This window comes from Providencia sp. UF-183, assembly GCF_058246155.1.
On sequence record NZ_JBSICD010000011.1, the window covers coordinates 1 to 57,671 of the forward strand.

The 57,671-nt window shown below is 42.6% G+C and carries 50 protein-coding genes and 1 riboswitch (1 of these 51 running past the window's edge); of the genes, 22 read left to right on the top strand and 28 right to left on the bottom strand.

All coding sequences use genetic code 11. The features are described from left to right. Positions 1 to 302: 302 nt before the first annotated feature. The 6 genes from surA (at position 303) to AC4IFT_RS11725 (ending at position 5,755) form a co-directional block, all read left to right on the top strand. Complete coding sequence (gene surA / locus AC4IFT_RS11700; protein WP_490733236.1) at positions 303 to 1,622, top strand: peptidylprolyl isomerase SurA; 1,320 nt, start codon at positions 303 to 305, stop codon at positions 1,620 to 1,622. Beyond that, complete coding sequence (pdxA, locus tag AC4IFT_RS11705; RefSeq protein ID WP_490733238.1) at positions 1,606 to 2,598, top strand: 4-hydroxythreonine-4-phosphate dehydrogenase PdxA; 993 nt, start codon at positions 1,606 to 1,608, stop codon at positions 2,596 to 2,598. The genes surA and pdxA overlap by 17 nt, the downstream gene beginning before the upstream one ends. Beyond that, complete coding sequence (gene rsmA, locus AC4IFT_RS11710) at positions 2,595 to 3,404, top strand: 16S rRNA (adenine(1518)-N(6)/adenine(1519)-N(6))-dimethyltransferase RsmA (protein WP_273838202.1); 810 nt, start codon at positions 2,595 to 2,597, stop codon at positions 3,402 to 3,404. Before pdxA ends, rsmA begins: the two co-directional genes overlap by 4 nt. An 18-nt stretch (positions 3,405 to 3,422) precedes the next feature. Further along, positions 3,423 to 3,800: a Co2+/Mg2+ efflux protein ApaG gene (gene apaG, locus AC4IFT_RS11715; protein ID WP_047755704.1), complete on the top strand. Its 378-nt coding sequence runs from the start codon at positions 3,423 to 3,425 to the stop codon at positions 3,798 to 3,800. Positions 3,801 to 3,802: 2 nt separating this feature from the next. After that, a complete protein-coding gene (gene apaH, locus AC4IFT_RS11720; RefSeq protein WP_490751397.1) occupies positions 3,803 to 4,630 on the top strand; it encodes a bis(5'-nucleosyl)-tetraphosphatase (symmetrical) ApaH in 828 nt (275 codons plus the stop codon). Between the two features lie 303 nt (positions 4,631 to 4,933). Continuing rightward, positions 4,934 to 5,755 carry a S1 family peptidase gene (locus tag AC4IFT_RS11725; protein WP_490751398.1) on the top strand — a complete coding sequence of 274 codons (822 nt, stop codon included), beginning with the start codon at positions 4,934 to 4,936 and terminating at the stop codon, positions 5,753 to 5,755. A gap of 100 nt (positions 5,756 to 5,855) precedes the next feature. Here AC4IFT_RS11725 and folA read toward each other — a convergent pair whose 3' ends face one another. After that, entirely contained in the window at positions 5,856 to 6,353 is a 498-nt protein-coding gene (gene folA, locus AC4IFT_RS11730) for a type 3 dihydrofolate reductase (protein ID WP_490733245.1), read from the bottom strand. A 248-nt stretch (positions 6,354 to 6,601) separates the two neighbouring features. On the opposite strand from folA, the gene AC4IFT_RS11735 reads away from it, so the two are divergent. Continuing rightward, complete coding sequence (locus tag AC4IFT_RS11735; protein ID WP_490733247.1) at positions 6,602 to 7,216, top strand: LysE family translocator; 615 nt, start codon at positions 6,602 to 6,604, stop codon at positions 7,214 to 7,216. A gap of 68 nt (positions 7,217 to 7,284) precedes the next feature. Here AC4IFT_RS11735 and ftsP read toward each other — a convergent pair whose 3' ends face one another. The 7 genes from ftsP to nudF form a co-directional block, all read right to left on the bottom strand. After that, positions 7,285 to 8,703 carry a cell division protein FtsP gene (ftsP, locus tag AC4IFT_RS11740; protein ID WP_490751399.1) on the bottom strand — a complete coding sequence of 473 codons (1,419 nt, stop codon included), beginning with the start codon at positions 8,701 to 8,703 and terminating at the stop codon, positions 7,285 to 7,287. 345 nt (positions 8,704 to 9,048) lie between these two features. Then, positions 9,049 to 9,792, bottom strand: a complete 744-nt coding sequence (locus tag AC4IFT_RS11745; RefSeq protein ID WP_490733251.1) for a 1-acylglycerol-3-phosphate O-acyltransferase — start codon at positions 9,790 to 9,792, stop codon at positions 9,049 to 9,051. Positions 9,793 to 9,889: 97 nt separating this feature from the next. Further along, positions 9,890 to 12,145, bottom strand: a complete 2,256-nt coding sequence (gene parC, locus AC4IFT_RS11750; RefSeq protein ID WP_490751400.1) for a DNA topoisomerase IV subunit A — start codon at positions 12,143 to 12,145, stop codon at positions 9,890 to 9,892. A 34-nt stretch (positions 12,146 to 12,179) separates the two neighbouring features. Beyond that, a complete protein-coding gene (parE, locus tag AC4IFT_RS11755; protein WP_490733255.1) occupies positions 12,180 to 14,075 on the bottom strand; it encodes a DNA topoisomerase IV subunit B in 1,896 nt (631 codons plus the stop codon). 87 nt (positions 14,076 to 14,162) lie between these two features. Beyond that, positions 14,163 to 14,744: an esterase YqiA gene (gene yqiA / locus AC4IFT_RS11760; protein ID WP_490733257.1), complete on the bottom strand. Its 582-nt coding sequence runs from the start codon at positions 14,742 to 14,744 to the stop codon at positions 14,163 to 14,165. 6 nt (positions 14,745 to 14,750) lie between these two features. Then, entirely contained in the window at positions 14,751 to 15,590 is an 840-nt protein-coding gene (cpdA, locus tag AC4IFT_RS11765; protein WP_490733259.1) for a 3',5'-cyclic-AMP phosphodiesterase, read from the bottom strand. 309 nt (positions 15,591 to 15,899) lie between these two features. Continuing rightward, positions 15,900 to 16,538, bottom strand: coding sequence for an ADP-ribose diphosphatase (nudF, locus tag AC4IFT_RS11770; protein ID WP_490733261.1), 639 nt, complete (start codon positions 16,536 to 16,538; stop codon positions 15,900 to 15,902). A gap of 310 nt (positions 16,539 to 16,848) precedes the next feature. On the opposite strand from nudF, the gene tolC reads away from it, so the two are divergent. The 3 genes from tolC (at position 16,849) to AC4IFT_RS11785 (ending at position 20,515) form a co-directional block, all read left to right on the top strand. Next, entirely contained in the window at positions 16,849 to 18,240 is a 1,392-nt protein-coding gene (gene tolC, locus AC4IFT_RS11775) for an outer membrane channel protein TolC (protein WP_490733263.1), read from the top strand. 400 nt (positions 18,241 to 18,640) lie between these two features. Then, the gene (locus tag AC4IFT_RS11780) at positions 18,641 to 19,345 is read left to right on the top strand and encodes a DUF1190 family protein (protein ID WP_490733265.1); all 705 of its coding nucleotides are present in this window, start codon (positions 18,641 to 18,643) and stop codon (positions 19,343 to 19,345) included. Between the two features lie 6 nt (positions 19,346 to 19,351). Continuing rightward, the gene (locus tag AC4IFT_RS11785) at positions 19,352 to 20,515 is read left to right on the top strand and encodes a glutathionylspermidine synthase family protein (RefSeq protein WP_219244447.1); all 1,164 of its coding nucleotides are present in this window, start codon (positions 19,352 to 19,354) and stop codon (positions 20,513 to 20,515) included. A 302-nt stretch (positions 20,516 to 20,817) separates the two neighbouring features. Here the strand turns inward: AC4IFT_RS11785 and ygiD are convergent, their stop codons facing one another. Further along, on the bottom strand, positions 20,818 to 21,642 hold the full coding sequence (gene ygiD, locus AC4IFT_RS11790) for a 4,5-DOPA-extradiol-dioxygenase (RefSeq protein WP_490751401.1): 825 nt from the start codon (positions 21,640 to 21,642) through the stop codon (positions 20,818 to 20,820). A gap of 748 nt (positions 21,643 to 22,390) precedes the next feature. Continuing rightward, positions 22,391 to 23,044 (bottom strand): 3,4-dihydroxy-2-butanone-4-phosphate synthase, encoded by a 654-nt coding sequence (ribB, locus tag AC4IFT_RS11795; RefSeq protein WP_273838213.1) that lies wholly within the window; start codon positions 23,042 to 23,044, stop codon positions 22,391 to 22,393. Between the two features lie 158 nt (positions 23,045 to 23,202). After that, positions 23,203 to 23,354: riboswitch (FMN riboswitch) on the bottom strand. 271 nt (positions 23,355 to 23,625) lie between these two features. Here ribB and AC4IFT_RS11800 point away from each other — a divergent pair. Together AC4IFT_RS11800 and ubiK are read left to right on the top strand one after the other, a co-directional pair. Beyond that, the gene (locus AC4IFT_RS11800) at positions 23,626 to 24,324 is read left to right on the top strand and encodes a DUF3592 domain-containing protein (RefSeq protein WP_490733272.1); all 699 of its coding nucleotides are present in this window, start codon (positions 23,626 to 23,628) and stop codon (positions 24,322 to 24,324) included. A 180-nt stretch (positions 24,325 to 24,504) separates the two neighbouring features. Next, positions 24,505 to 24,771, top strand: a complete 267-nt coding sequence (gene ubiK, locus AC4IFT_RS11805) for a ubiquinone biosynthesis accessory factor UbiK (RefSeq protein WP_206083691.1) — start codon at positions 24,505 to 24,507, stop codon at positions 24,769 to 24,771. Positions 24,772 to 24,803: 32 nt separating this feature from the next. Here ubiK and AC4IFT_RS11810 read toward each other — a convergent pair whose 3' ends face one another. The 5 genes from AC4IFT_RS11810 to AC4IFT_RS11830 all read right to left on the bottom strand — a co-directional run bounded on the left by AC4IFT_RS11810 (position 24,804) and on the right by AC4IFT_RS11830 (position 30,932). Next, a complete protein-coding gene (locus AC4IFT_RS11810) occupies positions 24,804 to 25,160 on the bottom strand; it encodes a type II toxin-antitoxin system HicB family antitoxin (protein ID WP_490733274.1) in 357 nt (118 codons plus the stop codon). After that, complete coding sequence (locus AC4IFT_RS11815; protein WP_490733276.1) at positions 25,153 to 25,431, bottom strand: type II toxin-antitoxin system HicA family toxin; 279 nt, start codon at positions 25,429 to 25,431, stop codon at positions 25,153 to 25,155. The genes AC4IFT_RS11810 and AC4IFT_RS11815 overlap by 8 nt, the downstream gene beginning before the upstream one ends. Before the next feature lie 161 nt (positions 25,432 to 25,592). After that, positions 25,593 to 27,020: a bifunctional D-glycero-beta-D-manno-heptose-7-phosphate kinase/D-glycero-beta-D-manno-heptose 1-phosphate adenylyltransferase HldE gene (hldE, locus tag AC4IFT_RS11820; protein WP_490751402.1), complete on the bottom strand. Its 1,428-nt coding sequence runs from the start codon at positions 27,018 to 27,020 to the stop codon at positions 25,593 to 25,595. 90 nt (positions 27,021 to 27,110) lie between these two features. Next, complete coding sequence (glnE, locus tag AC4IFT_RS11825) at positions 27,111 to 29,957, bottom strand: bifunctional [glutamate--ammonia ligase]-adenylyl-L-tyrosine phosphorylase/[glutamate--ammonia-ligase] adenylyltransferase (RefSeq protein WP_490751403.1); 2,847 nt, start codon at positions 29,955 to 29,957, stop codon at positions 27,111 to 27,113. 12 nt (positions 29,958 to 29,969) lie between these two features. Then, entirely contained in the window at positions 29,970 to 30,932 is a 963-nt protein-coding gene (locus AC4IFT_RS11830; RefSeq protein WP_490751404.1) for a CYTH domain-containing protein, read from the bottom strand. Between the two features lie 280 nt (positions 30,933 to 31,212). Here AC4IFT_RS11830 and AC4IFT_RS11835 point away from each other — a divergent pair, with 280 nt between their 5' ends. After that, entirely contained in the window at positions 31,213 to 31,827 is a 615-nt protein-coding gene (locus tag AC4IFT_RS11835; RefSeq protein WP_490751405.1) for a TIGR04211 family SH3 domain-containing protein, read from the top strand. Positions 31,828 to 31,841: 14 nt separating this feature from the next. After that, positions 31,842 to 33,086: a multifunctional CCA addition/repair protein gene (locus AC4IFT_RS11840; protein ID WP_490751406.1), complete on the top strand. Its 1,245-nt coding sequence runs from the start codon at positions 31,842 to 31,844 to the stop codon at positions 33,084 to 33,086. A 40-nt stretch (positions 33,087 to 33,126) separates the two neighbouring features. Here AC4IFT_RS11840 and folB read toward each other — a convergent pair whose 3' ends face one another. Next, positions 33,127 to 33,486 carry a bifunctional dihydroneopterin aldolase/7,8-dihydroneopterin epimerase gene (gene folB, locus AC4IFT_RS11845; protein WP_490751476.1) on the bottom strand — a complete coding sequence of 120 codons (360 nt, stop codon included), beginning with the start codon at positions 33,484 to 33,486 and terminating at the stop codon, positions 33,127 to 33,129. Between the two features lie 107 nt (positions 33,487 to 33,593). Between folB and plsY the strand changes: the two genes are divergently transcribed. Together plsY and AC4IFT_RS11855 are read left to right on the top strand one after the other, a co-directional pair. Next, positions 33,594 to 34,250 carry a glycerol-3-phosphate 1-O-acyltransferase PlsY gene (gene plsY, locus AC4IFT_RS11850; RefSeq protein ID WP_490733287.1) on the top strand — a complete coding sequence of 219 codons (657 nt, stop codon included), beginning with the start codon at positions 33,594 to 33,596 and terminating at the stop codon, positions 34,248 to 34,250. A 292-nt stretch (positions 34,251 to 34,542) separates the two neighbouring features. Next, on the top strand, positions 34,543 to 36,075 hold the full coding sequence (locus AC4IFT_RS11855) for a methyl-accepting chemotaxis protein (protein WP_490751407.1): 1,533 nt from the start codon (positions 34,543 to 34,545) through the stop codon (positions 36,073 to 36,075). A 61-nt stretch (positions 36,076 to 36,136) separates the two neighbouring features. On the opposite strand, the gene tsaD is transcribed toward AC4IFT_RS11855, so the two are convergent. Continuing rightward, entirely contained in the window at positions 36,137 to 37,156 is a 1,020-nt protein-coding gene (gene tsaD / locus AC4IFT_RS11860) for a tRNA (adenosine(37)-N6)-threonylcarbamoyltransferase complex transferase subunit TsaD (RefSeq protein WP_490751408.1), read from the bottom strand. A 330-nt stretch (positions 37,157 to 37,486) separates the two neighbouring features. On the opposite strand from tsaD, the gene rpsU reads away from it, so the two are divergent. The 3 genes from rpsU to rpoD all read left to right on the top strand — a co-directional run bounded on the left by rpsU (position 37,487) and on the right by rpoD (position 41,660). Next, on the top strand, positions 37,487 to 37,702 hold the full coding sequence (rpsU, locus tag AC4IFT_RS11865; protein ID WP_001144069.1) for a 30S ribosomal protein S21: 216 nt from the start codon (positions 37,487 to 37,489) through the stop codon (positions 37,700 to 37,702). A gap of 169 nt (positions 37,703 to 37,871) precedes the next feature. Continuing rightward, entirely contained in the window at positions 37,872 to 39,617 is a 1,746-nt protein-coding gene (gene dnaG / locus AC4IFT_RS11870; RefSeq protein WP_490751409.1) for a DNA primase, read from the top strand. A 105-nt stretch (positions 39,618 to 39,722) separates the two neighbouring features. Then, complete coding sequence (gene rpoD, locus AC4IFT_RS11875) at positions 39,723 to 41,660, top strand: RNA polymerase sigma factor RpoD (protein WP_490733512.1); 1,938 nt, start codon at positions 39,723 to 39,725, stop codon at positions 41,658 to 41,660. Between the two features lie 63 nt (positions 41,661 to 41,723). Here rpoD and AC4IFT_RS11880 read toward each other — a convergent pair whose 3' ends face one another. From AC4IFT_RS11880 to AC4IFT_RS11890, 3 genes are all read right to left on the bottom strand, one after another. Continuing rightward, positions 41,724 to 43,184: an MFS transporter gene (locus AC4IFT_RS11880; RefSeq protein ID WP_490751410.1), complete on the bottom strand. Its 1,461-nt coding sequence runs from the start codon at positions 43,182 to 43,184 to the stop codon at positions 41,724 to 41,726. Between the two features lie 165 nt (positions 43,185 to 43,349). Further along, positions 43,350 to 43,748 carry a hypothetical protein gene (locus tag AC4IFT_RS11885; RefSeq protein ID WP_490733297.1) on the bottom strand — a complete coding sequence of 133 codons (399 nt, stop codon included), beginning with the start codon at positions 43,746 to 43,748 and terminating at the stop codon, positions 43,350 to 43,352. Next, positions 43,749 to 45,080, bottom strand: coding sequence for an MFS transporter (locus AC4IFT_RS11890; protein ID WP_490733299.1), 1,332 nt, complete (start codon positions 45,078 to 45,080; stop codon positions 43,749 to 43,751). A gap of 100 nt (positions 45,081 to 45,180) precedes the next feature. On the opposite strand from AC4IFT_RS11890, the gene AC4IFT_RS11895 reads away from it, so the two are divergent. Next, a complete protein-coding gene (locus tag AC4IFT_RS11895; RefSeq protein WP_490751411.1) occupies positions 45,181 to 46,077 on the top strand; it encodes a LysR family transcriptional regulator in 897 nt (298 codons plus the stop codon). 73 nt (positions 46,078 to 46,150) lie between these two features. Here AC4IFT_RS11895 and AC4IFT_RS11900 read toward each other — a convergent pair whose 3' ends face one another. From AC4IFT_RS11900 to AC4IFT_RS11930, 7 genes are all read right to left on the bottom strand, one after another. Continuing rightward, a complete protein-coding gene (locus AC4IFT_RS11900; RefSeq protein WP_490751412.1) occupies positions 46,151 to 47,251 on the bottom strand; it encodes an ABC transporter substrate-binding protein in 1,101 nt (366 codons plus the stop codon). Between the two features lie 84 nt (positions 47,252 to 47,335). Then, entirely contained in the window at positions 47,336 to 49,537 is a 2,202-nt protein-coding gene (locus tag AC4IFT_RS11905) for a TonB-dependent siderophore receptor (protein ID WP_490751413.1), read from the bottom strand. A 228-nt stretch (positions 49,538 to 49,765) separates the two neighbouring features. Beyond that, positions 49,766 to 50,536 (bottom strand): class I SAM-dependent methyltransferase, encoded by a 771-nt coding sequence (locus tag AC4IFT_RS11910; protein WP_490751414.1) that lies wholly within the window; start codon positions 50,534 to 50,536, stop codon positions 49,766 to 49,768. 15 nt (positions 50,537 to 50,551) lie between these two features. Next, a complete protein-coding gene (locus AC4IFT_RS11915; RefSeq protein ID WP_273802987.1) occupies positions 50,552 to 50,902 on the bottom strand; it encodes a cupin domain-containing protein in 351 nt (116 codons plus the stop codon). 47 nt (positions 50,903 to 50,949) lie between these two features. After that, entirely contained in the window at positions 50,950 to 51,690 is a 741-nt protein-coding gene (locus AC4IFT_RS11920) for an ABC transporter ATP-binding protein (protein ID WP_490751415.1), read from the bottom strand. After that, entirely contained in the window at positions 51,687 to 52,706 is a 1,020-nt protein-coding gene (locus AC4IFT_RS11925; protein WP_374445024.1) for a FecCD family ABC transporter permease, read from the bottom strand. Before AC4IFT_RS11925 ends, AC4IFT_RS11920 begins: the two co-directional genes overlap by 4 nt. Continuing rightward, the gene (locus AC4IFT_RS11930; RefSeq protein ID WP_490751416.1) at positions 52,699 to 53,787 is read right to left on the bottom strand and encodes an ABC transporter substrate-binding protein; all 1,089 of its coding nucleotides are present in this window, start codon (positions 53,785 to 53,787) and stop codon (positions 52,699 to 52,701) included. The genes AC4IFT_RS11925 and AC4IFT_RS11930 overlap by 8 nt, the downstream gene beginning before the upstream one ends. 95 nt (positions 53,788 to 53,882) lie before the next feature. Between AC4IFT_RS11930 and AC4IFT_RS11935 the strand changes: the two genes are divergently transcribed. Beyond that, positions 53,883 to 54,599: a Crp/Fnr family transcriptional regulator gene (locus tag AC4IFT_RS11935; RefSeq protein ID WP_490733314.1), complete on the top strand. Its 717-nt coding sequence runs from the start codon at positions 53,883 to 53,885 to the stop codon at positions 54,597 to 54,599. A gap of 309 nt (positions 54,600 to 54,908) precedes the next feature. On the opposite strand, the gene AC4IFT_RS11940 is transcribed toward AC4IFT_RS11935, so the two are convergent. Beyond that, entirely contained in the window at positions 54,909 to 56,963 is a 2,055-nt protein-coding gene (locus AC4IFT_RS11940; RefSeq protein ID WP_490751417.1) for a TonB-dependent receptor family protein, read from the bottom strand. A 262-nt stretch (positions 56,964 to 57,225) separates the two neighbouring features. Between AC4IFT_RS11940 and AC4IFT_RS11945 the strand changes: the two genes are divergently transcribed. After that, on the top strand, positions 57,226 to 57,671 hold the beginning of the coding sequence (locus AC4IFT_RS11945; protein WP_490751418.1) for a S8 family serine peptidase. 1,114 nt of this gene lie beyond the right edge of the window; the window shows 446 of its 1,560 coding nt (coding positions 1–446); the start codon lies at positions 57,226 to 57,228; its stop codon lies off the right edge, out of view.

The following is a 57,671-nucleotide window of genomic DNA, read 5'->3' on the forward strand; positions in this document are numbered from 1 at the left end:
GACAAATGAGCGAGTCGCTAGGAGCATACATCAGTATGTGACTTGCGCGAGTGAGTGCAGTCAACAACACTGCAACTCGAAGTATGACTGTATTTACCCTGAATATTTAAGGGTATTTACTCTAAATAATTCGAGGTGCAGTTAGGCGACAAATGAGCGAGTCGCTAGGAGCATACATCAGTATGTGACTTGCGCGAGTGAGTGCAGTCAACAACACTGCAACTTGAAGTATGACGAGTAAAACGAATAAACAACGTATTAGCCCGCATTTAGCGGATTCAAAGTCAATATATAGGACCATTATGAAGAATTGGAGAACGCTTATTCTGGGACTGATGTTCGCAAGCTCTGCTACGTTGGCTGCGCCACAGCAAATGGATAAGGTGGCTGCGGTTGTCAATAACGGAGTTGTGCTGGAAAGTGACATCCAGAATATGATCAACACAGTTAAACTGAATGCACAGAACGCACGTCAGCAGATCCCTGATGATCAAACGCTACGTCATCAAATCCTTGATCGTTTGGTGATGGATAACATCATGCTGCAAATGGCAAGCCAAATGCAGATCAATATCCCAGATGAAGCAGTAACTGCAACTATCACTGATATTGCACGTCAAAATGGTTTAACACTGGAACAAATGCAACAGCGTTTAACCGCTGATGGCATCAACATGAACCAGTACCGCAGTGAAATCCGCAAAGAAATGCTGATTGCCGAAGTTCGTAATAACGAAGTTCGCCGTCGCGTCACCATTTTGCCACAAGAAGTTGATGCTCTTGCTGAGCAAATGAGTTCGCAAGCTAATTATGAAATGGGCGTCAATTTAAGTCACATCTTGATCCCATTACCAGAAAACCCAACACCAGAGCAGCTCAAAACCGCGGAAGCATTAGTGGACAAAATTTTAGCTGACCTGAAAAAAGGCGGTGATTTCGGTAAGTTAGCCATTGCATACTCTGCTGACCCTCAAGCGCTTAAAGGCGGAAACATGGGTTGGTCACGTTTGCAAGAGCTTCCAGTCGTATTTGCTGAACAGCTAAAAAATGCGAAGAAAGGTGATATCGCAGGGCCAATCCGCTCAGGTGTTGGTTACCATATTTTACGCGTGAACGATGTTAGTGGTGGTAGCCAGCCTATCTCTGTGACTGAAGTAAAAGCGCGTCATATCTTGATTAAATCATCTCCAATTATGGATGATGCACAAGCAAGACAAAAACTGAATAAAATTGCCCAAGATATCCGTTCTGGTGCAGTGTCATTCGAAGATGCTGCGAAAGAAAACTCAGAAGACCCGGGTAGTGCATTAAAAGGCGGGGAACTTGGCTGGAATATGCCGGATATTTACGACCCAGCATTCCGTGATGCATTGATGAAACTGAATAAAGGCGAGTTAAGCCAACCAGTTCCTTCAAGTTTTGGCTGGCACTTAATTCAGTTAGAAGACACACGCAGTGTTGATAAAACGGATGCAGCACAAAAAGACCAAGCTTACCGTTTACTGTTCAACCGTAAATTTAATGAAGAAGCGCAAAGCTGGATGCAAGAACAACGAGCTTCCGCTTACGTGAAAATTGTTGATGGTCGCGATAACCAAGCTCAAGATGAAAAATCTAACTAAGCCGATTGTGATTACTCCCGGTGAACCCGCCGGGATTGGCCCTGATTTGCTTATCCAGCTCGCTCAACAGGTATGGCCTGTTGAGCTTGTTGCTTGCGCAGATCCCAGCTTGTTACTTGAGCGCGCTAAAATACTAAACTTGCCACTTACGTTAAGTGAATATATGCCAAGTGAGGTGCCTAAAGCGCACACAGCAAGCCATCTATCCATCGTTTCTGTGCCATTAAATGCTTCTGTGAAAGCAGGTGAGCTTAATGTCAATAATGGCAACTATGTGGTTGAAACGCTTGCTAGAGCCTGTGATGGTTGCTTAACAGGTGAGTTTTCCGCCATTGTGACAGGGCCAGTACATAAAGGCATTATTAATGATGCTGGGGTTGCTTTTAGTGGGCACACCGAGTTTTTTGCTGATCGCAGTGGTTGTGAGCGCGTTGTTATGATGCTGGCAACAGAAGAATTACGCGTAGCCCTTGCAACAACACACCTTCCGTTAAAAGACGTTTCAGCCGCCATCACGCAACAAAGCCTTCATGAAGTCATCACCATTTTACATCATGACTTGCAAACTAAGTTTGGCATTGAAAAACCCGTTATCTACGTCTGTGGGCTGAATCCTCATGCAGGAGAAGGCGGCCACATGGGTACGGAAGAAATTGATACCATTGAACCTGCATTGGAAAGTTTGCGGGCACAAGGCATCCATTTAGTCGGGCCACTGCCTGCTGATACACTGTTCCAAGCCAAATATTTAGACCACGCTGATGCAGTTTTAGCAATGTATCACGATCAAGGTCTTCCTGTGTTAAAATACCAAGGTTTTGGTAGAGCGGTAAATATTACCCTCGGCCTACCGTTTATCCGTACCTCCGTTGACCATGGCACAGCCCTTGAGCTCGCAGGTACGGGTCATGCAGATGCGGGAAGTTTTATCACCGCATTGACATTAGCTATCCAAATGACATCTAAGAATACATGAATAATCGAGTCCATCAGGGGCACTTTGCCCGCAAACGTTTCGGGCAGAACTTTTTAACTGACCAATTTATTATCGACAGCATCGTTGATGCAATGAACCCTCTGCCGGGTCAATCCATCGTTGAAATCGGCCCCGGTTTAGGCGCACTTACGGAGCCTGTCGGTAGCCGTATTGAAAAAATGACGGTAGTCGAACTTGACCGTGACCTTGCGGCGCGTTTACACGTCCATCCGCAACTCAAAGATAAATTAACGATCATTCAGCAAGATGCGATGACCGTTGATTTTGGTGAATTGGCTAAACAAGCTGGCCAGCCACTACGTGTTTTTGGTAACTTGCCTTACAATATTTCCACGCCATTAATGTTTCACCTATTCACATTCACCAACTCCATTGCTGACATGAACTTCATGCTGCAAAAAGAGGTGGTTAACCGCTTAGTTGCAGGTCCCGGCAGTAAAGCCTTTGGCCGCTTGAGTGTGATGGCGCAATATTACTGTAACGTCGTGCCTGTTCTTGAAGTGCCACCAACGGCATTTACTCCAGCACCAAAAGTAGACTCAGCCATTGTCCGCTTGATCCCGCACCGTGAGAATCCATATCCTGTTAAAGATATTAAGTTCTTAAGTCGGATCACCACGCAGGCCTTTAATCAGCGCCGTAAAACCATCCGTAACAGTCTTGGTGATTTATTTAGCGTTGAAGAATTAACCGAATTAGGCATCGACTTAAGCACCCGTGCCGAAAATATTTCTGTTGAACAGTACTGCAAAATGGCAAACTATCTTTCTAACCGATCAGAATAGAATGTTGAAGGAGGCACTATGCTTAACGAGCCGAATGTGAGCATCCAAGTTCAGAGTGTCTACATCGAGAGCCAATCTCAGCCCGATATTGCCAGATATGTATTTGCTTATACCATTTGCATTCGCAATTTAGGGCGCGATCCCATCCAATTAATGAGCCGCTATTGGCTCATTACGAACAGTGATGGCCATAAAACCGAAGTTCAAGGTGAAGGTGTTGTGGGCGAACAGCCAATCATTCAGCCAGGAACTGAATATCGTTATACCAGCGGTGCCGTTCTTGAAACACCAATGGGGACGATGGAAGGCTATTACGTGATGATTAGTACGCAAGGGGATAATTTCCATGTGGATATCCCTGCTTTTCGTCTGGCAATTCCAACACTGATTAATTAATTATGTCGACATATATAGTAGGTGATATTCACGGCTGCTATCGTGAATTACGTGAATTGATGGACAGTGTCAATTTTGACCCGCAACAAGACACTCTATGGTTAACCGGCGACCTCGTCGCTCGTGGTGCAGAGTCGCTGCAAGTTTTACGTTATGTCAAAAGCTTGGGTGATTCTGCTCGCTTAGTTCTGGGCAATCATGACCTTCATTTGCTTGGGATCTACTGCAAAATTAGCCGCAATAAGCCGAAAGACCACCTTGATGAATTATTGCATGCGCCTGATTTAGATGAGCTAATTAACTGGCTACGTCGCCAGCCACTGCTGCAAATCGATGAAGGGCGCAAAATAGTCATGACCCATGCAGGGATCACACCTCAGTGGGACATTGAAACAGCCAAAATGTGTGCAAGGGAAGTGGAAGCTGTTCTCTCCAGTGATGCCTATCCTTTATTCATTGACTCAATGTATGGCGACATGCCGAATAATTGGTCTGATAGCTTGATGGGACTTGCTCGCTTACGTTTTAGCACCAATGCACTGACACGCTTACGCTACTGTTTCCCTAATGGCCAATTGGATATGATCTGCAAAGAAAATCCGAAAAAAGCCCCTGCCCCTTTAAAGCCATGGTTCGATTTACCTAGCCAGCTACCTGAAGATTATTCCGTGTTTTTTGGCCATTGGGCATCACTGGAAGGAAAGTGTACACCAGATAACGTGTATGCAATGGATACAGGTTGTTGCTGGGGAGGCGACTTAACGTTACTCCATTGGGAAACTAAGCAATATCACCGCCAAAAATCCTACCAAAAAAGCCGTAAAGAATAGCGTTTAAACCCGAGATTTACTGATATTTAAATGACGCCATAGTGCGTCATTTTTTCTTATTATAACGCGCTTTCTCCCCCTTTTGTCTCTTTCTATTAGGATTTTTTATTTATAAATATATAAACCGATATAACATAAAAAGAATTAATAAAATTGAATATACAATTAAAATAATAAATAACTCTTTTAAAATTCATGTATTTTAAAAGTTCATTTTGAAATGCTATAAATACCCAAAGCAGCACACCGCTGAAATAACAAACCTTTCAAATATTAATTTTTTAAAAATTGGAGATATATTATATGAAAAAAAATAAATTAAATTATTATAATTTATTTATTATTTCATTAATGTTTAATACAAGTGCCTTTGCTCAAAAAATCAATAATGATATTATAAATGGCCATGATGCTAAGAAAGGCGAATATCCGTATTTAGTTGATTTAAATTATAGTAATGATAGTAATATAAATAAACATTATTGTGATGGTGTAATGCTCAACGACTCATGGCTCTTAACAGCGGCTCACTGTGTTGATGACAAGAATAGAGAGCTGTTTGCTTATATAGGAAGAGACTCTTATTACCCTGACAGCTATCTGTACAAAGCTAATATTGAGAAAATCGTTATTAATGAAAAATGGTATTCACCATTACCGGATGGTAGTAAAGAAAACAATAGTAGTGGCGATATTGCATTAGTAAAAATTGACCACCCTATCAAGAATGTTCCTTTTATTAAATATGATAGCTTGCCCAATCAACTCCCAATAAATATAGGCGATGATGTGACAATTATTGGTTTTGGTGTTGGTAGTAATGATCAAATTCCTAAGAAATTACAGAAAAAAGAGATAAAAATACTCGCAGATCGCGCTTGTATTGATTTTCCAGACGCTGATATTGCAACCAACTTTGAGCCTGAGTTTAGTCTATGTGCAGGTGATGAAACTGGAAGTGCCAGCAGCGGTGATTCAGGAGGTCCATTAATTGCAAAAAATGCACAAGGTGAAAGTGTCATTATTGGTGTGATCTCGCGTTCTCTGAATCCCCCTGCAAAATCATTTACTCGAGTATCTAAATATAGTGACTGGATAAACTCAGTAATAAACTCAAATAAGTAAAATAATAATCCCCCCAAGCTAGATTTTAGCTTTAGGGGTTCATTAATCTTTGCAACAATGATGACACAATCACGTGCAACTTATTTCGCTGACTAAAATACTAGTCTCTTTTAGTCAGAACCTCAAAACAATACCCATGAGTATTATTTTCATCTGCCTCATGATATTCCGTAAAGATAGAATCCCACTCATCGGGTTCATATGCAGGAAAATGCGTATCACCAATCACTTCTGCATCAACATGTGTTAAATAAAGCTTATTGGCTAATGGGAGAAATTGTTGGTAAACCTTACCACCACCAATCACCATCACTTCTTCCACATTTTCTATTGCTTGTGCAGCAGCGAGCGCCTCTTCAATAGAAGTCACCCAAATAACGGTATTATCCGCACCTGCAGGTTGGCTACTCAGTACGATATTGACTCGCTGCGGTAATGGACGCCCAATAGATTCATAGGTCACACGGCCCATAATCACGGGTTTGTTTAACGTATTTCGTTTGAACCACGCCAGATCCCCCGGTAAATTCCAAGGCATCGCTTTTTCCATGCCGATAACCTGATCGATCGCCATTGCTGCGATTAAGCTAATATTCATTTACTCACCTTAGAAGCAAAATATAAAAATTGAGCACACTATACGTAAAGAGATTTGCTTCGTCGACTAAATTTAAACTTCCTTAAACAGCTTTGAATCACTTATACTCGAATTGCTAAAATTAAGACCAGAAATAACATTAAAAATCATAAAAGAGCCTGTTTTCCTCTCTGAAAGTAGCAACATTTAGTCGAAAATGGTTCCTACCGCAGTAAGCCGAAAACAGGGTTAAACATAGAGATTGTATCATGTACGAAACCAGTATTATGGTAGCGACAATTGCTGCCTTAGGAATGCTTTCACCAGGGCCTGATTTCTTCCTGATTGTCAAAAATGCCGCTCGCTACCAACGTTCTGCGGCACTTATGACAGCTTTTGGTGTGATTGCAGCCATTGCCTTGCATATGTCTTATTGCGTTGCAGGCCTTGCCGTGCTGATTACCACTACGCCATGGCTATTTAACATCTTAAAGTACGCAGGTGCTGCTTATTTAGTGTGGATAGGCGTTAAAAGCTTATTACCACAGTCGAGCAATTTAGTTGATTTGAACACCACTCAACACGAAATTGTTTCCTTTAAAAAAGCCTTTATGCAGGGGTTTCTTTGCAATGTGCTCAATCCCAAGGCTACGTTGTTCTTTCTTGCCGTATTTACCCAAGTGTTGGACATCAACTCAACATTTGGAGAAAAACTGTGGTTTGCCTTTATTATTTGGGGATTAGCCGTTATTTACTGGCCTATTTTAGTGTTTCTTATCCAAAGCGCCCCTGTACGAAAAGGCTTAGCCAAAGTACAAAAATACGTCGATAGAGTGCTTGGCGTCATTTTAATTGCTTTCGGAATTCGTGTTGCACTTAGCTAATCATTAATTTTGAGTATAAAAAAGCAGGCGCTAAATAAAGTGCCTGCTTTTTGTTTTGTGACTAATAATTAATATTGCATCGTTTCTTGCGGCACAACCACCATCTGCCCCACTGAACCTAAATCCGCTTTTTCTAAATTTTGACTATAAAACAAAAATGGAAAATGGTTGTAGGAAGGCTGCATCATCTGCACTAATAGTTCAGTACGCCCATTAACCCAAACAGTGTCTTTCCAACCATAGTCTTCTGGTGGTGTTGGTTGCCCGTTACGATTAATGATTTTAAAGCGTACGCCTTCTATGTGAAATGCCTGAGGCTCATTCGTAGTGACAATCCAACGTTCCCAATTACCTTGGCGGCTATTGATATCCACACGGTTGGTATCTATAGTGGAATTATTGATGCCAAAGCCATCATTAAGGTGAATATCCCTTTGTGTAATACTGGAAGTCACTTGCGTCTTGTCTTCTGTCAACTGTGTTGGCAAGCCGTCAGTTACTAACGACATCAAACCCGTTGCTTTGATGGTCAGTACGTTCGTTGAAATCAAGCTGTTTGAAGGCTCAAACAGCCCTTTAAGCCTATCCATAAACGTAGCAGACTCACCTGCGGTGATAGTCAGCTCCTGCGTTTTCGCCATATCGATCAATACTTCACGTCGTTCACCCGGTGCAAGTGGCAATTCTTGAACGTTGACAGGAACTGTTAATAAGCCTTGGTCTGACGCAATCATTGCAAATGGGCGACCATCGCTGATTTTCATCACATAATTTCGTGAATTCGATGCATTTAATAACCGCAAACGTACCCAGCCGCGAGACACTTCGATATAGGGGTTTTGCACACCATTGACTAATAATGTATCCCCGAGGAAGCCATTTTCTTCAGCTTTATACTCAGGCACGCCAAAGTTATCCAAACGTTTGTCTTGGATGATAACGGGGAAGTCATCTACGCCATAATGGTTAGGCAAGCGAAGGTTTTTTGTGACATCATCTTCAATGATCCACATACCCAATAATCCATTATGAATTTGCTGCCCCATTTTTCCTTGAGTATTTGCATGGTACCAAAGCGTGGCCGCATTCTGGCGAATAGGGATCACTGGCGACCAATCTGCGTTAGGCGAAATCAGCCTTGCCGCACCACCAATTTGTGTTCCCGGTATTTGCAGCCCGCTAATTGTCATGGAAACCGCTTCGGGTAAGCGGTTACTGTATATCAGTTTGATATCATCGCCATTTTTAACTTTGACAGTCGGGCCTGGTGAAGAGCCATTTACCCCCCACACATCCGCAGAATACTTTCCATCAAAAGACCAATGGATTTTTTGCAATGTTAAAAACAGAGGTTGCCCAGAGCGCGATTCCAGCAGTGGAGGCACGGGTAACTCTCTAGTGCTCTCCGCATAGGCACTCATTGGCGCATAGGAAACACACAAAGCCAACCCTACCGCAACGAGGGCTTGGCATCGATTGAATGACATAAATTCTCCGCTAAAAAAAACATTCCAGCGCATTTTATTGTTAGATATTCAAAATTTTTAGCCTTTGGATTGGCTAATTTTAGATTGGCGCTAGTAATAATACGTCTTATAGACAACAATTTGCTACTTCGCTAATTTTGCGAGCCATGATATCGCGAAAAAAGATTAAATTCTAAAAATATCTTTCTAATATATAAAAAATTAATTAATAGAATTATAAATTGTGTGGATTATTAATTAGGAAAGAATATAAGCAGAAAAAACGACTGCTTAATGTTAATTGGCAGGACTCGATAAAACTAAGGGCAATGATTATGCATTGCCCTTTTTGAGTTACCGCTTAATTTATGATGCTTTTTTCATTTTTTTATTCATTTCTTCAACCTCTAAATCAAGCTCTTTGATTTTGGCTTCCATCAATGAATGGCAATATTCCGATAACTCTCTAACCTGATCTCGGCTATAGGCTGAGGTATCGATAGGCTCTAGCATCTCAATGATAACATGGCCATTATTCCAACGATTTAACTTAATTTTACCCTGCGTACTGGATACACACACTGGTACAATCGGCACACCCGCAGCAATAGCAGCATGAAAAGCACCGGTTTTAAATGGCAGTAAACCACGACCACGGCTGCGTGTACCTTCAGGGAACATCCATACGGAAATCTTACGTTTTTTGATTTGATCGGCTACTTGGGAGATCGTGTTATGTGCTTTCGAACGATTCGCGCGGTCGATCAAAATATTCCCCGTGATCCAATACAAAAAACCAAAGAATGGAATAAATACCAAGCTTTTTTTACCTACCGTCACCGTTCTAGGCAACACGCCATTGGACATGGTGACCATATCGTAGTTATTTTGGTGGTTACCAATATAGATACTTGGACCATAGCTTTTGGCTTTTTTAGGCACGCGATTGATCACTTTAAGACCAAAAACAACCGATAAGCGCCCAAACATATGGCCGAAGGTCATCACGTGTTTTGGGTTACGTGGGCTAAATAAGCAATAGATAGCACCGCCCACACAAACGAGGATGGTGTAGATAATGACAATAATCGCTCTAATAAGCGCTAACATACTAACCCCAAATTAGCGGAGTATTCGTACTCCGCGATGAATTTTAACCTTTGGTGCCCAATATCAAACCTTGATAAGGCACCCATTAAATTTATTGTTATGCGTTATCTACTGGCTCGATATCGATACGCTCAATATTGTGCATTCCACGCGGTAACGATGTCCCTTTGCGGCCACGTTCCGAACGGTATTTCTGTAGATCTTCAGCTTTAAATTTCAGTTTTCGTTTACCAAAATGCAGTGTCATTGAAGCACCAACAGGCAAAATCATCAACCAAGTTAATACATCTTCACCACTTGCCGCTTGTGCCCCTGCAATATTGATAATTTTGTTGCCTTTACCTTTTGATAACTGAGGTAAATCGGCCACAGGGAAAATTAACATGCGCCCTGCTTTGGTGATTGCCAATAACAAATCTTCCTGCTCGTTATTAAGCTCAATCGGTGCCAGCACTTTTGCATTTTCTGGTAACGAAATTAATGCTTTACCAGTTTTATTTTTTGTCACTAAGTCATTAAATGTACAAATAAAACCATAGCCAGCATCTGACGCCATCAAGTATTTTTGCTCTTCTGGCGCCATGAGAACATGCTCAATTGTCGCACCCGGTGGTAGCGTTAATTTACCCGTTAGAGGCTCACCTTGGCTACGTGCAGATGGCAATTCCAACGGATCAACCGAATAGCTACGCCCTGTCGTATCAAGGAATACGGCGGCTTGGTTCGATTTACCACGGGCTGCACCTTTAAAGCCATCACCCGCTTTATAGTTCAAGTTGGTTGGCTCAATATCATGGCCTTTCGCACTACGCACCCACCCCATATCAGACAGCACGACAGTAATTGGCTCTGAAGGTAGAATTTCATGTTCGCTCATGGCTTTCGCCTCTTCGCGTTCATGGAGTGGAGAACGGCGATCATCGCCATAGGCTTTTGCATCAGCCTGAATTTCTTTTCTAATTAACGTATTCAGACGGCGCTCTGAACCTAAAATCGCTTGTAGCTCATCACGCTCTTTTGCTAATTCGTCTTGTTCACCACGGATTTTCATCTCTTCTAATTTGGCTAAATGACGTAATTTCAGCTCTAAGATAGCCTCCGCCTGCGTGTCCGAAATATTAAAACGGGACATCAACACTGATTTTGGCTCATCTTCAGTACGGATAATTTCGATAACTTCATCAATGTTTAGATAAGCAATTAATAAACCGTCTAAAATATGCAAACGCCTTAAAACTTTGTCTAAACGGTGATTCAAGCGGTTACGCACAGTTTGGCGACGATACGCAATCCACTCTGTTAATATATCAACCAAGCCTTTCACCGCAGGGCGGTTATCTAAGCCGATCATGTTGAGGTTAACGCGGTAGCTTCTTTCTAAATCCGTTGTGGCAAATAAGTGAGTCATCACTTGTTCGAGGTCAACGCGATTACTGCGTGGAACAATCACTAAACGTGTTGGGTTTTCATGGTCAGATTCATCACGTAAATCTTCCACCATAGGCAATTTTTTCGCACGCATTTGGCTCGCGATTTGCTCGAGAACTTTAGCCCCCGAAACCTGATGAGGTAATGCCGTGATGACCGCATTACCATCTTCTTTTTCCCATACCGCACGCATACGCACTGAGCCACGGCCGTTTTGATAGATTTTACGAATATCTTCACGGGAAGAGATAATTTCAGCTTCAGTTGGGAAATCAGGGCCCGGAATATACCCCATAATCTCATCAAGATTCAGGGTCGGTTTTTCCAGTAAGGCAACCAAGGCTTCTGCCACTTCACGGGCGTTGTGTGGCGGGATATCCGTTGCCATCCCGACCGCAATCCCCGTAGTACCGTTTAACAAAATATTAGGTAAACGCGCAGGCAACATTTTCGGTTCATTCATCGTACCGTCAAAGTTGGGTACCCAATCAACCGTACCATGGCCTAACTCACTCAGTAATACTTCGGCGTATTTTGATAAACGTGATTCTGTATAACGCATCGCAGCAAATGATTTCGGATCATCGGGTGCTCCCCAGTTTCCTTGCCCATCCACTAATGGGTAACGATAAGAAAACGGCTGCGCCATTAACACCATCGCTTCATAACACGCGCTATCACCATGCGGATGGTATTTACCTAACACGTCACCGACGGTTCTTGCTGATTTTTTATATTTAGCGTTATTGCTCAGGCCCAGTTCTGACATCGCATACACGATACGACGCTGAACAGGTTTTAGCCCATCACCAATAAACGGCAGCGCCCTATCCATGATGACGTACATCGAATAGTTTAGATAGGCGCTTTCAGTAAAGGCATGAAGCGGTAAACGCTCCACACCATCATGAGTAATTTCACTCATTCAATTCGTTCCTTACTCTTTTTATCGCAGGATGTTAGACATCAATTTCAGCCATATCGCCTTTTTCTTGCAGCCAATTGCGGCGATCTTCTGAGCGTTTTTTCGCCAAAAGCATATCCATCACTGCAAGGGTTTCTTGATAGTTTTCATCATCGATGATCAACTGAACAAGGCGACGAGTATTAGGGTCCAACGTGGTTTCACGCAATTGAAGTGGGTTCATTTCCCCCAGCCCTTTAAAGCGCTGAACGTTGGGTTTACCACGTTTACGGCTTAACCTGTCGAGAACCGCATTTTTTTCACTTTCGTCTAATGCGTAAAAGGTTTCTTTGCCTAAATCAATACGGTACAACGGTGGCATTGCCATATAAACATGCCCCGCTTTCACTAAAGTTGGGAAGTGGCGAACAAATAACGCGCACAGTAATGTCGCGATATGCAAACCATCCGAGTCCGCATCCGCAAGGATGCACACTTTACCGTAACGTAGCTGGCTTAAATCTTCGCTATCAGGGTCGATACCAATCGCCACAGAAATATCATGAACCTCTTGTGAAGCTAACACTTCATCAGAAGAAACTTCCCATGTATTCAGTATCTTACCACGCAGTGGCATAATCGCCTGATATTCGCGGTCGCGGGCTTGCTTCGCTGAGCCCCCTGCCGAGTCCCCTTCAACGAGGAACAATTCAGTCATTTTTAAGTCTTGCGAGCTACAATCCGCCAGCTTGCCCGGCAATGCAGGGCCGCTTGTTAGCTTCTTACGCACCACTTTTTTCGCGGCACGCATCCGGCGTTGTGCGCTTGAAATCGCCATTTCCGCCAGTTGTTCCGCAATTTGTACGTTTTGGTTTAGCCACAGGCTAAAGGCGTCTTTGACAACGCCAGAAACAAAAGCCGCACATTGGCGTGAAGACAGACGTTCTTTAGTTTGCCCTGCAAATTGTGGGTCTTGCATTTTCACTGAAAGCACATAGGTACAGCGCTCCCAGATATCATCCGCAGATAGCTTTACTCCACGTGGCAAGATATTGCGGAACTCACAGAATTCACGCATCGCATCCAGCAAGCCTTGGCGTAATCCATTGACGTGAGTACCACCTTGCGCTGTCGGGATCAGGTTTACATAGCTTTCGGTCAGCAGCTCGCCACCTTCTGGTAGCCATAACAGCGCCCATTGGGCCGCTTCTGTTTCGCTAGAAAACTCCCCAGTAAAGGGTTTTTCTGGTAACGCTTCTAAGCCATCAACAGATTCCATTAAATAATCGGTTAACCCATCGCTATAGCACCAGCTTTGCTCAGTATTGTTGAGCTGATCCTTAAACGTGATTTTCACGCCAGGGCATAAAACGGCTTTGGCTTTTAAGTTATGGGTTAAACGGGAAACTGAAAATTTCGGACTATCAAAATAGCTCTCATCAGGCCAAAAATGCACGCTGGTTCCTGTGTTACGCTTCCCACAAGTACCAATCACATGCAAATCTTCGACTTTATCGCCATTTTCAAAGGCGATTTGATATACCTGACTATCACGGCGCACAGTTACTTCAATGCGTTTTGATAACGCATTAACAACGGAAATACCAACACCGTGCAAACCACCTGAAAATTGGTAGTTTTTATTGGAGAATTTTCCGCCAGCATGCAACTGGCCTAAAATCAATTCAACCGCTGGAACTTTCATTTCTGGGTGGATATCAACAGGCATTCCCCGCCCATCATCAATCACCTCAATGGATTGATCAGCGTGTAAAATAACTTCAATGTGCCCCGCATGCCCAGCAAGCGCTTCGTCGACACTATTATCAATTACTTCTTGAGCCAAATGGTTCGGCCGCGAGGTATCTGTATACATCCCCGGGCGACGGCGAACAGGCTCCAAACCACTGAGGACTTCAATAGCCTCTGCGTTATAACTAGATTGAGTCATGTTGTCATTCTGCGGTAATAGGTGATTAATTGAACTATTCAATCAGTGAGTTACTGTTGATAATAACAGTGTTCATGCGTTTTAGCACTATTTCTCTACCAATTGAAGAAAATGGACAATTTGAGAAAAGTAAGCGTCAAAACCAATAAAGGCATGATTACCGTCAGGTTCTACAGTCTGTTTACACTTTGAAAGATAGGTAACAGCTTCACGATAATCAAGTACTTCATCGCCCATTTGTTGTAACAACCAAATTCGATTAGGTGCAGAAAGCTGTTCGATATGTAACGCTTTCAGCTCGCCAATATGTTTCGGTTCCAGAACATATTGTTCGTGGGTATAGGGGTTAATATTGACACCCAAATAGTCTTGTAGCAAGTCAAACGGGCGCACTGCGGGGTTGACCACCACCGCGGGAAGTTGATAACGCTCTGAAAACCAAATAGAAAAATAGCCGCCAAGGGACGAGCCAACCAAACCAATTTGCTCATGTCGATGCTGTTGAATAATCGCATCCAACATAGCTTCGGCTTGCGCAGGGAAATTCGGTAATTGGGGGACAATCATATTAATATGAGGATGATTAGTCTCAACCCATTGCTTTAAGCTATTGGCTTTTGCCGATAATGGCGAACTGTTAAAACCATGAATGTAGAGTAATGTAGCCATCGCGAATTAATACCCGTCTGAGTCTAAATCAGGGCTAAACTCGCGTGTTTCTAAGCGATGCACCGTTGTCGTAACGTGCCTTTGCCCTTTTTCATTCACGCTTAACTCTAGGTATCGCCAACCTGGAGCGACAGTATCTAAGGCAAAATTTGTACAGTGTGGCTTAAATTGAACGCAAGTCGATGGCGTGGCTAATAAACGGATCCCATGCCAATTTTCATCCATTTCCTGATGAATGTGCCCGCAAAGCATCGCTTTCACGTTCGGATAGCCTTTTAAATAATCCGCTAAGATATGTGAGTTTCTTAGGCTGTGCTGATCAAGCCATGTACAACCCGATGGTAGAGGATGGTGATGCAGCATCACTAATGTGGTGCGTTGAGGCTCCGCATCCAAACTCGCTTTCATCCATTCTAATTGCTGCTCAGAAAGCTCACCGTGAGGCACGTCTTGTAGTTGGCTATCTAGCATAAGAATTTGCCATTCTTCGCCAATCAAAATCTGTTTTGCACTCGAAATTCCAGCCACCCGCAGGCTTTCTACCATCGCAGGCGGATAATCATGATTTCCGGGGAGCCAAACACAAGGTGCAGGAATACGTTCAATGCCTTTTGCAAAGTGTTGATAAGCTTTTGGTGATTGGTCTTGAACCAAATCCCCTGTTGCAACGATCAAGTCAATTGGGAGATTTTGTGCTGCGATAGCATCAAGTACCGCCTGATAGCTTTTATAGGTGTTTACACCTAACAGGGTGTTTTCTGTATCTGCAAACAGATGCGTATCAGTAACCTGTAAAATTCTCACAATGTTAGAGTGCTTTGCAGTCACTTCAAGCTGGCTATCCAAAAGTCTTCCTTTTCCGTCAATATTGTTAATACTTAACCTATTCTATTCATTACAACTATACAAAAACTCAACGCACTGACAGTTAGCTTATCTAGCTTATGAATTTTCTTCATTACCCCAAAAAACACGCTTAATTACGCTAAATAATTCGAGTTGCAAGAAGGCGGCAATCGAAACTATCCCAAGGAGCATACATTAGTATGTGACTTGGGTTGCGCAGTGCAGCCAACACACTTGCAGCTTGAAGTATGACGAGTAATTAGTTAAATATCTGCTAATCAGCACACACTTCACTAGATTAATTGTTCTTTAAGATAGTTTCATCCATTTTTCATTAAGTTTATGATAATTGAGCTGTAACCACTGAATAGCAATGACTGTTGCAGCATTATCGATAGTACCGTTTTCTACCCACTGATAGGCCTGCTCGCGGCTAACAACGTGCACTTTGATATCTTCATTTTCAGATGCTAAGCCGTGAATACCTTGGGCTTGGCGGCTATCTACTTCACCAATAAACACGTGCATGCGCTCCGTCGTACCACCGGGGCTAGAAAGGTAGCTGAGTGCTTTCTCCGTATGGCGGATTTCTAGGCCTGCTTCTTCTATCGCTTCACGGCGAATAACCTCTTCTGGGGATTCATTTTCTTCAATCATCCCGGCAACGGCTTCGAGCAACCACGGCGTTTCGCTAGTTTCTATTGCTGGGAAGCGAATTTGTTCGATTAACACGACATTATCGGTTTGTGGATCATAAGGTAAAACCACGCCTGCGTGACCGCGCTCAAAAACTTCACGGCGAATTTCATGACTCCATCCCCCCGCAAACAACCGATGGCGAAATCGGTATTCAATCATTTGAAAAAAACCGTTAAATAATTTACGCTTGGATATAATTTCAACATCATTTTTGCCAAATTTAATTGGCTGTTCTATTTTATTTGTCATTGCATTCTCCAAACCCATTAATTTCCATCTTAAGGAAATAATTGTGGATTAAAACTGTTTTTAAAGTTTTTTAGCCTTAGATGAGGTAATGTTTAATAAAATTGAGACAAAATGGCACAAAAGGCTACCGTTAATTCAAACGAACCTCTGCTACAATAAGCGCCATTATTCAAATCTAAGAGCAACAATAGGGTCTGTTTTTTTCATGACTGTCTCTAAAGCGCATTTTTTATATCAATCGCCTAAATTAGGCATGGTACGTTTTAGGTAACAGACTCAACATAATTTGCTGTTTAATCAAGGAATCAAAATGAAGAAACTGCTTCCCCTTTTAATTGCGATGAGTTTTGTGGGTCTCAGTACCAATAGCTTCGCAGACGATTTACTACAGGTTTACCAAAAATCGAAAGAAAGTAACCCCGAGTTAAGAAAATCATTAGCTGAACGTAATCAAGCTTTTGAGAAAATTAATGAAGCTCGCAGCCCATTATTACCTCAATTAGGTTTAGGCGCAGGCGCTAGCTATGGCAGTGGTTATCGTGATGCAAATAATACCGAAAGCACTGGTTTAAATGCCTCGCTGAAATTAACGCAAACTGTTTTTGATATGTCAAAATGGCGCCAACTGACGATCCAAGAAAAAACGGCGGGTATTTCTGATGTCACATACCAAACCAGCCAGCAGCAATTAATTTTAGATACAGCAACGGCTTATTTTAACGTTTTAAAAGCAATTGACGCGCTATCTTATATTGAAGCGAATAAAGAAGCCGTTTATCGCCAATTAGACCAAGTTACCCAACGCTTTAACGTCGGTCTTGTTGCAATAACTGACGTGCAAAACGCCCGTGCCAACTACGATAGCGTTATCGCACAAGAAGTTGCAGGCCGTAACGACTTAGAAAACGCGATTGAAAAACTGCGTCAAGTCAGCGGTGTATACTATAACCAACTGGCATCTTTAAATATCGATCGCTTTAAAACTACTGAGCTGGGCGATATCAACGCTATCTTAAAAGAAGCGGAAGAACGTAACCTTAGCCTGTTAAGTGCGCGCTTGGCTCAAGACGTTTCTCGTGAAAACATCCGTTTAGCAGAAACAGGCCATATGCCAACTGTTAGCCTTGATGCATCTACCGCGGTGACTAATACCTATAACCACGGTAGTGGTTACAACAATAGCTTAACGGGTAGAGGCGCAAGCAACAGTTATAATGGGCAAAACAGTATCGGCTTAAATTTAAGCATTCCATTATACACCGGTGGTGCAACTAGCTCACAAGTTGAACAAGCACAATACGGCTTCCAAGGCGCAAGCGAGCAATTGGAAAGCGTTTATCGTAATGTAGTTCAGCTAGTCCGTTCATCATTTAATAACGTCTCTTCATCTATCAGTAGCATCAATGCATACAAACAAGTTGTTGTCTCTGCACAAAGTTCATTAGATGCGATGGAAGCTGGCTACCAAGTGGGTACTCGTACGATTGTTGACGTATTAACATCAACCACTGCGCTATACCAAGCGAAGCAAAATCTGTCTAATGCACGTTATGACTATATGATTAACCAGCTGAATATTGAATTTGCTCGCGGTACGTTAAACGAAGATGACATTGCGCGCTTAAATGCGAACTTAGGCAAAGAAATTTCCACTGAGCCAAGCAGCATTATCCGTAATACTAATGCACCTAAAATTAAATAATTTTTGCATTTAATTTTAGTCAAATAGAATAACCCGCTGCGTTGGCGGGTTATTTTTTATCAAAGCTCAACAGAAACCCCCTAAATCATTCGTTTAGCCCAAATTGAATCAGCTAAAACAGTTTTACCTTCCCTCAGTAGCAAAATTCAGTCAATTCTCACTTTAGTTATTATTAAATAGTTCAAAAAATAATCTTTAGTTAATTTATTGATATTTAATAAAAATATTCATTTTTCTTTTCGACTTCGTCCCACCTTTTCTCAAAAAAGAGAAGAAAGTTACAAAAATGATAATTTCAATCTATTTCTGCCATATTTCTGCTTTAATTTTCGGCGTTTATCCCCTATCCTAGAGGTAACTTATAAAACATCTTACTTAAATCTTATTCAGGGTAATTACCATGACCATGAAGCGTACCAAAGATATTAATCAAAACGCCTTCCGCAAGTCTTGGCGTTCATACCGTTTAGCGCCTGTCGCAGTCGCTGTTAGTGCGGTATTTATGCTTTCTGCCTGTGAAGAAAGCGATGAAACGGTATCTCTGTATACCAATGCACAAGATTGTAGCCAAGCAAATCCATCTCAAGCGGATCAATGTACTCTCGCTTACAACAATGCATTACAAGAAGCCGCAAAAACTGCGCCTAAATACGCAACGCAAGCTGACTGTATTGCTGAATTTGGTGAGTCTATGTGTACTCAAGCCCCTGCTCAAGCGGGTCTTGCAGGAACGAGCTCAACCAATGGCGAGCAAACCGCACAAGCACAAAGCAGCGGCGGCAGCATGTGGATGCCACTCATGATGGGTTATATGATGGGTCGAATGATGGGCGGTAGCGCAGCATCTCAGCCACTGTTTAGCTCAAAAAATCCGGCAAGCCCAGCGAACGGTAAATTTGTCGATGCATCAGGTAAAAGCTATGGCCCTGCAGTTGCGGGCGGCCGTTCAATGAGCGTACCAAAAACGGCAATGGCACCTAAGCCACCGACCACATCAACCGTGACGCGTGGTGGTTTTGGTGACACAGTTAATAAACAAGCAATGGCACAACGTTCCTCTTCATCTGCAAAATCAACGTCTTCTTCCCGTTCAATGGGTGGTTGATCTGTAATGAAACGAGTTCCTATTGTTGAGCGCCCAAATTGGCGCGAGAAAGCCTCTGAGTTTGGCTTTGAATTTCACACCATGTACGGCGAGCCGTACTGGTCTGAAGATGCTTATTATCAATTCACTCTGGCACAAATCGACGAAATCGAAGATGCAACCGCTGAACTGCATCAAATGTGCCTAAAAGTGGTTGAACGTGTTATTGAAAGTGACGAATTACTGGCACGCTTTCAAATTCCTAAACACTGCTGGGAATTTGTCCGTAGCTCGTGGAAAAGCGAACAGCCTTCATTATATTCAAGGCTCGATCTTGCCTACGATGGCGTCAACCCACCGAAGTTACTGGAAAATAACGCCGATACGCCAACATCTTTATATGAATCCGCATTTTTCCAATGGATCTGGTTAGAAGATCAAATTGAAGCGGGCAAGCTGCCTGAAAATGCGGATCAGTTTAACAGCATTCAAGAACAGTTGATCGAACGTTTTACTCAACTTAAAGATCAATACGGTTTCCGTCTGCTGCACATGTCTTGCTGCCGTGATACGGAAGAAGACCGTGGTACAGTGCAATATTTACAAGACTGTGCCAATGAAGCGGGCGTTGCTACCGAGTTCTTATATATTGATGAAATCGGTTTAGGTGAAAGAGGCGAATTCACAGATACACAAGATCAGGTTATCAGTAATCTGTTTAAGCTGTATCCATGGGAGTTTATGCTACGTGAAATTTTCTCTACCAAGCTGCAAGATGCTGGTGTTCGCTGGTTAGAACCTGCCTGGAAGAGCATTATTTCGAACAAAGCATTGCTCCCGATGTTATGGGAAATGTTCCCTGATCATCCAAACTTGCTTCCTGCTTATTTTGCCGATGGCAAAACGCAGCCTGAGCTCGATAAGTATGTGATTAAACCTTTATTTTCCCGTGAAGGTGCCAACATCCGTATTATTGAAAATGGCAAAGAAATTGCCGCTGCGGATGGCCCATACGGCGAAGAAGGTATGATTATTCAACAATTCCACCCACTACCCCAATTTGAAGGTAGTTATACCTTAGTCGGGAGCTGGCTGGTGAATGATCAACCTGCGGGAATTTGTATTCGTGAAGATAAAGAACTGATCACTCAAGATCTGTCTCGTTTCTATCCACATACAATCATCGACTGATCAATAACTCGATCACAAAAGCCCAAGCAATTAATTTTGTTTGGGCTTTTTTATGCCTTAAAAAATATGACAACCTAAAATATCTATGCGATTGGCTCGAAATACAAAGATAAAACACCTCTAAACACAATGAAGGCATTCCTCTAAATACAACGAAAATATTCCTCTAAATAGTTCGAGTTAGCGCAAGGCGGCAAAACAAAGCTATCCCTAGGAGCATACATAAGTATGTGACTAGGGTAGCGGCGTGAAGCCAACGCAGTGATTACTCGAAATATGACGAGGAAGAGCCAACGCAGTGATCACTTGAAACATGACGAGGAAGAGCCGACGATGACTGACATCATACTCAACGACGCCGACACAATTCCTTCAATCGGTGTGCATATCTCTTCTTCACCATCCCAAGCTCCTAAAATGGGTAAAATAGGCAGGTAATGTTCTGCCGATGGGTTGGATAATTTGCCATCTTCCCTTTCTAGCCCTTTAGTGAGCGGGTGTGGGAGAGCTTTACTTTGCAAGTTATCGTAGACAAATTGTTCAAAAGACAAAGCCCATGGATAAGGCTCTGCTTGTGCATTTTGCCAATTCATCGCACGCAGATTATGCACCACATTCCCACTGCCCATGATAAGCACGCCTTGCTCTCTGAGAACTGACAACTTTTTGCCTAACTCATAATGCCAAGTCGCAGGTTTTGTGCCATCAATGCTTAGTTGGATCACCGGAATATCCGCTTCTGGATACATGCGCACTAAAATTTCCCATGTCCCGTGGTCAAGCCCCCACTCTTCCTTATCAAGGTAAATAGGTTCTGGTGCTAATAAATCGGCAACCTGCTGAGCAAGTTCTGGTGAACCTGGTGCTGGGTATTCAATTTGGTATAACGCGTCTGGAAACCCGCCAAAATCATGGATCGTTTTAGGTTTTAACATCGAGGTCACCGCCGTACCACGAGTATACCAGTGCGCTGAAATCACCAATATCGCATTTGGACGGGGTAAGGTTTTGCCGAGCTGCTCCCACGCTTTGGTATAAGGATTGTCCTCGATAGCATTCATTGGGCTACCGTGGCCTATAAAAATCGCGGGGATCTTGTTATTTACGACTGAAGTATTTACCGACATGATGATTTCAACTCCAACTCAATTAGTTTCTACTTACAGCATACGCTTTTGTGCAAAAAACACAGTGGCCTAATTATGAGTATGATCATCAAAAAAATTGAAAAGGCCACGAGGTGTGCAACTCAGTGGCCTTAATAATATTCTATATGCTTAACGTATTATCAATAACTTAAATAACTCCGGTCAAATTAGCCATTTATATTTAAGTTTAAAAAAACGAGCGCCTTCTCAAAATACGACAAGAACATTCCTCTAAATAGTTCGAGTTAGCGCAAGGCGGCAAAACAAAGCTATCCCTAGGAGCATACATAAGTATGTGACTAGGGTAGCGGCGTGAAGCCAACGCAGTGATCACTCGAAATATGACGAGGATATTCCTCTAAATAGTTCGCGTTGTGACTAGGCGGCAAACGAAGTCATTCTTAGGAGCATACACCAGTATGTGACTAAGATGGCTAAGAGAAGCCAACACCGCCACCGCTTGAAATACGACGAAGACATCCTCTAAATAGTTCGCGTTGTGGCTAGGCGGCAAACGAAGTCATTCTTAGGAGCATACACCAGTATGTGACTAAGATGGCTAAGAGAAGCCAACAACGCCACCGCTTGAAATACGACGAAGACATCCTCTAAATAGTTCGCGTTGTGGCTAGGCGGCAAACGAAGCCATTCTTAGGAGCATACATAAGTATGTGACTAAGATGGCTAAGAGAAGCCAACACCGCCACAGCGCGAAATATGACGAGGATCAGCTCGCTTTCTTTTCAAGCTGCAAACGATATTGAACTAAATCCTCGATAGTCACTACCGTCAGACCATGTTGCTTACCGAATGCCGCCACATCTGGTGTACGAGCCATTGAGCCATCATCGTTGGTCAATTCACATAATACACCTGCTGGTTTAAACCCTGCTAAAGACGCTAAATCGATAGAGGCTTCTGTATGACCACGACGTGCTAATACACCGCCTTCGCGACCTCGCAATGGGAAAACGTGGCCTGGGTGGTTTAGGTCTGCTGGCACTGCGTTATCGGCAATCGCTGCACGAATAGTTGTAATACGGTCTGCGGCTGAAACACCTGTCGTGACACCGTTTGCTGCTTCAATCGTCACGGTAAAGCCCGTTTGATTTTGGCTGGTGTTATTTTCCACCATCATTGGCAGTTCCAGTTTTTTACGACACTCTTCAGTGATACACAAGCACACAATGCCGCTGCTGTAGCGAATGGTAAATGCCATTTGCTCTGCGGTCATGGTTTCTGCTGCAAAAACTAAATCGCCTTCGTTCTCACGATCTTCATCGTCCAGAACAAGAACACCTTGGCCTTGACGTAAGGCTTCGAGAGCTTTTTCAACACGTTCGATTGGATTACCGAATTCGGAAAGTAGCGTATGATCCATGGTAAAAACCTCTTAAATAGTTATTAACTAGTTACCAGAATCAAGGCAGTCTTAGGATTACGAGAAATGATGAATAAATAAATTGCCCATAAGTGGCAACCTACCCATTCAGGTATGCAGAACATGATTGTGCATTACGGCACAAATATGCAGATACAGTTAATTCTCTCCCATCCGGACTATAACCGTCGGCTCCAGATTCACACTGGATCTGCTGACCTTTATCACCAAAATGATAAAGCGCTCGCGGGCTTCATGCGCGTTGCATGTTACCGCCGGTGGGGACTTTCACCCCGCCCTGAGATAAACGCAATTAATATAACGCCAATAATTCTACTACGCAACGATGCTTTTCAAAATTGGCGAGCCTCTCACACTTTTGGTCAAAAAACATGAATAAAAACCTAGAGTTATCAGGGGTAATTAAAAATACAGAAATCACTGTTTGCCCATAAGGTATAAAAAACCAAGAATACGTAAATTATCCTAAATATCTAGATAAACACCATACTTAACTAAAATAATTCATCAGTTTATATAATAATACTCAGTAATAAGAACACAATTAAAGGAATAGCACCGTGAAAAAGTACCGTTTTATCTTTCCCATTTTTTTAGTGATTGGCATCTTATTTTTAATCGGAACGGCTTTTACGCTTAATTCCGGTATGGATATGGCAAAAAATGGCATCAAAACAACAGGGGTAATCACTGATCTGGACATCAGTGTTTCGGAAGATAAGTCAAAAACCTATTTTCCAATTGTTGAATTTACCACCCTAGAAAATCAAAAAATTGAGTTTCGTTCATCAATGGGGAGCAGTAGCTATCGAAATAGTATCGGCCAATCCATTGATATACTTTATAACCCTGCAAACCCACAAGATGCCATTATTGATTCATTCTTTGGCGTATATGGTCTGAGTATTTTTCTGGGAATTTTCGGCGGTGTATTTACGTTAATTGGCGGTATTCCTGTTTTGCTCGGTGTCGCCAGTAAGAAAAAAAGCACCCGTTTGTTGCGTGAGGGGACGCCAATTCAAGTCAAAATCACGGGCGTTGAAGAAAATACCATGATCCAAGTGAATAAGCGTTCTCCTTATCAAATTATTGCAGATGTACATGATAAAAGTACAAATTCAATTAAACGTTATAAAAGTGAGAATATTTATTTTGACCCATCTCCTTATATTGATAGGGAAAATGTAACCATTTATCTCGATAAAAGTAATGCCAATAAATACTACATGGACATCAGTTTTTTACCTGAATTGAAATAGCCTTAAAATGACCATCTTGGGTAATTCACCCTTCAAGGTGGTCATTTATCCCTCTGTCTCATCCCCTCTTGCCCCCTTGTGCGCCAAGTATCATCTGGAAACAGGAAAAGAGTTTATTACCACGACAAGAGGTATTACACTACCCGCAACTCATTTCTTAAAAAATTTAAGGACCCGCGAATGCTCGATCCGAAAAAACTTGAACAAGTTGCTCGCCAAATTCAAGGTGCTTTACCCCAAGGCGTACGTGATTTAGGTGAAGATTTTGATAAAAAACTGCGCTCACTGCTACAGTCGCAACTTGGCAAATTAGACTTAGTCAGCCGTGAAGAGTTTGATATTCAAACTCAAGTATTGTTACGCACTCGCGAAAAGTTAGCCAAAATGGAACAACGCATCAGCGCCCTTGAAGCCAGCTTAAGTACTGAAGAAAAAACAGCTGAATAAACCGAATTGTGACGCCTCGTTGGCGTCACATTTTACTCATTAGACACTAACTCGCGTTCTAATAACTGTACGATATACTGATTTTTAGAGATCTTATGAGCTGTTGTCGCAGCATTTAAATAAGCTTCCAAGCGGCTAGGATAACGCAACGTGAATGACTTCACGGTACCTTCATCTTTAAATGGCTGTATTCCTTCCTCACGACAACTTTCAATATAATCACTTAATGAGATTTGCCCTTCTTTTTTCAGCCCTTCAATACTATCGGAAACAAAATCACAATAACCACTCACATCTAAAAATTGACCGCGAAATGCTTTAATGTCTGCCTCATAGGTGACAGAAGCAGGATGCCCATTGATTGTCATGACATTACTGCTTTTAATCATATTCCACCCCTATTATGTTTTCTAACCATTCACGTAATCCATTAACCGCGCCTTTATCCATTGTGTTCCCCGGATGAGGTTGGTGTGTCAGAAACAACGAACCACATAAAATAAACCTGCGTCGTGAGCCATTACCCTTTTTGATTTGACCACCTAGATGATTGATTAAACTGAGTACATCATCCCACCTAATGGCTGATTTAGGTGGGATGGTCAGTATATCAACCATGGTTTTCCGGTGCTTAGCACTCAATTCCCTGATTTTGATCATCGTCTATTCCATGACGTCATTAACTGATATCAAATTAAGATAAAAACACAATGACGTCAATAGATGACGTCATTGTTATTTAAAACCATTAAATAATAAAAAACCCAGCTTCGGCATATCACCAAAGCTGGGCCATCAATAATTAACGAACTAATCAGTGATTAGCTGGTTTTCATAATATTTTTAATAATATTGGTGGTTGAAATACCATCTTCGAAATTAAGCACTTTGACTTCACCACCCGCAGCCCAAACCTCAGCACTGCCTGCGATATCTTCAGGGCGATAATCACCCCCTTTAACTAAAATGTCAGGTAGAACTTCAGCAATTAAACGTTGCGGCGTGTCCTCTTCAAAAGCCACGACCCAATCTACCGCCCCTAGCGCACCTAAAACAATCATACGCTGCTCTAATGGGTTCACTGGACGCGTTTCACCTTTAAGACGACGCGTTGATGCATCGCTATTTACTGCAACAATCAGTCTATCACCCAACTTACGTGCATTAGCTAAATACGAAACATGGCCTGCGTGCAAAATATCAAAGCACCCGTTAGTCATCACCACACGCTCACCACGTTGCCTTGCATTGGCAACCGCTTGTTTGAGCTCACTTTCGCTCATCACACCAAAGCCCGTATCTGCACGGCCACGGATCGCATTTTCCAATTCGATAGGAGAAACAGTGGATGTTCCAAGTTTACCAACAACAACACCTGCCGCGGCATTCGCTAACGCACAAGCTTCGTGTAATGGACGACCAGATGCAATTGATGCCGCTAATACACCAATGACCGTATCACCCGCCCCCGTGACATCAAACACTTCTTGTGCTTGTGTTGGCAGATGCAGTGGCGCTTCATCACGGCGGATCAGGCTCATTCCTTGTTCTGAGCGCGTGATCAATAACGCTTTTAATTCCAATGAATTAAGTAGCGCCATCCCTTTTTCTTCAACATCTTGATTTGTCTTGCAAGACCCAACGATGGCCTCAAACTCAGACATATTTGGCGTTAATAACGTTGCGCCGCGGTAGCGCTCAAAATTGCTCCCTTTTGGGTCAATCAATACAGGTACACCCGCTTTATTTGCTAACGCTATCATTTTTTCAACGTGAGTTAATGCGCCTTTTGCGTAGTCAGATAGCACTAATGCGCCGATGTGTGGCAAAGCTTGTTCAATACGCTCTAAAACAGGCGCCACATCGACGTTGTCAAAACCTTCTTCAAAATCAAGGCGAATTAACTGCTGGTTACGAGAAAGCACCCGTAATTTTGTAATCGTTGGATGTGTTGGGATAGCAACAAAATCACAGCGAACTTGTACCGCATTTAAGTTTTCCGTTAATGCTTTTGCTGCATCATCAATCCCTGTTAAGCCGACAAGACGAGAGCTTGCCCCCAATGATGCAATATTCATCGCGACGTTTGCCGCGCCACCTGGGCGTTCTTCTACCATCGTGACTTTAACCACTGGCACAGGGGCTTCTGGGGAAATACGGTTTGCAGGGCCATGCCAATAACGGTCTAACATCACATCGCCAACTACCAGCACACCGGCTTTTTTGTAATCCGGAAGAGTTACTTTCATCCTGCACTCCAGTTTTAAAAAGAAAATTTGATCATAATTAGCGAAATATTAGCATATTGCGCTAGTTAGCTAAATAAAATACGTTTTAACTCATTCACCTAACCATTTTTGCCAACTGGCTAACACTTGCTCACGTTGCTCTGCAAATTGGCTGATGTCCACACGACTGGGTAATGACTGCAAGGCTAAGTGATGCAGTTCATTGCGCATGGTGACGTAAGCTTGAGTTAGTGCGTTAGCTTCTTCTTCCGACATAAAATCGTACTGTGCCATCAGTTCAAAAATACGCACATTGTCAGACCAACGCGTTAATGCTTTATTTTGTGAGGCAAAGCGCAGCACCAAATATTGAGCGATAAACTCAATATCCGTGATCCCACCAGGGTCAGCCTTTAAATCAAACTCATTGGCTTGGTGGCTACCTAAGTGCTGGTGCATTTTTACTCGCATGTCCCGCACTTGCTGTTGCAGTGTGTCTGCCTCTCTTGGCAAACACAGGGTTTCATGGCGAATTCGGGTAAATTGCTGTTGTAATTCAACATCACCAAATACCATTCGAGCACGAATAAGTGCTTGGTGCTCCCATGTCCACGCATCATTTTTTTGGTAATCATCAAAGGATTGAATGGTACTAACCAACATCCCTGACTCCCCAGATGGCCTTAAACGAGCATCCACTTCATATAGAACTCCGGATGCCGTACGCGTACTAAATAAGTGAATAATGCGCTGTGCAACACGTAAATAAAACTGCCTTGCATCAATAGAGCGCTCACCGTTAGTGACCACATTCAAGGGGCAATCAAACAGAAAAACCAAATCTAAATCAGAGCTATAGCCTAATTCCCAGCCCCCCAACTTACCGTAGCCTAATACAGCAAAACCATATTGCTTACTATCACCTTGTGCTAAATGGGCAGGTTCACCGTAGCGCTTCACCATTTTTTGCCATGCTTGATGAACAACAGCATCAATAATGGCTTCAGCAAGGTAGGTTAAGTGGTCACTGACTTTCATGACAGGCAGCACGCCAGATATATCTTCCGCAGCAATTCGCAAGAGTTGCGCCTGTTTGAATTGGCGCAATGCTTCCAGCTGCTGCTCTTCATCCTCTTCAGGCACACGCATCAAATATTGGCGTAATTCATCGCGATACGCTGTTAATGGAAGAGGCTGATAAAGCGATTGTGGGTCAAGTAATTCGTCGAGAAGCAAAGGATGGCGAGAGAGCTGCTCAGCAATCATTGGCGAAGCAGCACACAAGCGAATAACGTGGGTCAGTACCTCGTCAAATTCAAGCATCAACTCAAGGTAAGTGGTTCTGCTGACGATACTGAGCAACAATGGCGTAATACGCTCAAGGACTTGCCCTGCATCATCACGTTCACCAATTTTTGCCAATAACTTGGGCATAAGCTCATCAAGAACATCGCGCCCTCTTGGCCCGATAGTGCGTTTGTTCAAGTCATGGCGGAACATTAAAATGCCATGAATAATCCGCTGCGCAATCTCTTCATTCTGAGAGGGTAAGTAGGCGGCAAGTTCTTCTTTAGACAGGTCGCTTTGCCACAATGTGATGTAAATTTCATCGAAATTCCCCGCATCTTCAGCATCATCATCTTGCCCGATTTGCTCAGTAAATATTTGGTGGACTGCTACCATTTTTTCACTTAACGATGCGTAAAAACCCGCCCAATTGGCAAAATTCATTCCCCACGCTAAACGCGCTTGGTTGAGTGCATCGTCAGGGAGTGTCTGGGTTTGTTGATCATCAATGCTTTGCAGTAGATTTTCCACTCTACGCAGAAAAATATAGCTATCTTGCAGGATATCTAACTGATTGTCGGGTAATAAAGCGAGTTCGCGGATCCCTTGAAACGTGGTAAACAACGATTGTGATTGTAAAACCGGTTCACGGCCCCCACGGATCAGCTGAAAAACTTGGGAAATAAACTCGATCTCACGGATCCCTCCTGCGCCCAGCTTGATGTTATCCACCAAACCACGGCGGCGCACCTCCCGCTCAATCATATTTTTCATATTGCGCAGGGACTGGATCACGCTGAAATCAATATAGCGGCGATAAACAAACGGGCGCAATAATTTACGCAAACTTTCGGCGTAATGCAGGCTATCGGGTCCCATAATTCGCGCTTTGACCATCGCATAACGTTCCCAATCACGCCCTTGCTCTTGGTAATAATCTTCCAGCGCTGAAAAGCTGAATACTAGCGGGCCGCTATCACCAAACGGTCGCAAACGCATATCCACTCGATAAACAAAACCGTGGACGGTGACTTGATCGAGCATGCGGATCAACTTTTGCCCTAAGCGAGTAAAGAATTGTGCATTATCAAGCTCTTTGCGGCCACCTTGCGTAACACCGTTTTCTGGGTAGGCAAAAATAAGGTCAATATCGGAAGAGAAATTCAGCTCTCTCCCCCCTAATTTGCCCATTCCCAGTACTAACAGCGGTTGTGGTTTTCCTTCGTGGTTACAAGGCGTTCCCCACTGCTGGCTATATTCCTGATATAGCCAATCCCTTGCTGCAACAATCAAGGTTTCCGCTAATACACTGAGTTGGTAAATAGTGTCTTTCTGCGAACACACTGCCAATACTTGCATCCACGTACAGCGCACTAATATTTGGTGGCGAAACGTGCGCAGCACCTGCATTAAATGGTCTTCACTTGAAACAGATGAAATACTGTTCGCAAGCCAAGTCTCATAATGTTGCCACTCATCTGCCTTCGGTGGGTTCGTGCGGATATCCAATAAAAACCGTGAGTGTGCAAGTACCTGTTTAAGTGCGAAATCACTAAAAGAGAGCACTTGAGCTTCATCTTCACTTAAAGGCAATAAATCAGGCGCTTGGCCTGCTAACTGATTTAAAACACGTTCTTTTTGGGCTCGGAGTAAATCAGGCAGTGGATGCATGTTGTTTAAATCCTAGTGATCTTCTTGGTAGGTCAGCGCACTTAACCATTGAATAAAGGCCAGCTTACACTTTAACCACTCGCTGCTATAACAAAAATCATCCGCACTGATGGCTTCATTCGCAATATCTAAGCGTAATTGGTCTAACGGCGTATCATGGATAAAATGAGGGGCAGAGTTTTGATAATGTACCAAAAAGGCTTGAACAAAACGCAAAAACTCAACAAAACCTTGGCGTGCATCGTTTTCACCAGCTAACCAATAAGTTTCATGTTGCTGACACAATAACTGCATATGCGTCAGCGATTTTTCAATTGGCTGTTCTTCATAATCAAATAGTGATTCAGGACGGGTTAATGGCGCTTTAGTCGGTGAAAGTAGGGAATAACCTCGAGCGGCTTTACTTAAGGAGGACAAATACAGCCCATCAATATCTGCAAATTTTTTCGCTAAATTAAGCACATCCGCAATAAAGCCTTTTTTGAGCTCTAACTCAAACTCTTGAATGGGTAAATCTTTTGCACCTGCAGAAATTTCACCTTGGTCAAGTACGACCTCAATTTCACTGTCTTCAAATGTCACTAACCATTTTTCACGCGTAAAATTGGTGCTAAATAACACACTGAGTTCAGATTGCAATGCTATAACATCCGTACCTTCGGGCCAGATTTCTTCAGGAAAAGCAGCAAGATTCAGCTCAGGAGAATCAATATCGACATTGTATTCAGGTCGCTGATGCAAACCACCAATCGCCTGCCCCGCCGTTTTCATCGTCATTTCATAACGTCCATCACAGCCACGAATACGTAATCCCATATCCCATTGACGTAATTGCCTTTGTGGCGTGTCAAAATAAATATTGGTTAACTTCGTTGGCTCACTGTATTGATGGGGCAATGTCGATATACTCTGACGGACAGCCTCAATGGCCTCACTTTTGGCGGCTAATTTGAGTTCAACCTCAACGTGGCTCATACATATCCTTATCTGATAATTTCACTGCACTCATCTTACCCCAATCAAGCGGTGCTGAGAAAAGAAACTGTATTGAAATCAAAAATTCTCTCTGCCAGATTTCTTTTAGTGAGTTATCTTGAAAAAAGAGTAAAAATAAGGGTAATTTAGACAGTTAGGATAGTTCTCATTATCCTTTAGTGTACCAAGACATCGGTGTTTAGGGTTTGCACCCTGCCACTTTACTTATTAGTATTTAATGAATACCACATTCATTCACCACCAAAAGACTGTAAATACCATGCGAAAAATTCCATTATTATTAATTTCAATCATGGGGCTAGGCCTTTCCTTAAACACACAAGCAGTAGAAAAGCGTTATGTTTCAGATGACTTATCAACATATGTTCATAGCGGCCCAGGCACAAAATATCGTATCGTAGGAACGCTCAATGCAGGGGAAGAAGTTGAACTCATTTCCACTGACAATAAGTTTGCTCAGGTACGCGATGATAAAGGCAGAACCGTTTGGCTACCTGCTGACCAGCTTAACAATAAGCAAAGCATGAAAACTCGCATCCCAGAACTTGAGGCCGAAAATCAAAAACTCCGCCAACAGTTAGATAATATTGATGGTACATGGAACACACGAACCGCCGATATGCAGCAGAAAGTGGCAGACAATGACAATATCGTTCGCCAACTGAAAGCAGAAAATGAAAAATTAAAGAATGAATTAATTAAGTCAGGTAAAAAACTCGAGATTGCTGAAGTGAACCTTGACGATCGCCGCCGTGAATTGATTTTACAATGGTTTATGTATGGTGGTGGCGTGGCAGGTGCAGGCTTAATTTTAGGTTTAATTTTACCGCACCTCATTCCACGCCGTAAAAAACGTAATGATGGCTGGGCGTAATTAAGGTTATCGCGATGAAAGTGTATCTTGTCGGTGGTGCCGTACGTGACCAACTCTTAAAGCTCCCTATTTCTGATAGGGATTTTGTGGTGGTTGGCACGACACCTGAAGCTATGCTGGCAGAGGGTTTTCAGCAAGTTGGGAAAGATTTTCCCGTCTTTTTACACCCGAAAACCCATGAAGAATACGCGTTAGCCCGAACAGAACGGAAAATCGGGGCGGGCTATACTGGTTTTAGCTGCTACAGCGCACCTGATGTCACTATCGAAGATGACTTACTACGTCGCGATCTCACCATTAATGCCATCGCCCAAAGCGATTCAGGGGAAATTATCGACCCGTTCAATGGCGTGAATGACCTCGAAAAGCGGGTACTACGCCATGTTTCGGATGCATTTGCGGAAGACCCTTTGCGCGTTTTGCGGGTCGCACGCTTTGCCGCGCGTTATTTTGAACACGGCTTCACAATTGCCCCTGAAACACTGGCGTTAATGCAGTCGATGGCGATGACGGGAGAGTTATCGCACTTAACGGCAGAACGCGTTTGGGTTGAAACAGAAAAAGCCCTTAAATCGAACGCACCGCAAGTTTATTTTGAGGTTTTACGCCAATGTGGTGCGCTTGCAGTGCTGTTCCCTGAGATTGATAATTTATTTGGCATTCCTGCCCCTGAAAAGTGGCACCCTGAAATCGACACAGGGGTTCACACGTTGATGGTGATGAAAGTGATTGCAGCGTTGTCCAATGATGTGGACATTCGCTTTGCCGCACTTTGCCATGATTTGGGAAAGGCGCTTACGCCCCCTGAGGTTTGGCCAAGCCATCCTAACCATGGGGAAGCGGGTATTCCACTTATTGAGCAGCTTTGTAATCGTCTTCGAGTCCCAACAGATGCGAGGGATTTAGCACGTTTAGCTGCGCGATACCACGATAAAATTCACGTCATCAATCGGTTATCTGCGGGTGATTTAGTGGCAGTTTTTGATGGCTTAGATAGTTGGCGCAAGCCAGAGCGTATTATGCAGCTCAGTTTAATCAGCGAAGCCGATGCTAGAGGGCGACTGGGTCTTGAACGACACGCCTATCCGCAAGGTGAATTTCTACGCGAAGCATTTGCTATTGCACAGTCTGTTGCGGTAAAACCCATTGTTGAACAAGGATTTAAAGGGCCTGATATACGCCAAGAGTTGACACGCCAGCGTATTGAGCGTATAGCCCTCTGGCAGCAACAGCAACAGATTATTGAGATGAACCTATAGATATGAGTGATACTGGCGGTAAAACGCCGCCAGTCATCTTTTACGCGGTTTTAGTACCTCTTTCGATTACAACACCGACTTGGTGAGCGCGTGCCACAGCGCCTGGTTTAGCGACTTTAATGCGCACCCATGGACTATTGAATTTTGTCATTAAAAGTTGGGCGACTTCTTCAGCAACACGTTCAACTAAACCAAATTTGTTTGTTTCTAAATAGCTAATGAGGGTTTGGCTGACTTGCGCATAATCTAAGCAGTGTTCAACATTATCGCTCAAAGACGCGCGTTTGTTATCCCATCCCATTTCGATATCGAGCACTAATTTCTGCTCAATAGTTTGTTCCCAGTCATATACACCAATCGTGGTGATGACTGATAATTGTTCAATAAATACGATATCCATCACGTCATTTTCTCGTTTATGTACTGAATTAATACCACTTCAGCAAAAATATGCGTATTATCCAAGGCTGAAGTGAATATATGGCCTCAACCGTTTTGGAGTTAGCTATGAGTGCAACCGCGCTTGGCATGATAATCTTCGCTTACCTTTGTGGATCAGTTTCCAGTGCAATACTGATCTGCCGTATAGCGAGACTACCCGATCCCCGTCAACACGGCTCTGGTAACCCTGGTGCAACTAACGTCTTACGCGTTGGAGGCAAAGCCGCTGCCGCTGCCGTACTACTTTGCGACGTTTTAAAAGGGATGATCCCCGTTTGGCTGGCTTATTATCTCAATGTGCAACCATTCTATCTTGGCTTTGTCGCAATTGCAGCCTGCCTTGGGCATATTTATCCTGTTTTCTTTCACTTTAAAGGGGGAAAAGGGGTAGCGACTGCATTTGGTTCTATCGCTGCTATTGGCTGGGATCTTTCAGGGTTAGTCGCAGGAACATGGTTACTCACGGTGCTACTTAGTGGCTATTCATCACTTGGCGCGATTGTTAGTGCACTATTAGCGCCATTTTATGTCTGGTGGTTTAAACCTGAGTTCACCTTCCCTGTCGCTATGTTATCGTGTTTAGTGTTGGTGCGTCATCATGGCAATATTCAACGCTTATGGCGTGGGCAAGAAAGTCGTATTTGGCAAAAATTGAAAAATAAAAAGCAAAAAACCAATAAAGAAATTGCTCAAGAAGCTAAAGAGCAAGAACTAGACGACTAAATATACATTCCCAACCTTATCTAAAAAGAGCTGAAAATCAGCTCTTTTTTTATGCCCTAATATGCCCTAACACTTGCCAAAATTTCTTAAAAAGAACATTCCAAAATAACAATAGCGTTTAATCCTTTCCTAAAACTGTACCAGTAGCAATTTGTGCTGTTGTTACATTTTTCCCATAACTAGCGCACATTTTTAAAAAAAAAGTTAATTTATTGCAAATTTATTACTAAGGAATATTTAAAAGCTGTCGACTATATAAAAGGAAAACTAAACAATAATAATGGTATTGAACATGAGCAGAACCCCTTATATCACTCAAAATGAACATATCTTAGATGAAGACATCACACTTATGACCACTAGCGATCTACAAGGAAACATTGTCCATGCTAATGATTTCTTTGTTCAAGTTAGCGGTTATGAATTGGATGAATTATTAACACGCCCCCACAATATTATTCGACACCCCGATATGCCAAAGCAGGCATTCGCGGATATGTGGGCAACTCTGAAAAAAGGCGAACCGTGGACTGGCATTGTCAAAAATAGGCGTAAAAATGGCGACCATTATTGGGTGAGAGCCAATATTATTCCCATGGAACGCAAAGGTGTTATTACGGGTTACATGTCGATTCGGACTCGTGCGACTCGCCAAGAGATCGCTACAGTGGAACCCCTCTATGCCGCTATGAATGAAAATAGGAGCCAAAAAAAAATCTTTAAGGGTATTGTGCTTTCTAAAAAATGGCCTTTTCACCTCTCTACCCTCTCAACTCGTTGGCGAATTCGACTCTCTATGAGCATGTTATTTGTGCTTTGGATAGCCGCTGCTAGCTTAGCTGGATTACAAAGCATCCCATTACTTATCGCAAGCTTATGCACATTTGTTACACTGTTAATTGGCAATATTTTCCTTGAGCGAATATTGGCCTCCCCCCTTGAAAATATCATGGCCCAAGCTCTGGGGATTGCGCGTGGTAACCGCCATAGCGTCAATCATATGCAACGCACCGATGAAATAGGCCAGCTATTGCGCTCCGTCGGGCAACTCGGCCTTGTGTGTCGCTGGCTGATAAAAGATGTTTCTGAACAAGTGGATAGCGTACGAAAAGGTAGCCAATCTTTAGTCGTCGACTGTAACGAGTTAGATACTCATACCCAAAGAACGGTAGGGTATATGCAACAAACAGTGGCAACAATGAACCAAATGGCCGTTTCAGTAAAAATGAACGCAGATAACACCATTCAAGTTGATCAACTTTCGAACTCAACCAGTGAAACCGCGGTGAGCGGTGGTGCGATGATGGAAGCCGTAGTTGGCACCATGGATGAAATTGTTCACAGCACCAATAAAATCAACTCAATTACTGATGTGATAAAAGACATCGCATTTCAGACCAATATCTTAGCGCTTAATGCCGCAGTAGAAGCCGCCAGAGCAGGAGAACAAGGCAAAGGCTTTGCCGTGGTGGCCAATGAGGTTCGCAGCTTAGCAAGCCGAAGTGCCAGCGCCGTCAATGATATTCGTGAATTGATTAATGACTGTGAGAAAAAGGTCAATTCTGGGAAAAACCAGGTACATACTGCGGGGAACACAATGAAAAATATTGTCGACCAAGTGCAAAATGTCACCCAGCTCATCACGCATATTAGCCAAGCAACATCAGAACAAGCGGCGGGGATTTCTGATATCACTCAAGCGGTGAGTGAATTAGAAACTATCACTCAGCAAAGCACGCTATTGGTTGAACAAAGCACTGAAACATCCAACATGGTAAAAGACCGTTCTATCCGTCTTGAAGAAGCGGTGATTATTTTACACTAGTATTTGACGCCATTAAAAAGGGCTGTTTAACCACAGCCCTTCATGTTGATATGGATATACGCTACCTTTCTAACGGCGGTAATTCTGCCAGCGGCCAACGAGGGCGTACTGTCACCCCTAAGCCTGTGGTAGTGCCACCTTTAAGGCGGATCAGCCCAGCAAGTGCAATCATTGCGCCATTATCGGTACAAAATTCAGGTCGCGCGTAAAATGCTTCACCACCACGCTGCTTCAGCACCTCTTCCATTTTAGCGCGAAGTGTACGGTTAGCGCTGACACCCCCAGCCATAACGAGACGTTTAAAGCCTGTTTGCTCAAGTGCACGCTTACATTTGATAGCCAAAGTATCAACAACCGCATCTTCGAATGCACGCGCGATATCTGCACGAGTTTGCTCATCATCGGCATTTTCACGAATGGTATTCGCAGCAAAGGTTTTTAGCCCTGAAAAGCTGAAATCTAAACCGGGTCTATCCGTCATCGGTCTTGGGAAAACAAAACGCCCTGGGGTGCCTTGCTGCGCCATTCGGGATAAAACGGGACCACCGGGGTAATCTAACCCTAACAGTTTTGCTGTCTTATCGAACGCTTCCCCTGCGGCATCATCGATGGACTCGCCTAATAGCTCATACTCTCCAATGCCTGTCACACTAATCAATTGCGTGTGGCCGCCAGAAACCAGCAAGGCAACGAAAGGAAATTCAGGGCTTTTTTCTTCCAGCATCGGGGCCAATAAGTGCCCTTCCATGTGATGAACAGCGACTGCAGGAACATTCCAAGCAAATGCCAATGCACGCCCAACAGTTGCACCAACCATCAGTGCCCCCACCAGACCAGGGCCTGCGGTATAAGCAACCGCATCGATGTCTTCACGGGTTAAATTAGCTTCTTTCAGCGCCGCTTGGATCAGTGGCACCGTTTTACGAATATGGTCACGAGATGCCAATTCAGGCACGACTCCGCCGTAATCAGCATGGACTTTAATTTGGCTGTATAATTGGTTGGCGAGTAAGCCAAGCTCATCGTCATAGATTGCGATACCAGTTTCATCGCAAGAAGTTTCGATACCTAAAACACGCATTGCACTACCCTTGTTTATTTCATAGGCGCAAGTCTATCACTATTTTCGGACTATCGCGTAATTTATGTTGGCAAAAGGCTGACTTTCCTTGTTGTATAGTCTATAATCAACCCCCTGTAATAAAAAATTTCGTGTGGCTAATTCTCATTATTGTCTGGTTTTGTTTGCTTTTTCATCGAACGAGCTGCAAATCAGGTGATCTTGTGTGATTCAATTTTATACGGCACTTTACAAACCCGTACTCATTGAAGTAAAATTCCGCACCATTTTAAATGAAGGCTGGTGAATCCATACCAGCAACAAACCGATTTCTATCGAGGTGAGAGGCACATGCCGGTAATTAAAGTACGTGAAAACGAGCCATTCGACGTTGCACTGCGTCGTTTCAAACGTTCCTGTGAAAAAGCAGGTGTTTTAGCTGAAGTTCGTCGTCGTGAATTCTATGAAAAACCAACGACTGAACGTAAACGCGCTAAAGCATCAGCTGTTAAGCGTCACGCTAAGAAACTGGCTCGCGAAAACGCACGCCGTACTCGTCTGTACTAGTTGATTGCGGTATTGGCCGCATTCATAACAGACGATAGCTAATATAAGAATTGAGTCACTCTCGTAGTTATTTATTTCTTGTAGTAGTCATAGCTAAGCAGTTAAAGGCCGTGCTTTCCTAAAGGAAGCGCGGCTTATTATCGTTCATCAACAGGCGAAAAAGAGGCTTATGGCTGGACGAATTCCGCGTTCATTTATCAATGACTTGTTGGCAAGAACTGACATCATTGATTTAGTCGATGCAAAAGTCCCGTTAAAAAAACAGGGTAAAAACCATCACGCTTGCTGCCCGTTCCATAACGAAAAAACCCCATCTTTTACCGTTAACGGTGAAAGGCAGTTTTATTATTGTTTTGGTTGTGGCGCTCACGGTAACGCTATCGACTTTCTGATGAATTACGACAAACTTGATTTTGTCGAAGCAATTGAAGAGCTTTCTGCATTACATGGCCTTGATGTTCCCTATGAAAAAGGAACAGGTGCAAGCCAAATAGAATTACATCAACGACAAAACTTATATCAGTTGATGGAGAAAATTAACCAATTTTACTGCGCTGCCTTAAATCATCCCTCGGCAAATAAAGCCAAAGATTATTTAAGCCAACGTGGTTTGAGCGCAGAAATTATTGAGCATTTTTCCATTGGTTTTGCCCCACCGGGCTGGGACAACTTGCTCAAGAAATTCGCAGTAAACCCGGAGAGTCGCAAGCAGCTTGATGATGCAGGCATGTTAGTGACCAATGATAATGGCCGTGTCTATGATCGCTTTAGAGAGCGAGTCATGTTCCCTATTCGGGACAGACGAGGCCGAGTTATCGCCTTTGGTGGGCGCGTATTAGGGGATGCATTACCCAAATACTTGAACTCGCCAGAAACAGATATTTTCCATAAAGGACGCCAATTGTTCGGCCTTTATGAAGCAACACAAAATAGCAGTGAATTAGCGAAGTTATTAGTTGTCGAAGGTTATATGGATGTAGTGGCATTGGCTCAGTATGACATCCGCTATGCGGTGGCATCTCTGGGAACCTCAACCACCTCAGAACATATTCAGTTACTTTATCGTTCAACAGATACAGTTATCTGTTGTTATGATGGTGACCGAGCTGGCCGCGAAGCAGCATGGCGCGCACTAGAAACCGCCCTGCCTTATCTAACGGATGGCCGCCAACTACGCTTTATGTTTTTACCTGATGGTGAAGACCCTGATTCATTGGTACGCAAAGAAGGTAAAGATGCCTTTGAGCAGCGTATGCAAACAGCACAAACGCTGTCAGGTTTTTTATTTGATTCACTCGTACCACAAGTAGATTTAACCACCCAAGAAGGAAAAGCAAAATTTAGTAAACTTGCTATCCCCTTGATTAAACAGATACCGGGTGAAACTTTGCGCCTTTATATGGCGCAAGAGCTAGGAAATTTTATTGGTATACCAGATATTTCTCAGGTTCTTGCTATTATTGATAGAGAGAACACCGAGCAAGTTAATTATCAGGCACCAAAACTAAAACCCACCACGATGCGAATTCTTATCGCACTGTTGGTGCAAAATCCGAACTTTTCGGAGCTTGTTCCCTCATTAGAGGGAATTGCCCATATCCAAATGCCGGGGCTTTCTCTATTTCAGGAATTGGTCGATGTATGCCGTTCCACCCCCGGAATGACGACTGGGCAGTTGCTAGAGCGTTATCGAGATAATAATTTTTCGAAACAGCTTGAAAAACTAGCAACATGGAACGATATAGAAATAGAGGAGATAGCGGAAAATACCTTTATAGATGCATTAAATCATCTATTTAATAGCGCCCTCAGCGAACGTTTCGACTATTTAATGGCGAAAGCTCGCACACAAAGTCTGACCCCGCAGGAGCGCGAAGAGGTGCACTTAATTACGCTATCGCGAGTAAAAACATAATACAAACCCAAAACAGAATTAGTATATAAAACGGCTTAAGTGCCGCTAAACACAAGGCAGATGCCTGTAAAATGCTGCGAAAATAAAGGGCGTAGCAAATAATAAATATTTCCCTTTGTATGTTCTTGTTGGCCGAATGTTTCGCCGACCGACACCAATCTAAATACTCAGAAGTGTGGATACCGTCTTATGGAGCAAAACCCGCAGTCGCAGCTTAAGCTACTCGTCACCAAGGGTAAAGAGCAAGGTTACTTAACCTATGCTGAGGTCAACGACCATCTGCCGGAAGATATCGTCGATTCAGATCAGATTGAAGATATCATTCAGATGATTAATGACATGGGCATCCAGGTCATGGAAGAAGCACCTGATGCCGATGATTTGATTTTGGCTGAAAATACTTCCGATACGGATGAAGATGCAGCAGAAGCCGCTGCACAAGTTTTATCCAGTGTTGAAAGTGAAATTGGCCGAACTACTGACCCTGTTCGCATGTATATGCGTGAAATGGGAACTGTCGAACTTCTTACCCGTGAAGGTGAGATAGACATTGCAAAACGTATCGAAGATGGGATTAATCAGGTTCAGTGCTCTGTTGCTGAATACCCTGAGGCTATCACTTATCTTCTTGAGCAATACGACCGTGTTGAAGCAGGTGAAAGCCGCCTATCTGATTTGATTACAGGCTTTGTTGACCCTAACGCGGAAGAAGACCTTGCTCCTACTGCCACTCACGTCGGCTCTGAATTACCACAAGAAGAGCTAGATAAAGACGACGATGAAGATGAAGACGATGAAGACGGCGATGACAGCGATAGCGATGACGACAACAGCATCGATCCTGAATTAGCACGCCAAAAATTCTCTGATCTTCGTGAACAGTATGAAAGCACGCGTCAACATATCAAACAATACGGACGTAGCGATGCAAAAACTGCCGCTGCCATTGAACAGCTTTCTGAAGTGTTCAAAGAGTTCCGTTTAGTACCTAAGCAATTTGACTATCTGGTCAATAACATGCGTGAAATGATGGATCGCGTTCGCTTGCAAGAACGCACTATCATGAAGCTATGTGTTGAACAGTGCAAAATGCCGAAGAAAAACTTCATCACATTATTCAGTGGTAACGAAACCAGTGAGACTTGGTTAACAGCTGCAAAAGCAATGAACAAGCCTTGGTCTGAAAAACTACTTGAAGTTGAAGAAGAAATTCTGCGTTGCCTGCAAAGATTGCGTCAAATTGAAGAAGAAACTGGCCTGACAATTGAGCAGGTTAAAGATATCAACCGTCGTATGTCTATCGGTGAAGCGAAAGCGCGCCGTGCGAAAAAAGAGATGGTTGAAGCAAACTTACGTCTGGTTATTTCTATCGCAAAAAAATACACCAACCGCGGTTTGCAATTCCTTGACCTGATCCAAGAAGGTAACATCGGCCTGATGAAAGCCGTTGATAAGTTTGAATATCGCCGTGGTTATAAGTTCTCAACTTATGCGACATGGTGGATCCGTCAGGCTATCACGCGTTCAATCGCCGACCAAGCACGTACCATCCGTATTCCGGTTCATATGATTGAGACTATCAATAAACTGAACCGTATCTCTCGTCAAATGCTGCAAGAAATGGGCCGTGAGCCATCGCCAGAAGAACTGGCTGAACGCATGCTGATGCCAGAAGATAAAATACGTAAAGTTCTGAAGATTGCAAAAGAGCCAATCTCAATGGAAACCCCTATCGGTGATGATGAAGATTCACATTTAGGCGATTTCATTGAAGATACGACTTTAGAGCTGCCTTTAGACTCAGCAACGTCAGAAAGCTTACGCTCTGCAACTCACGAAGTTTTAGCTGGCTTAACAGCGCGTGAAGCAAAAGTCCTGCGTATGCGTTTTGGTATCGACATGAACACTGACCATACGCTTGAAGAAGTTGGTAAGCAGTTTGATGTTACCCGTGAACGTATTCGTCAGATTGAAGCGAAAGCACTGCGTAAACTACGTCATCCAAGCCGCTCAGAAGTTCTGCGCAGCTTCCTTGATGAATAATCATTCATTATTCGGATAGACAAAAACACCTGCCTAGGCAGGTGTTTTTTTATGAGAGCTATTTCATTTCTCCATTTTATTTTTCATCATTAAGCATAACGTTGCAATAATCGCGATCGCTCCGCCAAACATCGCCAGATTAAACCCTGAAACAAAAGCAGAACGCGCCAGTTGCTCAACCAGCAACGATGGCATCGAACCAGAACTATGAATTAAACGTTCGATTTCTTCAGTAGACATCGCACTATTCAACCTATCATTATGAAGCAATTGGCTCACAGCACGGTGCGTCATTAGCGTGCCAAGTAAGGCAATCCCTAATGTCATCCCTGTCTGCCTTAACGCGTTCATAATGGCTGAAGCAATCCCCGAATAGGCTTTTTCAACACTCGCCATCACTAAAGCGCCTATTGCAGGTGTCGACATTCCCATCCCCGCACCTAACACAAATAATATGACTGCAATGGGCAGATAATGGGTTGTTGAGTTTACTTGCGTAAATAATAATGAAGCGCCCGCAATTAAAATAAACCCAACAATCATTAAGTTACGTACACTTAAAAAACGGGATAATTTGCCAAACGAAAATGAAAATATCGCCATCGCAATAAATTCTGGCGCCATACGGATACCTGCTTCAAAAGCCCCCCACCCTTGCCCTTTTTGCAAAAATAGCGCAATAAAAAATACGTTACTGTAAGTGGCAAAACCAAGTGCAAAAGAGGCCATATTATATTGAAAGAAATAGGGATTCTGTTTAAAAAGAAAAAATGGTAATAGCGGTTTTTTAACGCGTTTTTCTACCCACATAAACGCTAGAACCGCTATGAGGAAAATGGTTAATCCCCCCATTGTTAAATAATTTCCCCAGCCTTTATCACCAGCTTCGATTAAAGCAAAAGTCACAGCGCCTAATGCCACGATACTGAGTACTTGCCCAAGGGGATCAAAAGCAGCTTTATCGGGATCGGCACTTTCATCTATCCCTAAGTAGCCTAAAAACAAGGTCAATAAACCGATAGGAATATTAATCAAAAAGATCGTCATCCAATCAAAAGTATCAACCAAAAAGCCCCCTAAGATTGGGCCAATAATTAATGAAAGCGCACTCACTGCCGACCAAATTCCAATGATTTTAATGCGTTCAATATCATTATGAAAAGCTTGGGTAATGATTGAAAGTGCCCCGGGGATCAATGCTGCGGCAGCTATTCCTTGAATAATACGCCCGATAATTAACATCTGGGAAGATGCCGAAAATGCACAAATCGCTGAACCTAACGTGAAAACAACAATGCCTATTAGCCAAACTTTTTTGCGCCCATAACGGTCACTGATAGGGCCAACAGAAAGGATCAATGCTGATAAACACAATGCATATGCATCAATAATCCACTGTAACATCGACAAGCTCGCCCCCAGATCGTCACCAATTGCAGGGAGCGCCACATTCACAATACTGATATCTAATGTTGCCATAAATGTGCCTAGGCATACGGCAAGGATCAAAAATATCCGTTTCATTTCATCTACCTCATCTTCGTTTATGACAATATCATAAAATACGACCGACCGACGGTCAATTGAAATGAGAATGAATATCATTATTTGTAAAGTCAGTGATAAAACGTTTTATACCAAAAATAAAAAACGGCCTAATCAGCCGTTGTTTATTAAAGAAGGCGGAAACTAGTTATTCAAAACGGGTGTTTCATGCAGATATTCCCAATAACATTGGTTATCAACAACTCGAATACAGACTGTCGATGTCCTCAATGTTGTTATTCCTTCATTTTCTTGTCGTTCCTGATATTGGACCCAACACCGCCCATCTGCTTCACATAATGGAATGACCTCAAATGGCACTGTCAGAAATGAGGGTTTAGCACCGACGTTTTGACTAAATAGCCCAGTCACCTCAGTTAAACCAATTCGTTGCCCACCTATGGTGACCATTTTAAAGTTTTCAGTAAAACTGGCTAATAATGGCGCAACACTTTTATCACTATTGCGGCCCGTGAAAACATCTTCAATTAACACATGTACGTCGATAACACTTTGCAGTGCCTTTTGCATTGGATCACGCATTTATTTTTCCTTACTAACTGAAATTAATGAAAATAGCCCAAGAATAGAGGCAATTAAAAAAGTATATTGGTAGTTAGATAGCTGATCCGAAAATGGCATTAGGCTAAATATTGAAATTAAAACAACAGCACCTACACTAAAAGCAACTTGGCGATTAATATTCCACAACACACTTCCTTGCAGTAAATCTTTATCTTTGAAATCCATCAACGAGCTGATTTGCGCTATATTTGCACTTAATCCGCCCCCCATGCCCATTAATAAATATGCCATCACCAACAAGCTTAATTGTGCTGAACTTGATACCCAATAAAGTAAAAATATTCCCAAACTATGCAATACAATCCCGAGTACAAATAAACATTTTTTCCCTATACGAAAATAAAGACGCCCACCAGAAACCATCGAAACTACCGCCCCAGCAGCATACAGGATCATAAATAAGCCAGTTTGCCCTGCATTAAAACCTAAGTTAATTTGTAGATTAAAAATATTCAGTAAATTTACTCCAGTAAAAATACCGGGTACTGCGTAATAAACAATAAAAGCATTGCGCAGGTTGCTGTTTTTTAATAACTGAAAATTTAAAATAGGCTCACGGCATTTTTTGGCGTAGTTAAGGTAAAAAATAAACACCATAACTGAACACAAAAAGCTGGTAAGGGCCAATACAATGCTGTGATAATCGTTATACAGCGAAAAAGACAATAGCAAGCAAAGTAAACTGATACTTACGAGTATAAGGCCGAAAATATCTGGTTTTTCCCGTGATACCTGCCCATCATTTTTTATCCAAATCCAAGCAAGTACTGCCGTTAATAAAGCAAACGGAATGTTAGAATAAAAAATCCAATGCCAAGATAACGAATCAATAATTAAGCCACCTATCGCTGGCGAAAAAGCGGGAGCAATAAGCGCAACAGTCATAATTAATGTCGATATACGCTGACGATCATTATTAGGGAATAATGCAAAAACAAGTGCTTGCCCGACAGGAATTAATAACCCACCCGCCATCCCCTGAATAAACCGCCAAAAAATCAAACTATAAATAGACTGACTTGAACCACTTAACCACACTGCAAGCGTGAAAAGTAACATCGAATAACACAATAATTTTTGATTACCCAGCCGCCCTGCTAACCACAAGCTTATCGGCATCACCAGCACTAATCCTAAGATATACGCATTAGCGACCCAAGCGACCTGAGATTGGCTCGCCGAAAATGATGATGCAATATCGGGCAATGCAATTGCTGACATAAAAATATTAATGCAATCAATAAAAAAACCGAGTAAAAACACGGTCGCAATTTTATATCGATAAGACATAACAACCCCTCCGGCGGCAAAGAGTAAGGATTAGTGCTTTCTTTGTCGATACAAGAGAAGTAAACTCACTATTTAATAAAACAGAACAATAAATGCAATTATGCAAAAAAATCTTAAAAAAATTATCAGTTTCCTTCAGGTTGTGGATTCGGGGTCTTTCACCAAAGCGGCGGATGTTTTAGGCTTGAGTCGCTCAATGGTCAGCGTAGACATCAAGCAATTAGAAACTGAATTGAATGTGAGCTTATTGACACGAAATACCCGCAGCATTGCTCTAACCGAGGTTGGAAAATATTTTTACGAAGACTTTAAACATATTCAAAGCCAGATTGATGAAGCCTTTGAAAAAAGCCAAAACTTAGGTACCAATATTTCAGGCTTATTACGTTTTTCATCCACCAGTGAATTTGGTCAACGCTTTATTCTTCCCTTGCTTCCTGAATTTTGCCGCCTTTATCCTAAGTTAAGATTACAGTATTCCGTCAATTCATCCCTCGATGATTTAATTACAGAAAAGCTCGATTTATCTATTCGCCTTGGTAACTTAAAAAACTCTTCACTTAAGATGAAAAAACTGGGGGAGTATGAAATTTATTTGGTCGCGAGCCCTGAATTTTTACAAGAATATCGAATTAATCAGATAGCAGATCTCACACAAGCTCCTTGGGTCAACCATTCGCTGTTAAATTGGCAAGATACCCAATATTTTTTGCAAAATGAGCAAGGGGAAAAAGTGAGTTTGCCCCCCATTAAAAGCCAATATGAATCAAACTCTGCGGCTGTAATTCACCAAATGGTATTAGCCTCTTTGGGCATCGCTATTTGCCCTGCTTGGCTGGTGAATGAAGATTTAAATGCAAAACGTTTAGTCCGCGTTCTTCCCGAATACAATTTACCCAAGCAAAATATTCAATTACTTTACCCTAATACCTCCATTTTACCTGCGAAGACTCGTGCTTTTATTGATTATTTGGTGTCCCACATGAATTTAAAATAAAAGCTAACTCAAAAGGTTTATTTCTTCCTTTTAAGTCAGCTAAGATCTTATTTATTTTTAAATTCTAAATAGTTTACAACGTTACCCAAAACACGCCATCTGAGCGCAATTGGGTAAATTGCGTTTGGAAATCAATTAAGTTTTGCTCAGGATTTAATTCGCTAAAAGTCTTAGGGTGCATAAATTTTGCCATCGCTTCAATGGCAAATATATTCATCGGGCTGTTATAAAAATTGTGGTAAATTGCCATTACGCGTTTTTCTTTTACCGACGTTAATGAAGAGATCCCTTGCCTATCTAATAATACCGCCAGTTGCTTCTGTGCATCTGATTTGTTTGTACGGTATCCCAAGTTGACAGCCAATGAACGGCGGTTGAAGTTATGCCAATCTGCACCCGTTAAGAAATAGAATTCAGGGTTTAATGTAATAATATTCTCAATCGAACTTTCAGCCCCTTTTGCTGGGAAACTATCTGCCACAAGGTTATTCCCCCCGGCTAAAGACGCTAAAACACCATAACCTGAACGCCCATAGAGCTGGCAGCAATTATCTGCAAATAATCCTGCATTGGCTTCAATTAACACAGAAGGAAATGGCTTAACCAGTTGGGATTCTACTGCCGCCAATTTTTCTTGGTACAGCGTCGCAAACTGAGTTGCTCGTTCTTGCGTGCCTAATAATTCCCCCAATAACAAAATACTTTTTGGGGTATTTTTTACGATATCCATCCGAAAATCGATAAATACCACCTGAATTCCTGCCGCTTCAAGCTGCGGTAAAATTTGGCTATCACGCATCGCACCATAATTGGCTTTATGCATGATGATAACCTCAGGGGAGAGCTCGATCAGCTTTTCAACTTGTAGCCCTGCTTCACGGGTTTTCTTCAGTGTTGGAATTTTTGCTAATTCAGGTAATACGCTAAAATAAGCCTCTTTTAAATCAGGAGCATACTGCGTTAATGAATCACTCCACCCCGTAATACGAGAAATCCCCGTTTTACCCGCGGCAATATCCACCGATAAAATATCACGGCTATCCACTAAAAATAATTTTTCGACGGGAAGATTAACGGTAACTTCACGGCCTTGTAGGTCAGTGATCACTGTTGGCGTTTTTGCCTGTACCCAAAAACTCAGTAAGCACAATAACCCTGTGAGAAATAATTTCATAGGATACCTTTTACTCTAAATTTAAATAATTCTGAATAAATAAAGCCACTGTTAAGTGGCTTTGTCATCGACTAAAACGTCAGGTTAGAACGTCACACTGTAGTTAAGTGCGAAGGTTCTACCGCGACCTTTATAGTCATACAGGTTTGGTGCACCGTATTTCGGGCTATACAGACCTTGCGCACGTTGCCCCCAAATGGTGGAATAGTTTTTATCCAGTAAGTTTTCAACGGCAAAACTCACTTTCCCCACAGGAAGCATATAACTACCTAATAAATCAACGGTATTATAACCATCCAGTTTTTTACCCGCCGCGTCAGTTAAGTTAAATGTCTGCTGGCTTTGTAAGCGTAAGGACCAATCATTCGGCTCCCAGCCTACATAAGCGTTAACTTTTGATGGGCTGGCGAAGTCCACGCTCCATTTTTCCCAGCTACCATTAACTTTGGTTTCCGATTTTTGCAGGTTGAAGTTACTCCCCACGTTCCAGTCTGAATCGTCAAAGAAGTAATCAACGGCACCTTCTACCCCATAAATGCGGCGCTTATCGGTCTTCATGTAGATGGTCATGTCATCTTTATTAATACCGTAGCTTCTATCAGATAAGGAATAATAGGTAGCGACCTGAGTGCGCAGGTTCTCACCTGTATAGCGCCAACCTAACTCAAAGGAGTTAACTTTAATCCCTTTGACTTTAGTATCATTGATATTCACACTTTTATTTAGGTTCCAATGGCCATTCGCATCAGGAGTTTTACCGTAATCTCCCGTGCCATAATATTTTGCAATATCAGGAATTTCAAAACCTTGGGAGAAGTTAAACCACGTTTGTTGCTCTTCAGTTAGATTAACCAACAACCCTGCGTTAAACAGTAAATTGTTATAATCGGTTTTCCCACCAGGTACGGCATCTGCGGATTTACCATTGCCATTCGCAATAGCTTCTTGCTGTGCATAACCAACAAAATCATCCACTTTATTTTCAGTATATTGGTAACGCACACCACCGCTTAAGGTGAACATCGGCGTGATGTCATAACTGCTTTGCAAAAATGTCGCCATGTTTGTGGTGGTATAGCTTGGATAGCGGCCAATTTGAAACGCTTTGGTGAGGTCCATTCCCCCAGACTCTTTCGCACGATCCAAATCAAAAAACATTTGGTTTGCACGAAATTGCTCGTGCTCCGCATCCACACCATAAGTTAACGTCAATTCATCAAGAGGTTGGCTATTAAATGTCAGCTTAGTACCATAGAAATTGGTTTGTTGGTCAGAGGAGCTGATGCTCGAAACCGCTTTCCCTGTCAACGTTGGGAACGGATAAAACTTTTGTGATTCATCACGATAGTAAACCTGAGCAACAAAATCCTGCCCAAACACATCCGCATTTGAATATTGTAAATTAAGCAGGTTACGCTCCGTCCCCGGTAAGCGATCTGAACTTAATTTGCCACTGTTATAGGCTTTCCCATCCCCTTTTACCGCGGAAAAATCTTTGCCTAAATATAGGCCGTGCTTACCATCGGATTCACTCTTATAGTGCTGATAGGTCGCTTGAATCTGTTGTGTTTCATTAATTTTGATGGTGCCTGATGCCATCACATCAAGGCGATCAGAGAATTGTAACCCTGTTTGGGTATTATCAATATTAATCGCGTCACCTTTGCCATCGTACCAACCGCCATAACGTTGATATGCAACAGAAACACGACCATGTGCATTTTCATTGCCACCGCTAACTGCCGCTGCGACATTTTCATCATGATCTTTGCCGTTATTAAAACCCGTTTTCCCACCTAATTGCAGGGAAACTTGTTTTTCTTCTTGGCCTTTTTTCGTCACAATATTAATTAAACCACCACTACTACCGCCACCGTACATTGCCGTTGCACCAGAAATGACTTCAATATGGTTGATATTAAACGGGTCAATCGAATCTAGTTGGCGGCTATCACTGCGTGAAGAGTTAAGGCGAACGCCATCTACCATCACAATCATGGAACGACCGCGCATGTTCATGCCGTAGTTAGTGCGCCCTTGGCCACTCACACTCATTCCCGGAATTAACTGTGATAAAATATCTTTTAACTCTTTCCCACCCTCAGCTTGCTGCTCAATTTCGGCATTATCAATCACCCAAGTGGTTTGTGCCATTTCTGAAACTGATTTATAACCGCGGGTTGCAGAGACCGTAATTTTTTCTTCTTTGTTATCAGCGGCCAATACTGAGGGAGACATAAAGGGGAGTAAGCAAGGGGAGAGAATAAAAAGGTGTTTTATTTTCATTGAGTTAAAACCTTTAAATATAATTATTGATACCATCGTTATCAGTGCCAGAACTAATAACAACACATGATTACATCACAGCTAACTATGTTGCGGAAAAATTATTCGCAATAGTAACTGATAATCATGTTAGATATAAGAATTATTATCATTACAATGATGAATTAAAAGGTTATTTGTGTTAAGTATCGTTTTAAGCGCATCCTTGCGCATATGAATGTGTCTTCCTTATTTCACGCTGGCCACTGCAATATAGTTGAGTTTCCCACGATTTTGACGGAAATGGCGGAACATGCGTAAAAACTGCGGGCGGTTTTCTTTTTTTAATGCATTACGAATAATTTTCATGGTGCCCAATAGACCTTCATCATAAATCAACCCTTTTGGCGATAATAAGGTCATCGGCCCTGTACTGGACATCACATGTTGAAAGCCTGCTTGCTTAAATAAATCAATCCATTGCGCTTGAGGTAGCGGCTGAGCCTTAACATGAATAGCTTGATGCATTTGTGATGCAATATCTTGCGGGTTTTCTGCATCTTTAAATGCAATATCGTGGGTTAATAGGCAACCACCCGGTTTCAGTACGCGGTAATATTCCTGTAATAACTTCGCTTTAGCTTTATCGCCATACATCGTGAGCATTGCTTCGTTAATTACCACATCAAAGCTATTATCTGCAAAAGGCAGCTTTGATGCATCTGCCATTTGAATCGTAATCAAATCGCTTAAACCGTGCTGAGCCACATTCTTTTTCGCTTTCTCCAGTGCCTGTTTATCCATATCAATACCCGTGATATGGCAGCGAAATTGTGAAGCAATTTCGATTGCAGTCGTCCCCATATTGCATGCAATTTCAAGCACTTGACTGTCTTTATGTAAGCCAGATTGGTTCAATAACCACTGAGTCGCAATTTTTCCACCGGGGCGTAAGCGTTTTTTTCCAAGACGAGCTAAAAACTTATGCCCCGCTTCATGTGCTGTAAATGATTGATCCATACATTAACCTCCGAGCTAATGGGTGCACTCATGACTTGGTTCACGTAACATCACCAGTAGCATTTTGGCAGGCTCTAGTGCATCAACGGCATGGGGAATATTAGCTGGCATTCGCACAATTTCACCCGGTTTAGCCGTCACAGGCTTACCATCAATAGTGAGCAACAGGCTTCCCTCCGCTACCATCACAATGGCATCAAAAGGGGCACTGTGTTCAGACAGCGCCTGTCCTTTATCAAAGGCAAATAATGTGATGTTTCCGCCCCCATTTTTAGCAAGCACTCGGCTGGCAATACCTTGTTCGGTATAGTTAATTAATGTGCTGATATTCAGCGCTTCAGCTGGCGTAATAGTGTTATCGCTCATAATTTAATATTCCTTAATTCGATGAGTTTAATGTATTAATTCAAAAATTATCTAAACAGAGGAATGACCCCTTGTGTTTGCCGGCTTTGTTCACAAATTGGCGTAATCGCGACAGGCAACTGGTAAAGCTGTGCAAGGTTTTCTTCGGTTAACGTTTGTTGTGAATTGCCAAATAAATAGTGCCCCTCGTTAAACAATAACAACGAGTGATCAGCGATATGCAGCGCATGCTGCGGGTAATGGCTGGTAAATAACACGGTGATTTCCCGTTGTTGAGCTAAATCCCGCAGTACGCTGAGTACGTTGTCTTGGTTGGCTAAGTCGAGTGCAGAGGTTGGCTCATCAAGCACTAAAATTTGCGGCTCACTTGCCAATGCTCTGGCAATCATGACCATTTGCTTCTCGCCACCACTGAGTCGGTTAAAGGGTTGATCAGCAAAACGATTTAAACCTAAGTAATCCAAACATTGCGCCACAATTTGCTGGTCTTTTTTACTGGGAGAAGCATACCAAGGCAGATGACGAATACGCCCTAAGCTCACCATCGTACGAACAGAATAGTGAAACAGCGAGCCACTAAGCTGTGGCACATAAGCCACGGGGGCATTTAACGAGACTTGCCCTTTTGACCCTTTTTGTAACCCCAGCAATAACCGTAATAAGGTAGTTTTCCCTCTCCCATTTGGTCCTAAAATAGCGCCGATGCTGCCTTTCGGTTGCCTGAAACTTAAGTTAGTGAATAACTGGCGCTGGCCGATTGAAAAATTAAGCTGTTCTACATGGATCATAAGTCAGCCACCTTTTTATTCAGCGTGTGAATTAGAAGCGCAAAAATAGGTGCGCCAATCAATGCAGTGATAACACTGAGAGGGATTTCTGCATTCGTAATACTGCGCGCAAAGGTATCAACAGCAATCATATAAATTCCACCAATCACGGCGCTGGCTGGGAGTAAAATACGGTGATCATGCCCGACAACAATACGTGCAATATGTGGCACAATTAACCCGACCCAGCCAATCGTGCCTGATACCGCCACCGTGGCACTGGTAATCAATGTGACACTAAGCAACACTGCCCAACGTGTCCGATTAATTTTCATCCCTAGCGCCTGCGCATTTTCCTCCCCTAGAGACAACACATTGATGCGAAAACGTAAGGCAAAAATCACCAATACTGAGACTAAAACAACAGGAAAAACAATGGATAGCTTTAAATAGGATGCGCTGGCAAAACTGCCCATCAACCAAAATACAATGGTTTGCAGTGTATTATTTGGATCAGCAAAATAGGTAATCAACGAAATCAGGGCAGCAAAAAAGGCATTAATAATCACCCCAGCGAGGATCAGCATCAGCAACTGGCTTCCTTGACGATTCAAACCCAGTAGGAAAACAAAAATAATCGCGACTAACCCACCAATAAAAGCAAATGAGATAGTTATTAGTAATGACGAAAATAATAAAATGGCTAAGGCGCCACCCAATGCAGCACCGGAGGAAACACCTATAATTTGTGGCCCCACTAATGGGTTACGGAAAATCCCTTGCAACGCAGCTCCTGATACAGCAAGTCCAGCACCAGCAATCCCTGCAATTAACACGCGTGGCAAACGTACGTTCAGCACCACATTTTGTTCGGTACGACTATAGCTCAGCCCCACGTCATTCCCGACCGTCGCATCATAGAGAATATGAAATACTGAAGAAAACGAGACAGGATAGCGCCCGAAACTTAGCGCCAATAGCAGCGTAAACAATAAGCCAACAGTGAAGATTACCCAAAGCAGGCTCGACTTATGCATTCGGTTTCCCCATTAATTGCAGGTAATGCTGGCTATTTTTGTTCAGTTCAATTTGCAATATGCCATCAATTTCCGCTTCCGTGACGTCATACCCATAAAGCTGTTGGTAGCGCTGGTGAATTTCTTCTCGCAAAGGAATATTGCTAGTCTCTGGATGAAATACCATGGATAACCATTGCCAATATAATGGCGTTTCTTGGTTGGGCGCATCCCAAATAAACCCACCAATGGGCAACTTGTATACTCGTTGGTTTTTAACCGCAGCAACATCACTCAGCATGGGATTACGGTACACATCCTCAGGGGCTAGGCCCTCTTCGAAATTACCCAGTAAAATAATATCGGGATCCCACAGTAAGATTTGCTCAATATTTAGCGTTCTTGGCCCGGTTAAATCACGATTTAAGCTCAGCCCACCAGCTAACGCAAAATCTGCATTATTGTGTGATGTCGAACCAAATGTTTGAATACTTTGATTAAAGTGAGAAAGGTAAAGGACTTTAGGTTGCTCTGATTCAGGGATTTTTGCCGTCGTGGCAGAAAGCGCTTCCACCACCTGTTGGCGCCATTGGATCATCTGGCTGGCTTTTTCATTATGGCCCAATGTTTTTCCCATCAAGCGGATCCACTCTTGCGTATAGCTTTCCTGCCCATAGCCAAGTGTTGCAACGGTTAGCCCTGCATCACGCATTGGAGAAATAATGTCATCACCACGATGCCCCCATTGCCACACTAGGTCAGGCTCCACATTCAGCAATGCTTCAATATTAGGGGTGAAATTATTCCCTACAACATTGGAATTAACCTGCAACACAGAGGGGAACATTTTTCCGAGCATCCCTTCCCTCGCGGCGACTTTCGCAAAAGGGTGCATCCCCACAAGTTTTTCACTACTTTCATCCATGCCCACAAGCATGGAGGCCGCTGGGATAGGGATCACCACAATACGTTTAGCGGGAGCGGAAAGGTGAATGTCATCACCCGACATATCTGTAAAATCAACCGCTTGGGATGCACCCACATTCGCTGTCATTCCCAAAGTACACACTGCAGCAGCAATTTTAAAAACATTATTTATCATAGGGTTATTTAAGTCTCCACCAATAACTTAATTGATAATGTGTATGATTATCATTTATACTCAAGCTATTCTAAGGTGCCCGAAGAGGATGACCTATGACATTTGTCAAAAACGTTTTTCCCTACACTCAATCTATCGACGCGCTAAGGCAGTGCCCATTATTTGTGGGCATTGAAGAAAAAAACTTGGCGTTATTACTTGAAAATTGTGGTTATATTCAATTTAAAAGTGGTGAAATAGTAAACCATGAGGGAGACCCTTTTAAGCACTGTCCCTTAATGATTAACGGCCAAATGGAGGTGTATCGCCATACTTATTTAGGCGAAGAGAAAATTTTTGGTTTGTTTACAGAAGGTGAAATTGTCGCCATTGCCGCGGTATTTATGCCTCATAACCGTTATCCAATGAGCTTACGAGCAAAAACAGAAGGTGATGCATTGCTCCTTGATAAACGAGATATATTGCGCCTTTGTCACGCTTGTCCACAGATTATGGAAAAATTACTCATGCGCTTTAGTGCTAAGCTGTATGAAAACATTAACCACATCGATTGGCTGACATCAAGTTCCGCAGAGCAACGGCTTGCCGCTTATATTATTGATTTAAAAAATAAACAACTTACCTCTAATATTATTTTGCCATTATCCCGCGGGCAGTTAGCCGCAAAACTGGGGATGCGTTATGAAACCTTGAGCCGGTTAGTTTCAGGCTGGCGTCAAAAAGGGTTTATTAACATCGAAAAAGACACTGTGCATATTTATAACGAAAATTATCTGACCCAACTTTCTATTTCTGCACAGCGCCCCTTTTAGCCCTAGGGGCTGTTTATCTTTGATAGTCAATTTTTATTCGAATTAAAGCCATTTTAGGCAAGGCGAGAGGTTCGCCGCCTAGTCAACTAGGCAAGCGCCTCTTAACGCAGCATTAAATGAGTGAAACGCGCTTTAATCGAACCCATAGGGCAGCATTTAAGTACAAACCTTAACTCAAATAATAAGCCAGCTTGATTGACACATTTATCTATTTTTGAATTGTTTTTTGACCTATTTTAGCTGTAAAAATCAGTAGCAAAGATAAACAGCCCCTCGTACATTACCGTTAAATAATACGCCAATTATTGATTAGAAGTTAAAGGTCACTCCCCCGTTCACATTAAAGCCCATACCGGGGAATAATGTACTGTCTTTAGCGGTCACCGTTTGGTTAGCCACTGACGTCGTTGCATAACGTTCATCCGTTAAGTTATCCATCGATAAATATACTGACCATTGGTCTGTCGGTTTATAACTGCCTTTTACCCCTAATACGGCATAATGTTTACGTTTTTGAATATCAAGGTTGTTTTGGTGATCAACGGCCATATCCGTTGGTGCCCAATGAATATTAGGCCCGAAGCTCCAATCTCCTAGTTCATACAGCACCTCAGCCGCCACAATATTACGTGGAATACCGGCGATGTAATTCCCCTTGTACTCGCCGCCCATAAAGCGAAAATCATTATACGTCCAAGAGACACGGTAATTCACATCACCAGGGCCCGCACTAATCCGCCCTGCAAGCCCAGCTTCTAACCCTTGATGGCGAGTTTTTGCACCATAATTAAAGACCCCAACGACGGTGCCTGCACTATCATACGTCGTGATGTATTCATCTTTAATTTGACTGCGATATAGCGCAAGGTTCCATTTAAGTCCCTCAGTCACTTCACCTTCCCCGCCAATTTCATAGGTAATGGCTTTTTGCGGGGAAAGTTTGGTGAGTTTGCCATCACTTGAATTGATAATTTCCCAAAACGTAGCGGGTTCTTCGCTTGAACTGATATTGGCAAAATAACGTTGGCTTTCTGTTGGCCGCCAAATAACCCCTGCTTTCGGTGTCCAAAACGTCCAATTTTGATCTAATGATAGGGAGCTTTGACGTTTTTCCACATCACGACGTGCGTGCGTCGCTTTCACATCAAGGTTCACTGTGACGGTTGGCGCGACATGCAGGTCAACGCCCACGCTGCCATACACGTTCTCTGCTCGCCCATCATATTTACCGATTTTTTTCTTATCTGCGGGCGTGCCTTTGCGGTTTTGCATTAATTCTGTTTGCAATGTCATTTGATCCCACGCCACTGCGGTGCGATAGGTCACAGGCTCGGTTTCAATGTTATAAGTCAGCTGTAGCCCTTCACTGTGGCTGCGGCTAAAGCGGTAGTATGCGGGCGTCGTGAAATTATCATGAGTGCGAATATGCCACAGCCCTGCACCAATCGCTTGGTTGCCAATCTGCCAATCTGAGCGGTTTGCGACACGAAATTGCTCCACATTGCGGTGCGGGTCGCGTAGCCATACCATTGGGTAAACATCCGTTGGGTTATTGTTCAATACCTCTTCAGAGACTGGTCCCGCGACATCAAAGCGTAAATCGGTCCAATTTAACCAAGTACGATTTTCAAAATTATCTGTGACATAGCCGAAATTGCTACGCAATGTTTTTCGTTGAGAAGCTGAATGCTTGCGGTAACCATCAAAATGGTCATAGGTGAAATTTACCCGACCATCGAATAACCCGTCATCAGAAACGCCACCGAACGCAGTTTGTAACCCTTCACGGCCATGGGAGCCATACTCATAGCGCAAGCGCCCTTGTTCATTTCGCCCTGTGTAAGACAACACATCGAGCTCACCACCGAGACTGTTACTTTGTGGATTCAAGCTATTTGCCCCACGCCGAACGCTTACCATTCGTGCATCGCGCATTTCTAAGGTACTAATATGAAAGCTGCCATCGGCATCCGTTGCGGGCAAGCCATCTTGCAATAATAAAACCCCTCGCGCTAATGGCGCACTCTGCACCCCAGACCCCCGAATATTTAGGCGTGGTTGGTCAATCCCCCCAAAAAAGTTTTGGATAACCAGCCCTGGTTGGTAATCCAGTGCATCTTGTAATGTGGCAAGGCGCGTATCTTTTTCAATCACAACTAAGTTCGTACCACCCGCCACTTTTTCGAGTTTTTCTTTTTCTTGTTGCTCCGTCGGTGTTAAACGGCTCTGCCCTGATCCCGAGGTGACAACCAGTGTATCGTGCGCCGTTGATTCAGGCGCAGCTACAGCGAGCGTTAAAGGCCCTAATCCCAAAATCAGTGTGATGCAATGAGCCAATTTATGCCGTTTTAGTGGATAAGACATATATTCACCTTATTAATAGTAATGGTTATCATTTTCATTTGAGGATATAAAATAGGTGAAAAAAAACGGTTTCCCTATGACATTTGTCAAAAACTAAAATAAATTGAGTTTCATTCAAAATATAAATATTAAATTATATTAAATTCAATATAATTATTAATATTGCTATAATTTTAATTTCTCTTTTAAATAGCATTTCAACTTGAAAATCTATTAGTCATAGAAAAATAACTTAATAAATTATTTAATTAAAAGAGAAATCATGAACATTAAAATTTTTAAATTTATAGACATTCTTAACAAGGGCATTTTCATCGAATTTAATAATAAACAAAAAAAATCATTGGAAATTAATTTAATTTTAAATAATGAAATAATAAATAAAACAACAACCACAAATGAAAGCCATTTATTTCCTATCGATAAATCAGGAAACTACCGTGTAGAAATCCATCAAGAGTTGGAGAATATTGCGAATATTCAATCAAAGGAAATTTATTTTCATATTAATGAAGACGAAAAAAAATACGAACTAAAACCCGCAGTTAAAACAAAAACAATCAATCGAAAAATAACTGGAATATCCCATTATTTTTTAGATTTAAAAATCAAAAAAAACCACCAAGAAAAAATAAAACAAGACTTAACTTTTTATTCGAAATTACCAAATTTAACGTTAAAACATAGTGCGATTCATGATGTATTAAA

What these genes read in the sequence shown, in the direction of transcription:
- AC4IFT_RS11890 (WP_490733299.1), bottom strand. Translation starts at nt 45,080, where the DNA reads ATGTCTTATCGATATAAAATTGCGACCGTGTTTTTACTCGGTTTTTTT.
- AC4IFT_RS11925 (WP_374445024.1), bottom strand. Translation starts at nt 52,706, where the DNA reads ATGCATAAGTCGAGCCTGCTTTGGGTAATCTTCACTGTTGGCTTATTG.
- dnaG (WP_490751409.1), top strand. Translation starts at nt 37,872, where the DNA reads ATGGCTGGACGAATTCCGCGTTCATTTATCAATGACTTGTTGGCAAGA.
- AC4IFT_RS11835 (WP_490751405.1), top strand. Translation starts at nt 31,213, where the DNA reads ATGCGAAAAATTCCATTATTATTAATTTCAATCATGGGGCTAGGCCTT.
- rsmA (WP_273838202.1), top strand. Translation starts at nt 2,595, where the DNA reads ATGAATAATCGAGTCCATCAGGGGCACTTTGCCCGCAAACGTTTCGGG.
- AC4IFT_RS11810 (WP_490733274.1), bottom strand. Translation starts at nt 25,160, where the DNA reads ATGATTAAAAGCAGTAATGTCATGACAATCAATGGGCATCCTGCTTCT.
- AC4IFT_RS11940 (WP_490751417.1), bottom strand. Translation starts at nt 56,963, where the DNA reads ATGTCTTATCCACTAAAACGGCATAAATTGGCTCATTGCATCACACTG.
- AC4IFT_RS11915 (WP_273802987.1), bottom strand. Translation starts at nt 50,902, where the DNA reads ATGAGCGATAACACTATTACGCCAGCTGAAGCGCTGAATATCAGCACA.
- AC4IFT_RS11780 (WP_490733265.1), top strand. Translation starts at nt 18,641, where the DNA reads ATGACCATGAAGCGTACCAAAGATATTAATCAAAACGCCTTCCGCAAG.
- hldE (WP_490751402.1), bottom strand. Translation starts at nt 27,020, where the DNA reads ATGAAAGTAACTCTTCCGGATTACAAAAAAGCCGGTGTGCTGGTAGTT.
- folA (WP_490733245.1), bottom strand. Translation starts at nt 6,353, where the DNA reads ATGAATATTAGCTTAATCGCAGCAATGGCGATCGATCAGGTTATCGGC.
- AC4IFT_RS11725 (WP_490751398.1), top strand. Translation starts at nt 4,934, where the DNA reads ATGAAAAAAAATAAATTAAATTATTATAATTTATTTATTATTTCATTA.
- ubiK (WP_206083691.1), top strand. Translation starts at nt 24,505, where the DNA reads ATGCTCGATCCGAAAAAACTTGAACAAGTTGCTCGCCAAATTCAAGGT.
- ftsP (WP_490751399.1), bottom strand. Translation starts at nt 8,703, where the DNA reads ATGTCATTCAATCGATGCCAAGCCCTCGTTGCGGTAGGGTTGGCTTTG.
- AC4IFT_RS11905 (WP_490751413.1), bottom strand. Translation starts at nt 49,537, where the DNA reads ATGAAAATAAAACACCTTTTTATTCTCTCCCCTTGCTTACTCCCCTTT.
- ribB (WP_273838213.1), bottom strand. Translation starts at nt 23,044, where the DNA reads ATGGATCATACGCTACTTTCCGAATTCGGTAATCCAATCGAACGTGTT.
- rpsU (WP_001144069.1), top strand. Translation starts at nt 37,487, where the DNA reads ATGCCGGTAATTAAAGTACGTGAAAACGAGCCATTCGACGTTGCACTG.
- pdxA (WP_490733238.1), top strand. Translation starts at nt 1,606, where the DNA reads ATGAAAAATCTAACTAAGCCGATTGTGATTACTCCCGGTGAACCCGCC.
- AC4IFT_RS11785 (WP_219244447.1), top strand. Translation starts at nt 19,352, where the DNA reads ATGAAACGAGTTCCTATTGTTGAGCGCCCAAATTGGCGCGAGAAAGCC.
- AC4IFT_RS11745 (WP_490733251.1), bottom strand. Translation starts at nt 9,792, where the DNA reads ATGTTAGCGCTTATTAGAGCGATTATTGTCATTATCTACACCATCCTC.
- AC4IFT_RS11895 (WP_490751411.1), top strand. Translation starts at nt 45,181, where the DNA reads ATGCAAAAAAATCTTAAAAAAATTATCAGTTTCCTTCAGGTTGTGGAT.
- apaG (WP_047755704.1), top strand. Translation starts at nt 3,423, where the DNA reads ATGCTTAACGAGCCGAATGTGAGCATCCAAGTTCAGAGTGTCTACATC.
- AC4IFT_RS11840 (WP_490751406.1), top strand. Translation starts at nt 31,842, where the DNA reads ATGAAAGTGTATCTTGTCGGTGGTGCCGTACGTGACCAACTCTTAAAG.
- AC4IFT_RS11880 (WP_490751410.1), bottom strand. Translation starts at nt 43,184, where the DNA reads ATGAAACGGATATTTTTGATCCTTGCCGTATGCCTAGGCACATTTATG.
- apaH (WP_490751397.1), top strand. Translation starts at nt 3,803, where the DNA reads ATGTCGACATATATAGTAGGTGATATTCACGGCTGCTATCGTGAATTA.
- tsaD (WP_490751408.1), bottom strand. Translation starts at nt 37,156, where the DNA reads ATGCGTGTTTTAGGTATCGAAACTTCTTGCGATGAAACTGGTATCGCA.
- nudF (WP_490733261.1), bottom strand. Translation starts at nt 16,538, where the DNA reads ATGACAAATAAAATAGAACAGCCAATTAAATTTGGCAAAAATGATGTT.
- AC4IFT_RS11930 (WP_490751416.1), bottom strand. Translation starts at nt 53,787, where the DNA reads ATGATAAATAATGTTTTTAAAATTGCTGCTGCAGTGTGTACTTTGGGA.
- surA (WP_490733236.1), top strand. Translation starts at nt 303, where the DNA reads ATGAAGAATTGGAGAACGCTTATTCTGGGACTGATGTTCGCAAGCTCT.
- plsY (WP_490733287.1), top strand. Translation starts at nt 33,594, where the DNA reads ATGAGTGCAACCGCGCTTGGCATGATAATCTTCGCTTACCTTTGTGGA.
- AC4IFT_RS11935 (WP_490733314.1), top strand. Translation starts at nt 53,883, where the DNA reads ATGACATTTGTCAAAAACGTTTTTCCCTACACTCAATCTATCGACGCG.
- AC4IFT_RS11855 (WP_490751407.1), top strand. Translation starts at nt 34,543, where the DNA reads ATGAGCAGAACCCCTTATATCACTCAAAATGAACATATCTTAGATGAA.
- AC4IFT_RS11830 (WP_490751404.1), bottom strand. Translation starts at nt 30,932, where the DNA reads ATGAGCCACGTTGAGGTTGAACTCAAATTAGCCGCCAAAAGTGAGGCC.
- parC (WP_490751400.1), bottom strand. Translation starts at nt 12,145, where the DNA reads ATGAGTGAAATTACTCATGATGGTGTGGAGCGTTTACCGCTTCATGCC.
- AC4IFT_RS11920 (WP_490751415.1), bottom strand. Translation starts at nt 51,690, where the DNA reads ATGATCCATGTAGAACAGCTTAATTTTTCAATCGGCCAGCGCCAGTTA.
- ygiD (WP_490751401.1), bottom strand. Translation starts at nt 21,642, where the DNA reads ATGTCGGTAAATACTTCAGTCGTAAATAACAAGATCCCCGCGATTTTT.
- folB (WP_490751476.1), bottom strand. Translation starts at nt 33,486, where the DNA reads ATGGATATCGTATTTATTGAACAATTATCAGTCATCACCACGATTGGT.
- parE (WP_490733255.1), bottom strand. Translation starts at nt 14,075, where the DNA reads ATGACTCAATCTAGTTATAACGCAGAGGCTATTGAAGTCCTCAGTGGT.
- AC4IFT_RS11735 (WP_490733247.1), top strand. Translation starts at nt 6,602, where the DNA reads ATGTACGAAACCAGTATTATGGTAGCGACAATTGCTGCCTTAGGAATG.
- tolC (WP_490733263.1), top strand. Translation starts at nt 16,849, where the DNA reads ATGAAGAAACTGCTTCCCCTTTTAATTGCGATGAGTTTTGTGGGTCTC.
- glnE (WP_490751403.1), bottom strand. Translation starts at nt 29,957, where the DNA reads ATGCATCCACTGCCTGATTTACTCCGAGCCCAAAAAGAACGTGTTTTA.
- AC4IFT_RS11900 (WP_490751412.1), bottom strand. Translation starts at nt 47,251, where the DNA reads ATGAAATTATTTCTCACAGGGTTATTGTGCTTACTGAGTTTTTGGGTA.
- yqiA (WP_490733257.1), bottom strand. Translation starts at nt 14,744, where the DNA reads ATGGCTACATTACTCTACATTCATGGTTTTAACAGTTCGCCATTATCG.
- AC4IFT_RS11885 (WP_490733297.1), bottom strand. Translation starts at nt 43,748, where the DNA reads ATGCGTGATCCAATGCAAAAGGCACTGCAAAGTGTTATCGACGTACAT.
- AC4IFT_RS11815 (WP_490733276.1), bottom strand. Translation starts at nt 25,431, where the DNA reads ATGATCAAAATCAGGGAATTGAGTGCTAAGCACCGGAAAACCATGGTT.
- AC4IFT_RS11910 (WP_490751414.1), bottom strand. Translation starts at nt 50,536, where the DNA reads ATGGATCAATCATTTACAGCACATGAAGCGGGGCATAAGTTTTTAGCT.